Raw genomic sequence first — 57,671 nt, 5'->3', positions numbered from 1 at the left:
GCCCCATTATACGTTTTTACCCCAGACGCCATAGCAGTAGCCGCAGCTGCAGAATCTGTTATAGCAGTAGTTGAGCTAGTATGTACCAATCCAGCATAAGGCATATCATCCATTGCTAGTTTACCAGTTTGTCCAACAGTAGCCAGTCGGATCGCCTCACGGTGAGCAGCCCCCATTCCGTCTCCAACAAAGACGATCACATTTTTAGCCTTTCCTTGTTTGTGACTATTATCGGATTCTTTTGCATCTACAAAATGATTAAATCCTAATGTTGTTGCTGTTGCAATTGTTAAAGCAGCACTGATAATCGTTTTCTTGTTCCCCATTAATAACACTCCCTATTGATTATTTTCTTAATTTCAATATAAAGGAAGAGTATTTAGGAACTGTATATATACTGTAAATAAGGTATAATTTGTATGGATATTTTGTAATCTTTGTTAAAGTGGTTTTTTCGATTTTTAATTTGCACATTAACAAGGCCAAATAAAAAAAAGAATCAAATTGTACATTCTTTTCTCTATCAAACTATGATCTTTTAGATTTCTTAATGATTCTATTAAATAGTACAAAAACTGCAACTAGAATAATTAAGACTAAACCAGGAAAAACAAAATTAAGCATTTTAGACCAGCCTTTCAGGTAGTATTTTTAATTATTTCGTTATCGTTCTACTTTTAACCTTTATTTCTATTTTCAATATTTGTTCACATATGATATTAATGTATCTAATTCTTTCTTTGAAAACAATTCGTAAAATAGAGACTGCAAGAGCGGTTTGCACTCTAGCAGTCTCTAATAAGAAAACGATATTTTATTTTTACTTAATCAAATATAATTGGGAGCTCTTTTAAAGATCGAAATCCAATTAGTTTTTGCCATTTTAAGTTTGAAGAGGCTAGCTGTATGTTTTTTTTCCAATCTAAGAGAGTTTTAATCGCAATTTGTGCTTCTAGGCGTGCCAGTGGGGCACCTAAACAAAAATGTGCCCCATTTCCAAAAGAAATATGAGGATTAGGATTTCTCGTAATATCAAATTGATTAGGATTATGAAATTTATGTGGATCTCGATTAGCCGCTCCTAATAGGAGATATATTTGGTCCCCTTTTTTTATAGATGTATTATGAATATCAATATCTTCTGTAGCTACCCGAGCGATCATTTGTGTTGGGCTCTCATATCGTAAACACTCCTCAACAGCCTGGTCAATCAAAAATGAATTTTCTTTAAGTTTCATTAGTTGTTTAGGATGATTTAGTAAAGTAAGAACTGAATTGCTGATAAGATTAATGGTTGTCTCATGACCGGCAATAACCAGTAATATACAGGTTGCTAATAATTCATCGTCTGATAACTTGTCCCCTTGCTGTTCCTCCATAATTAGCTTGCTAATCAAGTCCTCTTTCGGGTTAAGTTTTCGTATTCTAATCAGTTCGTTAAAGTAATCCATTGCTTTTATAGTAATTGCATCCCCGTTTTCTAACACCTTTCCCCTACGAGTAAAATCAATACTTTGAATTAAACTTGTCGCCCATTCTCTAAATTGAAATAAATCCTCTTTTGGTACGCCTATTATTCTCGCAATAACGAGACTTGCTAGAGGAAACGCTAAATCAGAAACTACATCTAGTGATTTCTGATTTTGAAATGGTTGCAATAATTCATTTACCGTTTCTTCGATAGATGGTCGAAGTTGCTCCACTATTTTTGGTGTAAATACGTTACTAACGAGAAAACGCAAACGCCTATGGTCTGATTTGTTTTTAAAAAGCATCATGTCTTTTTGAATATTTTTTAGCTGCTCATATTTTTTTGAGCCCTCTGGCAGTGGGATGCGATTTTTAAATCGTTTATCTTTCAGGATGGTAATTGCTTCCTCATAACCTGTAACATACCAGCCAGGATTTTTAATGAGATTTCCTCGATAGATTGGTTGCATGGACCGAAGTTTCTCATAAAATTGATAAGGGTTTTGAAAAAACTCGGTCGTAAATGAAAATGCTTGGTAATCCGTCTTCATGTCAGTCTCCTTGATCCTATCAAAATTATAAACTCTTTTTTTATTATCCTAATTTAACTTTCATTGGTGATTATTTAACAACAGCTAGGCGAAATGAAAATTAAGAACTATTAAATATAATCGATTTGCCAATATTTCCAGTTACAAAAATAATGATCACTTTATTATGTTCAACTCTTTTCCTATACTTTGAAAACAATCCAATAAATAATCAATTTCTTTCGCGGAATGGTCGGAGGTAACCGTTAACCTTATGCGACTTTCTCCATTTGGTACAGTTGGGGGACGGATCGCAGGGGTGTATATCCCATTTTCCAGAAGCTTTTCAGAAAAAAGCACTGCCTCTTTCGAATCTCCTATGAGAACTGGAATGATTGGAGTAAGATCGCCCTTCACGGTGTGACCCATTTCTTTTAATCTAGCTTTTATTTTTTTTACATTGGAAAATAACTGCTGACGCTTAGTATGACTATCTTCAATGATTTCAAATGCAGCATAGGAAGCTGCACAGATCGCCGGTGGCATAGCTGTTTGAAAAATAAAGGTCCTTGCATGGTTTATCAGAAAGTCAATTAATATGTGTGAACCAGCTACAAACCCTCCTTCGGTGCCAATAGCTTTGCTTAAGGTACCAATAACAACATCGGGATGGATTCCATAGTATTCGCTTGTTCCTCTCCCATTCTTACCTAAAACACCTGTTGCGTGCGCATCATCAACTATGACGTAGGCATCATATCGTTTTGCAAGTGAGATGATCTGATCGAGCGGGGCTATTGTCCCATCCATACTAAAAACACCATCTGTTACGACAAATCGCCTTTGGTAGGATGCCGATTCTTTCAATTTTCCCTCTAGATCAATCATATCAATATGGTTATAGACAACCGTTTTTGCTTTTGAAAGACGACACCCGTCAATAATACTTGCGTGGTTTAATTGATCGCTCAATATAACATCCCCCTTTTCAGGCAAAGATGATAGCACACCAACATTTGCCAAATACCCACTTGAAAAAAGGAGGGCTTTCTCTGTCTGTTTAAATGAGGCAATCTTTTCCTCAAGTTTTTGATGCCAATCTGTATGGCCAGTCGTTAATCTCGAGCCACTGCTCCCAACTCCAAAGTCTCGCAAACACATTTCTGTGGCATGTATTACTTTAGGATCATTTGCAAGGGCTAAATAATTATTTGATGAAAAGACAATTTGCTTTTGACCATCAATCAAAATTTCAGTAAGTGGTGCCGAATTCATTGTTCGTAATTTCCTATATAAACCTGCTGTTTTTCTCGTACTAATTCGTTGGCTTAGCCATGTATCAAGCTTCAACTGTATTCACCTCATTTGTTACCTCAGTAGCATCGTAATCTTTCATTTGTGTGAATGTTAACCATATATGATTATTAAGCTTCTCAAATAGTTCATGTTGCATTTTCTTCCTCCCATTGAACAATGATTGGCAGTTTTTCTAAGTAATCTATGTATGAATCTATATCGCTTCTTCCATCTACGAAGAAGATTCGGCATCCGTGTTCATCACCGTATTCTTTTAGATTTGTGATCCGCTGATAACCTAAGTTTTTACTGGCTACATAACCTGTTGTATATTCAGGATCATCTGACCAGCATAACTCCGAAATAGTCGCTGGATGACTATTCACTTTTGTTGCAAGAACAAGTGCCTCTTTTATCCTTTGACTTCGAGGGATTGTGAAGTAGTTAGCCCATTTTTCAAAATTTGTCGTCAACCAGTCCATTCTAGAAACCCGTACACCCTTTTCATGACGATCATCTATGCGCTCCCCATTCCATATATTGACCAAAATTGCCCCTCTAAGATTTGGATATTCATCTATTAGTTGGAATGCCCTTTCAATGCTCTTTTTTGGAACACCTGATTTCATTAAAAGAGACACGGCTAGTATTTGTCCTTCTTGTACTGATTCAACCTCATTTGTCGCTGTATGCAAAGGTAGCAACTTGGTTATTGTTTCTTCAATTAATTCGAACTGAATTTGCATAAAGTCCGGGTTCCCTCTTGTATGGGTTAAGGCTTTTTCTAGCAGAAAATTAACCGCATTTTTCAAATTGTCGTAAGTTGAAATAAGTTCACCACCAGAAATATGCTTTCCACCATTTTCATGTGCCCCATCCTTGGAAGCTCTCATTCTTACACTAAAAAAGTTTTCATTCCTCAACAGAACTAGTCTCCTAATCTTTTTTTGATAATAACGCTTTTAAATGTTAACCAAATATATTTTTAGGTTAACATTTAATTATGTTAAATTCATCCTAATATATTGTCAATAATTTCAATTCGAAATTTTTAAAAAATAGCTGTGATAAGGAGAGCATTCGAAGCTTATTTGGGGCTTAGACCCAATCATTATTCAGCTCACACCCTACTTATAGAAAAAGGTAGTTTTTTTAATAAAATGTAATTTTGGTGAATAAGTTCGTTGGTTTTTATGAAGTAATTTTCAGGGGAATAAATTTATCTTTTATTTAAAATTCTGAAGTATATGTGTTTTTTTTGCACATAAAAATTAAGGGTTTAATGCTATGTGAGCGCATTCATGTCTACTATCTACTTATTTAAAAGTTAAAATTATATAAAAAAATTGATTAATCTAATCCTCCACCTTTTCAATTCTCTAAAGTTGTTTAAACTTAGAAGTTATAAATGCAATGGCTGATTTTATTACATAAGAAGTCAGTAACAAAAATTAAAATGCGTTGCTTTAAAGCAACGCATTTTTCACATATTATTATCCTTTAACAATTAGCATATTATTTTGATTTCTATCTAAAAAACATTTCATATTTATTCTTTATAAATACTTTTAAACGCTCCATCTTCTCCTTTGAATCTATTAATTCAAACGGAACATATACTTCATTTTTTTTTAGGAGAAAATTTCTCATTTCTTTAATTTCAAAATTTAATATTTTTTGAACTTCTTTTTGATCAGACTTCCCTCTAGTAGATTCTGGATTACCTGGATCTACATGAAGAATTAAGCAATAGTATTTTTTAACTGTAACTTTATATACCTAACATTTTCGCTGGAATATTAATAATTAAGAATCTTGTCCGATAAAAGAAAAACCCTCAACGCATACAACGTCAAGGGTCGATTTAATTAATATACGACATGTATTGCTCAAGCTACCTAAGGTGAACTTGAGTTCAAGAAATCTTTATTAGAACATGATCGGCTATGGTAAGTGATACGATTTAATATGATTCAGCCTCAATAAAGTGACCTCTCCACTTGCTACTTTTAATTCAATGACACCATCTTCCACGCTCTTGAGTACTCCAATTTTCATTGGATCAAGTCCCCCATCAAATACGACAAATTTTCCTTCTTCTTTTTTTAATTGTGTATCAAACAAGCGTGAAAATGACATATTTACATTTTCAGGTAATAGATTGATTTCAGAGTTATAGGGATTGGCATTATAATTGTATGGTGTTAGCCACTTTAAATGTGATAAAGGGATATACAACATTTTAAATACTGGTGAATAAAACACGATATAGTCACTTAATACGTTTATAATATTTCCATGAAATGTGATATTACCTGTAACATAAATCTCTGCAAAGATTCCTTTTGCATTTGATAATATTTTACGATATGAGATCGTTCCAATATCTTCAGCAATTGAAGGTCTTGTAGGCTTGTCTATTTTGTCTTTATAGTTGTTACTAAGACTAACCCTATGAACGTGAAGCCATGGAATATAATAGTATTTTTGTCCGTTGTATAGTACAAGGACGTCTCTACCATAATCTGTTAGTATTCCTTCAAAATAACTACCACCTGATAATTGTACATAAATTTTTTCTCCAACTAATGATTGTACATCACTCACTTGCATCTCCTCTTTCTAATAGATTCAAATTGTTTATTAAGCGAAAACTAATTGCACCCAATAATATAGTAGAAACAGCGTTACGATTGTTGTTAATGGAATGACAATTAATGATACATTTAGATAATCCTTCCATTTAATCTTAATTTTATTTTGTTTTAAGATGTGCATCCAAATTAAGGATGCTAAAGTACCTACTGGAAGTAATAACGACCCAATGTCACTGCCGATAATATTAGCTAGATAAATCGTCTTTAATGTAATTGGATCTAGTCCCATTTCTGTCAGAGTAATAGTTCCAACCATTAATGCTGGATGATTATTAAACAGATTAGATAGAATTGAAACTAAGCCCCCCATGATAAAACTTGCTTGAAATAAGCCTTGATTTACGATTGGTTCACAGTATTTCACTAAAGCTGCAGTTAAACCAGCATTATGGAGACCGTAAATAATCACATACATCGAAAATGCAAAGACTAAAATATGCCAAGGTGTCTTTTTTAAGATATCAACAGGGCTTGTCCGTAAGTGATACCATCTCCAAGCTAATAAGACGAGTGATCCTAATACTGCTACATATTGAATCGGTATTCCAAGAAATGAAGCGACGAATAATAAGCAGCGCATTAGGAAAACGAATCCCAATACCTTTAACATAAAATTTGTTCTTTTTTGTTTTGTTTCTACTGACATTTTCCCTTTTAAAGGATGAAAATTTTTCATAAAAAATGACTCTTCAATATCATCAGTAGACACTGGTAATTGTTTTGGTAGTTTATTTCTTAAAACCATATACATTAGCCATGACATAAAAAGTAATCCTGTACTTGCAGGGACAAACATCATAGCTGTGTGCATATAAAGAGTCATATGAACAATTTTTAATGCGATTAAGTTTACGATATTACTTACACCGATCGGTGCACTTGAAGCTGTGGCAATTAACGCTCCACTAAGAAGATATGGAATTTGTTGATGTGGTTTTAAACGTAAATTTTTTAATAGGAGAATTAAAATCGGAGTTGTAATTAAAATACTGCCATCATTATTAAAGAGTAATGTCATTAAAAAGCATAAAAGCTGGATATACCAGTATAATCTGCGTCCCGAACCTTTTGCTAAACGTGCAAGCCTAGCAGCAGACCAATGGAAAAATCCAAAACTTTCTAAAATAATCGCCATTACAATCGTTGCGATAATTGTAATAGAAGCTTCACCAATTTTGTGAATAATATCGATTAAATTACTTTTTGTTACAATCCCAGTTATTAAAATGATCACTGCTCCAATTGCAGCAGGCCATGCTTCATTTATTCCCTTTGGTCTCCAAAAAATGACCGCCATCGTTAATAGAAAAACAGAAGCACTCATTAGAATTTCGAAATTCATAAAACTCACCTTCTTATAAAATATTTTCCAATGAAACTTGTCCATTTGTTATATTATTATTCAAATATAACAATGATGTTTTAGATGAATTCATTATTTTATGGAAGATGGTTGTTTTACCTATATAATACAAATGTCCCCTAAAGATAAATAACTATAGTGGCAATTGTCCAATAGTTTCTTTAGAAAAATCACAATGAATATCATATTTAATAGGTATTCAACTTACATTTTAAATGATCTGCTCCTATTTATATTTTTTCTAATTAGATAGACTAGAAATGATCTTTCATTCAGATTAATTATATTTAAATAATTTTCACTATAAGAAACCGATAAAAAAGGAAGCTCTAGAATAAGAGCTCCCCTAATTAACAAAATCTGTCTTTAATCTTTCATAAAAGACATGAATTCATTTAAGGCAAATGAACAGACTTAATATGGTTTAATCTTAAATAAACTACTTCCCCATTTGCGACCGATAACTCAATTACACTATTTTCAATCGAATTGAGCAAACCAATTTTCATTGGATCATTCCCACCATCAAAAACAACTAGTTTTCCTTCTTCTTTTTTTAATTGAGATTCAAATGAGCGCACAGGAGATATGTTTGATGGATTAATAGGAAAGTTTGCATTATCAATTGAATAAGGTGTTACATTTTGATGATAAGGTGAGAGCCACTTTAGATGGGATAAAGAGATATACATCATTTTAAAAACGGGTGAATAAAAAACGATGTAATCACTTAAAACACTAGTTATATAGCCATGAAACGTCAAATTACCCGTAACATATATTTCCGAGAAGATCCCTCTCGCATTCGTTAAAACTTTTCTGTAGGAAATTAATTCAATTTCATTTGCAATTGAAGGCTCGTTAGGAGCATCTATCTTATCTTTAATAAGTTGACATAAATGTACTCGATGAACATGAATCCAAGGGATATAATAATACTTTTGACCATTATATAATACAAGTATATCTTGTCCTGCATCAGTTAAAATACCTTCAAAAGCTATATCTCCAGATAGAAGTACAAATACTTGTCGATTTAATAATGAATCTATATAACTCAAATTCTCTCCCCCCTTTTTAATTTAAAATAAAAATATTGTCTTCTTATAAAATGTAAATAATGTTCTACCTAATTCGCACATTTATTTATTTCTACAATTTTACTTTTATTCTATTATTAATAAAGATATGCATTTTAAAAATGGAATTAGTTGATCAAATTTGTGGAAAACATTTAATTTTTACTTGGAATGGAATCGCTAGATCTTACTTTAATTTTGGCTCAGATATAGTAAATTGTTGATTGTCTTATTCAACTAAAGGCAATTTAGTTGCTTAAGATTAATTGGATCTTTTGTGAAAAAAAGTGATAATCCCCAAATCAAAATTAATTTACTTTTGATATAATTTAATTTATAAGCAACTTCATTATGGAGGAATCCAATTGGAAATCTTTATTACTGTAATTGTCCTAGCATTACTTTTTTCATTTTTAAATGAAAGAAAATTTAAGATAAAAGAATTTATCATAAATGTTGTTATCTATTCTGTACTTTATTTTTTAGTCCGTTTTATTGGGAATTATTTACACAAACATGTTCACTTTTCTATACCTCTTGTCGACCGAATCCCTGAAGTGTTTAAAGTTTGGTTCGGGGGATTATTATTTTTTATTTTGTGTTGTGGTTATTCAATTAAGGGTTGGAGGGAATTTAATAAACAAAAAAAGAATGAAATAAAATAACATCCACAATCTTCAACTAACGCAATGCATTAGTTCAAACCAATCAACAGTGCGTAGTTAAAGAGGAATTTAATAAACCGTTTTTTATTCTCAAGGAGGAATTGTAAATGATTTTGGTAAGTTCTTGTTTAGCAGGTTTAGAGGTAAGATATAATGGCACGCATTGTTTAAATAATAAAATAAGTAAACTAGTAGAAGAAAATAAAGCTATTAGAATATGTCCAGAATTACTAGGAGGATTTTCAACCCCCAGAGAGCCTGCTGAAATAATAGGTGGAAACGGAGAAGATGTACTGGATGGAAAGGCTAAAGTAGTTGATAAATCAGGCAAAGATGTTACCCTACTTTACATAAGGGGTGCATATATTACACTCGAAAAAGCTAAAGAAATGAAAGCGACTGTAGTGGTACTTAAGGAGAATAGCCCATCCTGCGGCAGTTCAAAGATTTACAATGGCGATTTTATTGGTAAAAAAATTGATGGGATGGGAGTTACTTCTGCTTTACTTACAAGAAATGGATTTAAAGTAATATCAGAAGAAAAATTCTCTGAAACCTTCTTATAATTCTTCAACAAATTAATTCGTTTCTCTACTAATAAGAGAATATTTTAGAGGGTTAAGCAATGATTCAGTTACTGAGTAAGGAACACGAAGCCGAATCTGATAAGTGGCTACCATGTGGTATTTTTTTATAAAACTTATTGAACTAATGCAGTGCGTTAGTTGTATAATCTCGGTTACAATCCAAAATATAACTAAAATTAAGGTACACTCTTTTTGTAGTGAAAAATTAGTGAAAAGGAGTTTGTAAATGTTAAATTACATATGGTTAGATGACAAATCTCCTATCTTAGACCAACTGCCAAATAGTTTTAAATCCGCAGCCATATTATTTCACCCTTTTATCCAAATGCCTTTGGGATGGGAGAAGAAAAGAAGAAATAACGAATTTGAACATACATATCCAAGTGATGAAGAAATCTTAAAACTTGGTAAACAAGTTAGTTGGATGAGTATAATGCAAGAATGCGATTTAACCAATTTTAGTGAACTAGCGATTGCATTACAAACATCAATTTGTGCATTAAAGGAACAATATGCAAGAGATGATTTAGCCGAGAAATTAAACTCAAATTTAAAACAAGATTGTTTTTATCCGGATGAGGATGATATTTCACTATTTTTTATTAAAGACATAAAAAAAGTATTAGAATCTAAAGGAGCTAAATATTTTAGCTACTCTAATCCGATATTGGACGAAAGTGGTACTTTAGAGATTAAAAAACTTATGTCTTTAGATAACAGTAAATTATCTTTAAAAGAGGTAATAATATCAGATGAAAATATGGATTTTGCATTTATGAGTGTGTTTGATACTTTTATTACGGTATTTATGACCCGTGATGAAAAAACTGATGATATTGTTAAAAATATGGGCTGGGAATCTATAGTATGTGACGACAAAACATATATCGATTGGTATTGGTCAAATATCTATTAGAATTGTGTGGGAACTCTTTTTTATTAGTTGTTATGCAACTAACACAGTGCATTAGTTGAACAACTTAACCGACGATTTATCGGTCCTTTTTTATTGAACAAAATGGCGGTTTAGTTCAATAAAGATTAGGAATAAATGGGATAAATTGCTTTAGAAATTATAAGCAAAATAATTATAAATGAAAGAATAGTCGGAGCTTGTGGATATTATTTTCCTGAGATAAACTTAGGTGGAATTTCTTGGATTTTTACAGACCCTAATTATAAAGGTAAAAAAATTAGTTCGAAGCTTGTTAAACATTGTATAGATAAAATTCAAATGAATAGAAGTATAACAAAAATAGAAGTTCGGACATCACAATTCGCAAATGTTTTCTTTGAAAAAATGGGATTTAGGACACAGTTAGTAAAACAGGATTATTGGGCAAAAGGATATGATTTATATGCCATGACTATGCCTGTTTTAATAAATAACATAACCCTAGAATAGAGTCACGAAAAAAAAGATTTATTTAATAAGTATATAAATGATTCTTCAACTCAGATGTCAAATAATTTAAAAAAGAAAAAGCTTCTATTGGCAATCTATTTAACTTGAAGAACTTTATGATTATGTTGAAAATGATGTGAATTTGAAATGAAGCATACCTCCTACTATTAAAGCTAGAACCAAGATATAATGATGATAGCTGCAACAGTAAGAATGTTACCAATGTATAAGGATTTAACATTAGAAAGCCATAACCCAGAGGAGGAAATACTAATGAAATTTATGATGGTTGTCAAGGCATCAAAAGATTCTGAAGCAGGGACAATGCCAAAGGAGCAGATGGATCAAATGTTTGCTGAGATGAAGAAATATAATGAAGAATTGAAGAATACTGGAGTTCTGGTGTCTGTCGGTGGACTCCATCCAAGCTCAAATGGTATTCGTATTACTTACCCTATTCCCGGAGAACCACCGACCATTACAGAAGGGCCTTTCGCTGAAGTCAATGAGTTGATTGCAGGATACTGGTTCATAGATGTGAAATCTCGCGAGGAAGCCATCAAGTGGGCGATGCGCGCGCCAGATCCACATGGTCTTGGAGAAGGACAGATTGAGCTACGTCAAGTATTCGAGTAAACTGATAGACTAAACATTGGATTAACAAAGATTTATAAGAAGTAATTCTAATTAAGAAGCATCAGAACAAAAAATAGAATTTAAAAACAATAAAAAAAGTAACCCTTCGTACCAACTGGAACGAAGGGTTACTTCTTTTTACAAAATACCTATTTAATTTAATACCTTTTAATCTTAATACACATCACGTTGATAACGCCCTTGCTTCTGCATATCTTTAAGATGTGCTTCAGCTGCCTCGCGATCCATTGAACCTTCTTTTTCAAGAATCGTAATAAGCGCTTCGTTAACGTCTTTTGCCATATATTCTTTATCTCCACAAACGTAGAAATAAGCTCCTTTTTCAATCCACTCATACAATTCTTTGCTATTTTCAAGCATTTTATGTTGAACATAAACTTTTTGATCTGTATCACGTGAGAATGCAGTATCAATTTTTGTCAATACTCCATCTTGTTGATATTTTTCTAACTCGCTTTTATAAAGGAAATCTGACGCTTCATGCTGGTCTCCAAAAAATAACCATGAACGGCCAGTGACTTTATTGACTGCTCTTTCCTGGATAAACGAACGGAATGGTGCAATACCCGTTCCAGGTCCAACCATAATAATATCTTTGTCCCCAGACTCTGGCAAATAGAAGTGTTTATTTGCTTGAACATAGACTGGAAGAGTATCTCCTTCTTTAATACGTTCTGAACATAAAACAGAACAAACGCCTTTTCGTTCGCGTCCATGTGCAGTGTAGCGTACAGCACCGATTGTTAGATGAACTTCATCTGGATTTGCAGCAATACTGCTTGCGATTGAATATAGTCGCGGAGTCATTTTTCTTAATAATGAAACGATCTCTTGAGCAGATGCACTCCATGGACCAAAATCACGTAACATATCAAGTAGATCTCGTCCATAGCAATATTCCTTTAGTTGAGTTGCGTTTTCAACCAACACAAGGTTTTTCAAATCTTCGTTTTCTGTAAATACAGCAGCCTGTTGTAATATTTTCTTCGTTATCAGTGTAATTTCAAAATAAGATGTAAGCGCTTCTTTTAAAGATAGTGTTTCACCTTGCTTACCAACAGTTACAATTGCTTCTTCATCCCATTTCATTTCATTTATAAGAGCAGTAACTAGCTCCGGGTCATTTGAAGGAACAACGCCAAGTGCAGCACCTGGGACATAAGTAAATCCTGACCCTTTCAATGATAATTCAATATGCCTTGTTTCCTTGTTTGAGTCTGTTCCATTTAAATTAATATTTTTGAGAACCTCCGCTGGAAATGGATTAGTCCTTGAATATGGTAGTTTGTCATTTGTAGTATCATTTAAAGTAGATTTCATTACTCGTAACCTCCAAGAATTGTTATATAACTAAGATAACATAGAAGTGGGAAATAATGTATTAACATCTACTACTTTTTTACCTTTTTTTGTGCTTTTGTTTAGCCACGTGTCCCGAAACCTTACTGATTCTCCTCTTGTCCACTGCTTATACAGGGAATTTTTAGATAATATACTGAAAACTGTAGAGGATAAATAAAATATTAGTAGTATCTAATCTATAGCAGTTACTAATCATTGGGAGGAAAAAACTCATGAAGAGTTTTACGAAGCAAGAAAATAGTTGGATTTTCTACGATTGGGCCAATTCAGCTTATTCTATTATTATTAGCACTGCCGTATTCCCTCTTTTTTATAAAGCTTCTGCTTCAAAAGCTGGAATAAGTGCTTCTGATTCTACTGCTTATTTAGGTTATACGATCGCAATTTCTACATTCATCTTAGCTATGTTAGGTCCAATCCTTGGAACAATTGCCGACTATAAAGGATTTAAAAAGAAGCTATTTTCTTTCTTTTTTACTCTCGGTGTTTCTTTTACTGCACTACTTACATTTATTCCTAATGATAACTGGCTCTTACTTTTGATTTGTTATACGATTACAGCTGTTGGCTTTGCTGGTGCGAATGTATTTTATGACGCTTTTTTAGTAGATGTAACGTCAGAAGAACGGATGAATAAGGTATCCGCTCGAGGCTTTAGTCTAGGATATATTGGTAGCACAATCCCATTTATCATTAGTATAGCTTTAATCGTATTAGCTCAAAAGGAGCTAGTTTCAATTTCAACAACTCGCGCAAGTCAAATTGCCTTTCTCATAACCGCTGTCTGGTGGGGCATTTTTACAATTCCTTTGTTTCGAAACGTTCGTCAAAATTTTTTTATTGAACCAGAACAAAATCCTGTATTAAATAGCTTTAAGAGGCTAGGAAAGACCTTTAAAAATATCCGACAATATCGTGCTTTATTTATATTTTTACTTGCATATTTCTTTTATATTGATGGCGTTGGAACGATTATTACAATGTCAACAGCTTACGGAACTGACCTTGGAATCAGTTCAACCAATCTATTAATTATTTTGTTTGTCACACAGGTTGTCGCTGCTCCATTTGCAATTATTTACGGAAAACTTGCAGATAAGTTTTCAGGTAAAATCATGCTTTATGTTGGAATCATTATTTATATGATTGTTTGTATATATGCTTACTTTTTAAATTCCACTTTAGACTTTTGGATTTTAGCTATGCTTGTTGCCACATCTCAAGGTGGAATCCAAGCTTTAAGTCGTTCATACTACGCAAAACTTGTACCTAAAGAAAAATCAAATGAGTTTTTTGGCTTCTATAATATTTTCGGTAAATTTGCATCGATCATGGGACCATTAATAGTCGGCTTGACAGCTCAACTTACAGGTCATTCTAATATGGGCGTATTTAGTCTAATTATTCTATTTGTTATTGGTATATTCTTTTTAACTCGTGTTTCTGAACCTAATAATACTGAAGTAGCGAAAACTACAAATTACTAAAAAGAGATAGAAGGTTGTCCTAAGGGGCCGTGTAAATGTTCAAACTTATGAAAGATAAGCCAGATTAGCAAAGTTTTCTTCCTTAATACACTAAAACATCAGGCCAGTTTTACATGCTGTTAAAGAAAAGATTGAAAAAGAGAGTGTTTACTAATTAACACTCTCTTCTTTCAATCTAACTTCGATGTTCAACTAAGTCAATTGCACCTAATACAATATGGGCTAGTCCAAAACCAAAAACTGTATTTGCAATCATTTTATTGGTTCCTCGTTTTTGTTTTAAAGCATAACCAGTAGCTGTTACAGCAGAACCTAAAACTGTTGGAATTAAACCTTCACGAATATTCATATAAGTTTACCCCCACATCGAAGTTTATGATGTAATTTACACCATAATTTTAGTATCGACTATAATAATTCTATGTATGTAAGATTTCAAATAGCAACATGAATAAATCCAATTAGGTAATGACTTAAGATTTCATAAAATTGAAGTCCATTACTATTTTACTCTTACAAGGTTATAATTTTAAGAAGAAAAAACCTATCTTACCACAAGGATTAAGATAGGTTTAATTTACAATATGAACATAATTCTTTATAGGCTCATAATTTTTAAACAGTTCAAACTTGCATTATCGTCTTGTTTATTTTATAACACTATTCCATTTTTGCTAAATTACTTTAATTTATTTGCTTCAAAAAGATTTATTTGAATTGGCGCTGTAAGGTAATCTTTTGCTTTTTCAGCAAACGCTGTAAAATGAGCACTTGTATTATGTGCAGTAACAGCATTTACATCTTTCCAAATTTCGAGCATGATGAATTCATTTTCTCTATCCGTTTGTTTTGTCAAATCGTATGAAATATTACCTTCTTCTGCTCTTGATAATTCTAATAGTGAAGTCATTTCCTCTAAAAATTTAGCTTCTTTTGTTGAATCAATTGTCATTTTCGCATGAATAATAATCATAATATTTACCTTCTTTTCATTGTGTTTTTTTATATTATTTTTTATTTCCACTCTGCTACACGTTCAACTGGTAAACGAACAGAATTGTATCCTGCATCAACAGCTTTACCTATTGATATCAACATAACAGGAACATATCGGTCTTTATCCATACCGAATGCTTCTGCAATTTTGTCTTTTTCGAAGCCACCGATTGGACAAGTATCATAACCATAAGCACGAGCAGTTAGCATAAATTGCATTGCTACCAATCCACCATCAATTAAAACAGTATCTTTCATTTGCTCTGTAGTACTGTTTGCAAAGAAACCACTAAGTGTTTCTAGTTGCTTCTCTTTAACGTCTGCTGGCATATAACCTAATTCAACTGCACGACCATATATTTCTTCAGCATAGTCAAAATTATTTAAGTCCCCAAATAGTGCAATCATCGCAGAAGAAGTTTCAACTTGTGATTGATTAAATCGTGCTAATGGAGCTAATGTAGCTTTTGCTTCATCACTTTCAATTACTAAGAATCTCCACGGTTGCATGTTTACTGAAGAAGGAGCTAAAGTAGCTGTTTCTATTATTTCATGCATTTCCTCCACTGGGATTTTAACATTTGGATCATATTTGCGGATTGAGCGTCTTCCTTTTAAAATTTCGTTAAAATTATTAGTTAATGTTGTCGTAGTCATTGTTGTATTCTCCTCTTTACTAATTTTTTTCGTATTATTTAGTTTCTCGATCAGAATTAATTCGGTTCATATTTATTTGTATACGGTTTAAATATTCAAGCGTTAAGTCAATTTCTTTTTCGGAAAAGCCAATAAGCATGTTCTCTACAAACTCTACTTTTTCCTTCCATAAACTAGACATTTGATCTTGTCCCATTTGTGTTAATCTAACTAACGTTATTCTGTTATCAGTCTCACATTTTCTTCTAGTGATCTTTCCATTTAACTCAAGTTGTTTTAAATGTCTAGTAATTGCAGCACTATCAATCTTTAATGTTTTTTGAAGCTGAGATTGACTAATTTCACCGTACTCAAACAATTGATTCAAAATTTCTAATCGTGATTGACTAATCCCCATACATTTTTCAAATGTTATTTCAATTTGAACTTTTAATTCTTTTAATAATGATAGTACTTTTGTTTCTTTTGTATTAGGCACGCGTTACCTCCCAAAAAATATGATGAAATTTTATTAACAGTTAATAAGCATTGAGCTATCAATAATTGACGGGTCAACCATTGATATGTCAATTAATATACACCTTAGTTCTACATGAATCAAGTACAAAATCAAAATTTTATTTTGTTATAAATTTCAGATGATTCAATTTCATTTCTTTTTGATTGTTTTCCAACCCTACGATATTTAGAAGGAAACTAATAAATTCACCATCCTTAGTTACTTGTTTCCTTCTTGATAATTTTTTTAGCATTAAGTAAATCGATATTTATAATTTAATTAGTAAAGAAAAATTTTATTTTTATTAATTTAAACGGTAAATAGAAAAAGCTAAATATGTAGCAAAAGTAGTCCAAATAGCATAAGGAATTAATAGTACTGAGGCTACTATGGAATAAGGTAACGTAAATAGAATGATTAATACTGCTGTAGCTGCTACAATTAAACAATCAACGGCTGCTAAATCAAGTCTCTTTCTTTTAAATTGAAAATAACTAAATGCCTGGTTACTTATATAATTTATTAACCAGATAAGTAAAAAAGTGAAAGGAGTATTCATTAGACCTACCTTGTAATTTACAATTGCTAGTGACAGTGCAATTAATAGATAGAGCACACCCCACACGATTCCAAATAATTTACTAGGGGAGTCCATACAGGTTTTTTTAACATGGTATACCATTTAAGATCAATTGGAAATAATAATCCAGACAATGCAAATAACATTAACGTTAAAATAAATATCAATATTGAACTCAAATCACTTCCCCCCAACACTTGTTTTCTTTATTATTTAGTCTGTTTAATTTTATTTTTTAGTATAGACTTTGCCAAGGTAATGATTTTAAAACAAAAAAAGAGTACTTTTTTAAAGATACTCTTTTAAGGATTTAGCTTTTTATTATAAATTCTTATCTTTACTAGCTCTCTCAAGCATTTTGCTTTAAATTTTTCGATATATGGTAGAATAAGAAAAAATTTGCGTGAATATTGAGATTAAAACAGTGATAAATTCTTAACGTATTTCTACATTTATAGGATTAATATCTAACGAAACGTTTACTACACTATAATCATCTTTTTGACCATCCTTATACGTCCAGTACCCATTCGTTTCAGCTGTTTTTCTAAATGATAGTTCAAATCCTTTATCATCATTAAAACTATAGCTATGTACTTCTTTTGTTTGATCATTATCAACTAAATTATATGCTAAGAAATTTTTTAATAACACATGAGGAGAAAATACTCCTGTGTAAGGGGCTACTTTTGAGTCATAATATTCAAATCCTTTTGTTGATGACTTTAAGTTACTTATGCTTACCTCATTTGTTAATAAATTAACATGATCTCCAGGTGAAATAACTGAAACAATAACATTTTTATACTTATTTGGCATATTTTTACTTGCTTTTACTTTCGATAAATCAATAACTGTTAATCCTCCACGACCAACTACATCGACTTGATGTTTTTGGTTATTTACAATCATAGCCGTGTCTTCATCAACGCCATATGCTAGTTGATTTTTCTTTCCTTTTTCATTTGCTGTCACTATTAAACGTCCTAATCTAGCTTTCTTATCAAAATGCTGATCGACAATTCCATCTTGAAAGAAATTCAATCCTTTTTCTAAGTAAACTGGTCCACCTTCCTGTTGTTCCATATCATTATAAGACTTTGTAAATCCATATCTCAAAGCCCCATAACTGTCTCCTCCAGCTATCATCGTATTGCTCATAATAGCTGCACCTGCACTTGTTCCACCTATAACAGCACCATTTTCGTAAATCTTCCATATAGCATCTAAAACTTTTGAATTTGAACCATTTTCATTTAATAATGATGAAGTAATTAAAGTCTGGTCTCCACCAACAAACCAAATACAATTTAATTTACTAATCTTTTTAACCAACTGATCATCATTCATATTGTTAATCCATTGCTTTTCGTCTTCTGGAGTACCTTTAAAATCATGATTAGATATTGGCAGAATCTCAATAGAATCTTTTTTAACTCCGTATTTAATTAAATCTTTTGTAAAATCATTCGAAGAAGTCAGTTTTGTACTCGCTGCAGGGATGATTCCTACTTTTGCATTTTCAGGTCCTCCTGCAAGTTCAATCAATTTATTATAAACTGCACTATTACTGCTTCCCAACGCTCCACCGACAATGACTAAATTCCCTTTTATAGGTCCTTCGCTTGTATGATTGGAAACATTAAAATCTGATTTCTTAAAGTCAATTTCCGAATCTTGTTCACTAAATCCAAATTTTCTAGGATGAATATCCATTGTTACATTTTGAATAGAATAATCATCTTTTTGTCCGTCAGTATACTTCCAATAACCATTTGTATCCTTTGATTTACGAAAAACTATTTCGTACCCTTTGCCTTCTTTATCATATAGATATGATTTTATTACCTGCGTCGATTCGTTATCAACAAGCGAGTAAGCTAAATAATCTTTTAACTTTCCATAAGGAGTCAGTAACCCGGTATTTGGTAATGCTTGAAAAGAGTAATACTCATATCCTTTTGTTTCATATTTATCTTTAGAAAAATCAATCGCATTAGAATCAAAATGGATCTTGTCACCTTGAGCTAAGTAGTTAATTTTAATATTTTCTAAATTCCCATTTCTTTTTGCTTCATTTACATCGATCACTGATACACCACTACGCCCTATAACTTCTATTGTTTTTTCTTTGTTGCTTACAACCATTGCAGTGTCTTCGTCAATTCCATAAGCAAGATTTCCATCATTTTGATACTGGATTGCTGTAATTGCTAATCTAGCAAAGCGAGCTCTTTCATCCATATGCTGATCAACTATACCTTTTTGAAAGAAACCTAGTCCTTTTTCAACTGACAGAGGTTCATACTCTTTTCCCTTTCCTTGATTTTGATTTTGATTTTTTTCATAATATCCTTTTAATGCACCAAGGCTATCTCCGCCTGTTATCATCGTGTTGCTCATAATTGCAGCTCCAGCGCTCGTCCCACCAATAACTGCACCATTTCGATAGATATCCCAGATTTCTTGTAAGACTATTGAATCTTTACCTTCTGATCGTAATGTATCGACTATACGTTGTTGGTCTCCACCTACGAACCAAATAGCAGTCAGCCCTCTTATTTGCTTTGCAATTTCTGAACGATTCGCATTATCCTTCCAATTAGACTCATTTTCATCTGTATCAGAAAAATCATGATTTGATAAAGGTAAAATCTCTACTGATTCTGGACTTACACCATAATTTATTAAATCATGTTCAAAATCTAAAGAAGATTTTAATTTACCGCTAGCAGCAGGAATAATGCCGATTTTCGCCTTTTTAGATCCGGCCAATTCAATAAATTTTTCATACACTACTTTATTCGAAGAACCTAACCCACCGCCAACAATGACAAGGTTTCCTTGAATATCTTCTTGTGAACTTTGAGCTCTTACGTAAGATAACCCTGATACTGAAAACGTTAAAATAAAACTAACCAAAAATGTAATAATTTTTTTTCTCATACCTTAACCCCTTTACTTATTTTTTAGCTTACTTCTGAATACAAGCAAGTTTTATACCAAAAATAAGTAGATTGACTAGACAAGGTTTCAATACTATTTATTCAATTTAAAAACTATTTTTGGGTGAATAATTACAACCAATTCTAACCAAATTGTAACTATTTAGAAAACTTAAAGAGATTTATTTTTCATGTTAGCTTTTAGAAGATGCAAATAGTCAATTCCAATAGTAGTAATCTTCGTACCCGCTCTACCTCTTCCTTTTGTTATCAAGCCCTTATTCCCCATAATTTCTAAACGAAGTCTAATTTGCTGTGGAGATAAGTATCTACCTTTTTCCTCACTCGAGTTGGATATAAGGTCTCTACTTGCTGCTTTACCTAAATCATTACAGTTCTTTATTGTTTCAAGAATTGTAACAGATTCTTCAATTTCAAGAACACTTGTAGGAAGTTCAAATTGATCTGAATCTCTTTTTGGTTGTTCCCTGTTCTCTGTATAGTTATAATGAGGAAAGTCATTTCGAGAAATCGTATTTCCTTCACAAACAGTAAGCATATAATCAATAACTGATTTCAATTCCCTAATATTACCTAACCAATTTAAACCCATTAATTCATTTAAAGCTTCTTTCTCAATTGAAACCCCTTTTCCACTTTTAGAGATAAAGTGTTGGACAAGCATCGGTATGTCTGTTCTTCTTAAGCGTAAAGGTGGAATGATGAGATTTAACACATTTAATCTGTAATACAAATCGGAACGGAATGAGCCGTCTGAGATTTTATGATGGATATCTTTGTTAGTTGCAGCAATGATGCGAACATTAATAGGAATGATTTTTCTGCCACCTATTCTACGAATTTCTTGTTCTTGGAGAACACGAAGTAAATGCGATTGAACATTTAAGCTGATGTCACCTATTTCATCTAAGAAGATCGTTCCTCCATCAGCAATTTCAAAAAGGCCTTGTTTCCCACCTTTTTTTGCTCCAGTAAACGTACCATCTTCATAACCAAATAGTTCACTTTCTAGTAAACTCTCTGTAAATGCACTACAATTTATGGCTAAAAAAGGGCCGTTTTTTCTGTTTGAATGTTTATGGATTGCGTGTGCAAAAAGCTCTTTACCTGTACCCGTTTCACCTTGAATTAAAATAGGATGCTCTGCCTTTGCAAGCTTTGTTGCGATCCGTTTACATTCTAAAATTGCGTCATCCTCACCAATAATATCCGCAAAGTCATATCTTGCATAAAAACCTTGCTTTCTAAACTCTCTCTGTGCTGTTTTTTCTATTTCAAATGCTTGATTAACACTCTTAAAAGTAGCAACGATTCTGTCATCTTCATGACTATACGTCCTATAGATTACAATATCTATATTGTCAATTGAAAAAAATTTAGATTCATCTGTACCATTTAAAATAAAGTCCCTTATATTTTGCTCCTTAATAATTTCGTCTATATACTTACCTTCATAGTTACTTTTAGTTAATTTAAACAACTTAATAATCCGATCATTTAGCACCGTTATTCTTTTATATCCATCAATCGCTAATATTCCATCATCAACCGTATTTACAACACTTTGGATATGTCTATTTACTTTCTTTACACTTTGATCTGCATTGAAAAGTTCTCTATGTAATTCAATTATATTGCGTAAATACTTTTCTGAAATTAATGTTGCGATATTATCGTTAAAATGAAAATAATCTACAATGTGTAAAATTGTAGAGATATCAAAAAGTCTTACGCCGATATCCAATACATGTTTTATATATGGAGGACTTAAGTGAGTTTCACCTGGTGAAACCGAAAAATTAATATCTGGATAATATAATTGATCACTTTTAAATGGAAAATACTCCAAATGATTAATCCCCAATTGGTACAAGGACTGAATAAGTTCGACTGTCGATTGAAAATCATCATTAACTACAAGAACTTTTGTTCCTTCCTCAATTCTCAATAATTTGTCTACATTTTCATGATTAAGCGTTCTTTTCCCAACTATGATTTGTTTAGCACTTAATTGTGCAAATTTTTCAGTTTCAGCTTTTACTGCCTCTGACGAAAAAAGTATAATTTCATCCTTAAATGATTTATGTTCCCCCTCGTCAATTGCATATGAGTTAATCGTTATGTATTCTTCTAGCAATTGCGTAAGTTGATTAGACAAAGCTTGTCTTGTTTTTGAACTGCCTGTGATCAATGTTAGTGAATTTTTCATCTTTAATTTCTCTCCATATTTGATAAAATTGGTTTTATTATAGCACCAAACAAACCAAAAAGAACCAATTAACCTGAAGAATCTATCAAATTTTCTTAAAAATAAGACATTTAAAGTTGGCACACAACTTGCTTATAGAATGTTATAGCCATTTTAATAGATTTTGAGAATTTAAATTTGGGAGGGAATATTTGGAAGCGTTTTATTTATCAGATTCTATTAAACTTAATTAGCTACTTAATCATTAAAAGGAGATGGATCTATGTCACAAATTCACGCAAATAAAATGACACCTAAAACAAAAGTTATGAAAGAACGTAAAATTAATGTTTTTGCATTACTTTTAGTAATTCTATTAATCGCAACAGCTCTTACTTACGTTTTACCTACTGGGGAATACGCCCATATCGACGTTGACGGACATTCATCAGTCGATCCGAATTCATTTAAATCAATCGCTGCTACACCAGTTGGCCTCTTCGATATGGTAAAAGCCATTCATTCGGGTATGGTAGAAGCAGGTAATATCATTTTCTTCGTTTTAATAATTGGAGGATTTTTTGGTGTATTAAGTGCTACTGGCACAATTGAAGTGTTAATCTCAACAATGGCTAGAAAACTTGCTACTAGAGAAAAGTTATTAATTCCTATTATGATGCTGTTCTTTGCAGTTGGAGGTTCCTTAATGGGAATGGCTGAAGAAACTTTAGCTTATATTCCACTTCTGGTTCCGTTAGCACTTGCTTTAGGATTTGACACTATGACAGGAACTGCAATCGTATTAGTTGGAGCGTCAGCAGGTTTTACAACAGCGATTATGAATCCGTTTACAGTTGGTATAGCTCAAGGAATCGCAGAACTCCCTACATTTTCTGGTATGGGCTTTAGACTTGTCCTATTTGTAGTTGTTTATTTAATATCTGTTATTTTTATTTATCGATATGCTATGAAAGTAAAGAAAGATCCTAACATAGGATTCTATGGAAAATATTCAATTGAACAAACTAACGATCTATTAACTTCTAAAGCTAAATTATCTTCTAGACATAAATGGATTTTAACTGCGTTTCTTATAAACTATATTATTTTAGCTTTTGGCGTTATTAAATATCAATGGTACATTACTGAAATTGCTTCTTTATTTATTATCTTAACGATTGCAATTGGAATAATTGGAAAATTATCAATCGATGACGTTGTTAAATCATTTACTGGGGGATCTGCTTCTTTAATTAGTGGTGCTCTTATTATAGGTGTATCCCGTGCAATTCTAGTCGTTTTAAATCAAGGACATATCGTTGATCCAATGCTTCACGGAGTATCTGATGTCATTAAACATATCCCTGCTTCTTTAAGTGTAATCGGGATGTATAATTTCCAAGCAGCTATTCACTTTATTTTAGCTTCAGGTAGCGGTCATGCCATGTTAACAATGCCAATAATGGCACCATTAGCCGACCTACTAGGAATTACACGACAAACTGCTGTTCTATCATTCTCTTTTGCTGATGGTATTGGTAATATTATTTTCCCAACAGCAGGAACTTTAATGGCAGGTTTAGCAATTGCAGGGATCCCTTGGACGAAATGGGCGAAATGGATTTTCCCATTAGTATTCGTTCAATATATTATTGGTTTAATCGCTGTTGTTATCGCACATTTAATGAACTACGGTCCTTTTTAATGAATTAACAAAGGATTTAGGAGGAGAAAAAAGTTGTTAACCTTAATAAAAAACGGTCAAGTATACACACCACACTCTATTGGCAGAAAAGATATTCTTTTAGCAGGTGGAAAAATTGAAATGATAGCAGATCATATCTCCATTCCACCAGAGTTTCTTTCCTGCGATGTCATAGATGCCTCCAACTCTTTTGTTGTACCAGGTTTTATTGATTCACATGTACATATCATTGGAGGTGGTGGTGAAGGCGGTTATAAAACACGTACTCCAGAACTAATGCTTACTAATGTTACTACTGCTGGTGTTACTACAGTAGTCGGTGTATTAGGTACAGACGGTACAACAAGAACAATGGAGAATTTGCTTGCTAAAGCACGCGGTTTAGAAGAAGAAGGGATTACTTGTTTTATTCACACTGGTTCTTATCAAATCCCTGTAAAGACATTAACAGAATCGATTCAGAGCGATATTATTCTAATTGATAAAATTATTGGAGTTGGTGAAATCGCTATTGCAGACCACCGTTCTTCGGAACCAACTATTGAAGAACTTGCAAAGATTGCATCTGCTGCACGTAATGGAGGCATTTTATCTGGAAAGGCTGGCATCTTAGAAATTCATGTTGGTGATGGCAAAGATAAACTTTCACTTCTCCATCAACTAGTTGAACAGACGAATATTCCAATTCGTCAGTTCCACCCGACTCATATTAATCGGAATGAAGAATTGTTTAAAGCTGGTATTGATTATGCTCTTAAAGGTGGATTTGTAGATTTTACTACAAGTACGATCCCTCAGTTTTTAGAAGAAGGCGAAGTAAAGTGTAGCAAGGGACTACGGGTTATGCTTGAAGAAGGGGTTCAGATTGAGAACATAACTTTTTCATCTGATGCCCAGGCAAGTCTTCCCTTTTTTGATACAAACGGAGACTATTTGGGACTTCAAATAGGAAAAATTTCATCCCTATATCAAGAAGTAAGAGATGGAGTAATTGATGAAGGAATCCCATTAGAAGTAGCATTACAAGTAATTACTTCAAATCCAGCACAAGTGCTAAAACTACCACACAAAGGTAATATAAAACCTGGTAACGATGCTGATCTTGTCATATTAAATCAAGATACTTTAGAAATTGAAACAGTAATTGCACTTGGGAAAAAGATGGTTGAAGAAGGTATTCCGGTTGTAAAAGGCACTTTTGAATAACACATTTCAGGAGGTATTAATGATGAAATTGAAGTACAAGTTTAAGATTTCAATCGTATTATCATTAGTTTTAGTATTTTCGTTAGTATTTGGAACTTCTTTCTTACAATCTGAAAAAAATGTTGAAGCTGCAGCTGCACCAAAAGTATTTTTAATGGGTGGTGCAATTGATGATAGTAATGCCGAAATTTACAATGCACTAAAAGCTGCAACTGGCAAAACTAATCCAGTAGTTGCAATTGTATGTAGTGCAGCTGCTGACTATGCAACTGCATTAGACGCATACACCAATGATATAACAGGTCACTTATCGTATAAAAATTTATTTACTCGTTATGGTTTTACACCTGTATTTATACCTGTGGCAGTTGATAACTATACAACAGAAGCTTATAAGCAAAGTAATATTGATCTAATCAACTCAGCAGACGTTATATTTTTTAACGGTGGTGATCAGTCCCGTCATGTAAGAAGTTTACTAAAAGACGATGGAACTCCTACCCCACTTTTTGCAGCAATCCAACAAAGAGCAGCAACTGGAGCTATTATTTCTGGTACGAGTGCTGGAACTGCTGTCCAAAGTCCGAAAACTTACGGTGAAGGTGTCAGCTATGGATACTTATATTACAACCGTTTATTGTCTAAAAAAATCAGTGACATCTCACTAGCAGATTCTTTATATCCGGATAACGGTGGATATACAACAGGTTTTGGTTTTGTAAACGCTTCAATTGATACTCATTTCGATGCAAGAGGTCGTATAGGTCGAATTCTTTTAGCTGAAAGAGACTTAGGTCAAAAAGTAGGCTATGGAATTGATGAAAACACAGCACTATATTTGAACGGTACTACTGGTAAAGTTTTTGGTGAACATGGCGTTTTCATAGTAGACTCAACAAATGCAACTTACGGAACTGCAGCATCTTTTACTGTAAATAATGTAAAAGTAAGTTATTTAACAACTGGTGATTCTTATAATACAAGTACAAAATCAATTACATCATCTAAATCATTAATTACAACACCATACTATTCGACGATTCGAGATTCTTCGGATATATTTTCAGCGTATGAAACAACTACGACAATTACAAGATTGGTAGATACAAATGTTTCTTATTTGTATGGTGATAGTTATGAATCAGGTCCTAAATTTACGTTAAAGTTTATAAAAGACGCAAACACAAAAGGATACTATAGCAATAGTAAATATACTGTTAGTAATGTTGTACTGAATGTAAGTTATTAACCTAAAGTAACAAAAAGAAGATTTACTAACGTAAATCTTCTTTTTACGCTGTTGAAAAACAACCTTGTCAATTAAATTACCAAATTTTCGTAAAGGAGTAGTTTGATGTTGATTTCCACTACAGGATGCTCGCTTTCCATGGGGCGAGATTCTTTAGCCTCCTCGGCAAGCCTGCGGGGTCTCAGCCTTCCCGCTAATCCCATAGGAGTCGAGCACCCCTTTAGTTCCAATCAACTTATTCATCAAAATAAGTCTGCAATAAACCCTAATCAAATAGCCTTTACTCAGAGTAACCTAACTGTTGTGTAATAATCAGCTTGTAGGTCAACTAATATCGAACTTTAATTAAACAAATCAACTGAATTTGTCTTTCTAAAAATTAGCTCATAGTATTTTAACTTCTGAAAAAAACTTTACTAGTGATTATTAGAATTATGAAATTGCTCAAAATATTAACATTTAAAACAATTAATAAATCATCCAAAAATGATAATTTCATTATAAATAAGTTCAATTTAATGACCGTTTTCCCTATTGACCATTTTATATTTCAACACTCTGAAAAAGAAGATTTACTCAACGTAAATCTTCTTTTTTTAATCATCTAAGCATTTCCAAATGAAATGAATTAATTGCTCGGTCATCTCTTCATTTATGGAAAAGACTTATTTTTGAATTACATCTTAATAGATCTATTGGAATATACAAATCAAAAATAGGTTAATCTATCTTTGTTTAGATCTAGTTATAAGGAGAATCAATAATGAAAATAGGGATTATTGGGAATGGTCAAATCGGGAATGTTATTGCAAATAGATTGGTAACTTACAATCATGAGATTACATTTGGAGTTAGAAATTTAGAAAGTAATCAAAAGGTTAATCCTATTTTTAATTATGTAGAAACGAAAGATATTGCAATTAACAACGAACTAATTATTCTTGCTGTACCAGGTAATGCTGTAGACAGTGCAGTTAAAAACATCATAGAAATAGATGGAAAAATAGTAATTGATTTGACTAACCCTATCGGTGAGGGTTTAAAGTTAACAAGAGGTACTACTACTTCAAATGCTGAAGAAATACAAAAAATAATCCCTAAAGCAAAAGTAGTTAAAACATTAAATACAGTTGGACTAGAAAAAATGATTGATCCAACGGTTAATGAAGAAAAGATAACTATGCTTATAGCAGGAGATCATGATGATGCTAATTTAAAAGTGTCAAACCTAATTGCAGAAATTGGTTTTGATCCATTAATAGTTGGTAAACTTTATTTCTCAAGATATTTAGAGCCTTTTGCTATGATTCGGATTGAAATGGTTAGAGTGCAGGGCATGAATCCAAATACTGGAATAAAATGGATGCGTTAATTTAAATAGTAATTTATATAAAGGAATGAGTCGTTTTTATTAAAAACGACTCCCTTTATTATGTAAAAGCATAATAGGATGGAACTTGGAACCACTTTCTAAAAAACTTATAACTTTTTTTTATTTAACTTCACAAAAAATGTGATCCAATCATCTCTTAGTTCGACCCAGATACTTCCTTTATGAAGTTCAACAATTCGTTTAGATATAGCAAGTCCTAATCCAGCACTACCTTGACTCTTTCTTGCTGAATCTTCACGATAAAATTTTTCAAAAAATCGTTTAAGATTCTCTGCTTTTACATTAATTACGTGATTCGATATCGAAAGTAATACTTCATCAGATTTTTGTGTTAGACTTACTTTTATTGTTGATGGTTTAACACTATATTTCATTGCATTCATAAATAGGTTATCAAAAACTCTAACCATTTTTTCGACATCAATATTAATTTCAATATCTTCTGCAATTGACTCCTTTTTAATTTTTAATCCTTCTTTTTGAAAAATAGGTATATTCTCTCCTATTATTTGTTCAATCAACTGACTTAAATCAACCTTTTGTTTTGATAGAATAATATCTGGACTAGATAACCTCGTAAATTCAAAAAGTTCATTGATTAAATTCTTTAAATCATTCGATTTTATATAAATTGTATTCAAGTATTCGTATAACTCATTTTCATTCTTGTATTCTCTATTCTTCAACAAATTACTATATCCTAATATTGAGGTTAGTGGCGTTCTTAAATCATGCGAAACACTAGTTATCAATTCATTTTTGACATTTTCAATATGACGTTCATTTTTAAATTTCCGCTCTAACTCTTTGGACATTGTATTAATATTCATACTCAACTGAGTCAATTCATCTCGCCCTTTTAACTCAATTACAGCTCCAAGTTTACCTTGAGAAATTATTTGAACAGTATTTGAAATTTCTTTTAAATAAAGTATCTTTTTTCTAATTAGTAACAGAAAACTAATAATGAAACTTAATATGATAATCACAAATGTTGGAATAATAATGAGATTATATTGTAATGGACTTACATTATTTTGATGAGAAACAAAATAAGGTCCTATAAAAATTTGAGAAATAAAAATTGTTACAATTAACGAAACACCAAAACTAATTGTAATTGCTACTAATAACTTAATACTAATTCTTTGCCAGTTATGAATTAAATTCTTCATACTTTGTATCCAATTCCCCAAACTGTTTTAATATAAATAGGATGTTTAGGATCATCTTCAATTTTTTCTCTAATATTTGTTATATGAACCATTACGGTATTATCAGATTTTAAAAAGTCTTCTTTCCAAATTGCTTCATATATCTTACTAACACTTAGTACGATTCCTTTATTTCGGACTAGTAATTCTAATATTTCAAACTCTTTTGGTGTTAGTCTCTTTTCGTTCTTTCGTATCCAAACTTGTCTTGTCTCTGTATTTACTTGCAAGTCACCAAAAACTAATACTACTTCATCATTCTTTTGTATATTGTTATATTTTTTATACCTTCTAAGCTGAGATTTTACTCTAGCGATCAACTCAAGCGGATTAAATGGTTTAGTTAGATAATCATCTGCACCTGAGCTTAGTCCTTGTATTTTGTCTAGATCTTCAGATTTTGCCGAAAGCATAATGATCGGTAGTGTCCTTTCCTCTCGAATCATTATGCACGCTTCTATTCCATCTATTTTAGGGAGCATAACATCTAATATAATCAAATCAAAATCTTCATCTTTTAAAAGTTCAAGAGCCTCCTCTGCATCATCGGCTAAAGTAGTAGAAAACCCTTCATTTTCAAGATAAATCGAAATTAATTTTTTGATTTTTTCATCATCATCTACAACCAATATTTTACTTATCAAGTTTCACTACTCCTTTCAAAGCGGTACTCTAATCTAATTATTGCAACTTAATACATATGCTGGTGGCAAATTTCTATATTCCTTTTTAATATCTATATTTTTAAAGTAGGTATTAATAAATTTCATCTTTCTCTGAGTATATTGGAATGTAACAAATCTTCCTTGTTCTCCGAGTATCTTTTTGGTGCTTAATAAAATAGTTTTTGATACGTTTAAGGGTAAACTAGTAAATGGCAGACCAGAAATGACATAATCGACATTGTCTATTCCAAAACCTTCTAAATACTTCATAATACTTTCCGCACTATCATTAATAATCGTTACATTATGATTATCTCCAAACTTTCTAATTAAATGGTTATAAAACTCATCATTTTTTTCTACTAAAATAATTTTTGTAGATGGCAATTTTTGCTCAAGTAATTTTTCAGTAAAAACTCCTGTTCCTGGACCGTATTCAATAATCGTTTTAGCTGTCTTAAAATTAATATCATCTAACATTTTTTCAGCCAAAAACGATGAACTTGGCATTAATGCTCCAACAGTTCTTGGTCGTAATATATATTGAAATAGAAATAATAATTTTTTCATAACTTAACCTCCAAATATTTAACTTTTTATGATGAAATCATAATAAAATAAATATCTGAAGAAAAAGTCACTAAATTTCTTAAGAATTTTAAAGAGGTTTAAGTTCAAACTTAATTATAATAAGTGGACATACCTTCCCAATAACACATACCATAAAGCATAACAAGTGTTACTTAGCAAAACGATCATAATGTATGGCCTATACCTCATTCCTGAGGCAGATGAAATTAAACAGGCAGCATCAGTTGGGCATGTAGGAACTGCACCTAGGATGAAGAGCATCCAATATTGGTTTTTCTTAATCCTTTGTCCTATTTTTGGATGTTTGTTTAGGAAGTTTTTATACCATAATGACTTATTTATTTTTTTACCAATGATGAAAATGATACTTTCAGTAATGAACATAGATCCTAGTGATAATAATAAGACAATCCAGGGATTAAAAAGAAAAATCCCAGTCAGTAAAAATAAAGAACTTGGTATCATTAATACAAATCTTAATGAAAAAATAGCAAAGAATAATAAAAGTGCATAGTCCTGTCTATCTGTAATAAATTGAATTAATTCATTCTTAGAAAATGGTATTATCCCAAATTCATACATAACGACTAAAAGAATACTCCAACTACTCAATAAAGTTATTACACGATATTTCACTTTCTTTCCTCATTTCATAGTTTAATAATTAAGTATTCATATTTTCGACTATACATATTAAATTTTCTACTACATTTATATAAGTAATTCTTAAGAAATCATAAAGAACTTTTAATTTTTTTCCTTCTATTGATTATGTATATCAATATTTAAGATTGGAAAAATTAAAATTGCTACATATAGTAATAAGGAAGATTGTAGGTGTTTTATTGTTAGCACAAATATCTCTAAGAGCTTAATCGCTTTATCCTTACTGATTTTTTGGGAGCTTTTAATGAGTCAGTCACAAGGATTCTATCAAACAATGAAAAAAGTAATGATCAAAATCTTCAAGATGAAAAAAATAAGGTAAAAGGAGCTATTCAAATTTTTGGAAGTGGACCTGACACGAAGGAACCAATTATGAGGAATGCTTTTCATACTCTGCTTACAATCGCTGAAAACAGTATCTGGATTACCACTCCCTATTTCGTTCCAGACCAAGAGATTTTCACGATTTTAAAACTTAAAGCAATGTCTGGATTAGACGTAAGGATCATTTATCCGGGAAAAAGTGATAGTATTTTGAGTGATTCAGCATCTAAGTCATATTTCGCTCCTCTATTAGAAAGTGGCGTTAAAATTTATACTTATAAAAAGAATTTCCTTCACGCAAAGGTTATATTGATTGATCATGAAATTGCTTCAGTTGGTACTGCTAACTTAGATGTAAGAAGTTTGCATTTAAACTATGAATTGACATCATTTTTATATGAATCAGATGCAGTTGCTCCAGTTAAACAATCTTTTTTAAATGATTTTTCTGTTTCTACTAAGTTAGATGTTACGGAATTTATAGAACGTAGTTTATTTAAAAAGTTAATTGAGTCACTAACACGCTTATTTTCACCCTTATTATAATTTTCTCCAAATAAAAGGAGCTTTTGGCTCCTTTTTTAAGTATAAATCTAATTAAGCTTTCTTTTTTTTAAAAATGTAGAAAGAAAAAATAACACTAGAACTATTATTGAGATTAATATTATTAATTGGTTTGTTGATAAAGAAAATATCTTAGTTAATTCTATTGAGTATGCAAGTAGTGAAGATGTTATTAATTTTGAAAAACATACGATTAATATATATTTTTTAATAGAAACATTGGTAATCCCTGCTCCAACACTGACAATTTCATCTGGCAAAACAGGAACAATCAACAAAATTGTAATAAATAGTGTTTCATTTTTTTTAACCATTTCATTATATTTTGTAAGGTGCTTTGTTTTAATAAACCGATTAACTACCTTTAATCCGCCATATCTTGCTAAAAAAAACATAGTAATATTCCCTAAAACAATTCCTACGAAATCAATTATAAAACCATAAAAAGAACCAAACACTGTACTTGCAGCTAAAACAGTGACTGCTTCTGGAATTGGCAAAGCAATCGGGTGGAAAAAACAGATTAAAAAATAGATCCACTTAGCAATTTTAATATTTTTTCTAAATAGTCCTTCAAAACCATAATAATCAGTTATAACCATAATATTAGATATGTAATAAATTAAAAAAATGACAATTACTACCCCAAAGTTATAAAAAACTAGAATTCGAGTTAACTTTAGAAATTCTTCACTCTTGTTAAAAAATGCTGTTATTGCAAATATCACAATGATAAATGATATAAAAATGCCAATCATTCTAAATTCATAAAGTAACGTTTTTAAAGAACTTACTAAGATAATAATCGGAATAAAACTTACAATCAATTGCAGACATAACCTTACATATCTCCAATTTGAATACTTCATTCTAGATATAGCGTTCATTAAATTCTCCTTAGGCTAACCTATTATTTTAGCGCAAGCAAAGCTCAATTTTACTCTTTTAATAGATTGAATTGTTTAATGGTTATATTATTCAATTAATATAGACCATCTATACCTAAGTAAGTATAAGAAATGATAAAAACCCTCAACGCTAATAGCGTCAAGGGTTGATTTGATTAATATACTGACATGTATTGATCTCTTTCCCAAGGGTGAACTTGAGTACGGAAGATATCCCATTCGATTTCTTTTGCTTCTACAAAGTGTTCGAATAAGTGTGATCCTAGAGCACCAACGATTACTTCGTCAGTTTTTAATAGATCAAGTGCAGCTGCTAAAGTTGCTGGTAAATCGATGATTCCAACTTCTTCGCGCTCTTCTTTAGACATAACGTAGATGTTACGGTCTACTGGAGCTGGAGCTTCTAATTTATTTTTGATTCCGTCTAAACCTGCTGCTAATAATACTGATAATGCTAAGTATGGGTTTGCAGCTGGGTCAACTGAACGTACTTCTACACGTGTGCTTAAGCCACGAGATGCAGGAATACGAATTAGTGGACTACGGTTTCTTGCAGACCAAGCTACGTAACATGGAGCTTCATAGCCAGGTACTAAACGTTTGTATGAGTTTACAGTTGGGTTTGTAACAGCTGTAAAGTTTGGAGCATGCTTTAAGATCCCTGCGATGAAGTGACGTGCAGTTTCACTTAAACCTAATTCACCAGTCTCATCGTAGAATGCGTTTTTACCATTTGTAAATAATGATAAGTTACAGTGCATACCTGAACCGTTTACACCAAATAGTGGTTTTGGCATGAATGTAGCGTGTAAACCGTGTTTACGAGCGATTGTTTTTACAACTAATTTAAATGTTTGAATGTCATCACAAGCTTTGATTGCACCAGCATATTTGAAATCAATTTCATGTTGTCCTGGAGCTACTTCGTGGTGAGATGCTTCGATTTCAAAGCCCATTTCTTCAAGTTCAAGAACGATATCACGACGGCAGTTTTCACCTAAGTCAGTTGGTGCTAAGTCGAAGTAACCACCCTTATCATTTAACTCAAGAGTTGGTTCGCCTTTTTCATCTAATTTAAATAAGAAGAATTCTGGCTCAGGCCCTAAGTTGAAATCTGTGAAGCCTAGAGCTTCCATTTCTTTTAACATACGTTTTAAGTTATTACGAGGATCTCCTTCAAATGGAGTACCATCTGCATTGTAAATATCACAGATTAAACGAGCTACTTTTCCTTTTTCAGCAGTCCATGGGAATACTACCCAAGTGTCTAAATCAGGGAATAAATACATATCTGATTCTTCGATACGAACGAATCCTTCAATTGAAGAACCGTCAAACATCATTTTATTGTCTAAAGCTTTTTCAAGCTGACTTACTGGAATTTCAACGTTTTTGATAATCCCTAGTAAATCCGTAAATTGTAGACGTATGTACTTTACGTTTTGTTCTTTTGAAATACGGAAAATATCTTCTTTTGTAAACTTAGCCATTATAAAAGTTCCCCTTTCGTATGCAACAAACAAAATTAGTCTAACACACTTTAAAATAGAAAAGTAGAGATATGCTACTTCCACTTTTCTATTTTTTTTATTTTAAGTTTAGTGATTAGCAGTTTAAATATGTTTCTTTTTCCCATTCTGATACACGTAATCGATATGCATCCCATTCTTCTTTTTTGTTTTGAAGGAACGAATAAAATACGTGTTTCCCTAAAACCTGCTGCAGGAATTCACTGTTTTCAAGTTCTGTAACTGCTTCAAGCAAGCTTCCAGGCAATGTTTCAATGCCTTCTGCTTTTCTAGTTACGTCATCCATCAAATACAGGTTTTCACTTCGTTCGACTGGAGGTGTTAATTTTCTTTCAATACCATCCAAGCCTGCAGATAATAAAACAGCTAAAGCTAGATAAGGATTTGCAGATGGGTCTGGATTTCGTACTTCGATTCTAGTACCTGCACCTCTTGCAGCCGGTATACGAATTGTACATGTACGATTACTTTGTGACCAAGCTACGTAAACTGGTGCTTCATAACCTGGAACTAAACGTTTATATGAATTAACTGTTGGATTTGTAACTGAAGCATTTGCACGAGCATGTGTTAATACACCTGCAATAAATTGTCGTGCTGTTTCAGATAATCCAATTGAATCATGCTGATCATAAAAGGCATTACCATTATCATTTCCTAGACTCATATGACAATGCATACCTGAGCCATTTTCTCCAAAAATTGGTTTTGGCATGAATGTAGCAACTAAACCATTTTTTTCAGCAATTGTTTTAACTGTATATTTAAATAATTGAATATTATCAGCTGTTTGTAATCCTGGTGCGTATTTCCAATCGATCTCATGTTGACCGATTGCAACTTCGTGATGTAAAGCCTCAACTTCTAATCCTAAAGCCTGAAGTGCTTTCGTAATTTCACGTCGTATTTTAACTGTTTTATCTAGGGGGGCTACATCAAAATATCCACCATTGTCGTTTGGAACTAATTGATTTCCTTCCTTAGTAAATAGGAAGAATTCAGGTTCAGGTCCTACATTAAAGGAAGTAAATCCCTTGTCAGTCGCTTTTTCAATTGCGCGTTTAAGCACATTTCTTGGATCACCTTCAAAAGGTGTACCATTCGGGTAATAAACATCACAAATGAAGAGTCCAACCTTTTCGTTAGTGTCGACTTTCCAAGTATTCAAATCTGGGAAAAGCATCATATCACTTGCTTCAATTTTTGTGAATCCGTTAATACTAGAGCCATCAAACATAGTTTCGTTATTAAGTATTTTTTCAATTTGTGTGATTGGTAGTTCTAAATGTTTGAATACCCCTTCTACATCTGTAAAAAATAACTGTACAAATTCAAGACTATGTTCTTCAACACTATTTAAAATCGTTTCCTTTTTCATTTATATTTCCCCCCATATAAATATAAAAGCTAGAATAATCCAGACTTAATCAATAACTTAATGAAAGAATCGAGACATATCTCCTTGTCGTAAAGAGGTTCTACCTAACTTACCATTTTGATATAACTCTTGACGAAGCATTTTTCGGAGCTGTTCATCTGATATTGATTTTTCAACAATGACTTGTTGAACCACTGTTTCTTTGGATTTTTCTGACGATTTTAAATTGAGTACTTCTTTAATTCCTGCTAAATTTAAGCCTTGTTCTATAAAAGTTTTTATCTCTAATAATCGATCGACATCATTGAAAGAAAATAATCTACGATTACCTTCAGTACGAGCAGGACGAATTAAATCATGCTCTTCATAATATCGAATTTGTCTTGCGGATAATTCAGTTAACGAAATGACTATTCCGATTGGGAAAAGTGGCGTTGAGCGTCTTACTTGATCATTCATAGCAATGCTCCTTTCGTTCATCTATAAGTATTTTATTTCATGTTAGATAATCTGTCAATACGATGTTAGAAAATCTAACATGAAAATATTTGTTTTTTATTCTATGCAATATTAGTTAAAATTCTACTATTTTATTAAAAAAAATAATCTCCATTAGTTTGGAGATTATAACGGTTTGTATTCTTTACATATATGATTAAATCCGTTTATTTGTTGAGGGGATTTAAACTTGGTTTCAATTGAACGTCCTCAAATTTAACTGTTATGATATTCACTAAGTACTTAAAATGATAAATCTTTTTTTAAAAAGAAATGCTCATATTCTCTTCCCACTTTATCAAGTGTTCCATAAACTTGATAGCCGAACTTCTTATAAAAATCTAAAGCCTGGAAGCTCAAAGTGTCTACCTTTATGAAATCACAATTCTTTTCAAGCGCTATTTGTTCAACTTCAAATAACAATTTGGCTCCATATCCAAGTTTACGAATATCTTCATCAATCATAAAAGTATGAATTTCTAACCAATTCCAGCAAATCTCACCTAATATCCCACCACGTACAGTACCATTCTCATCCTTAAGAAATAAATTAACCTCTTGATATCTGCCCCTTAAATCTTCAGGAAAATGTTTTAAGTTAAATTCATACAAACTACTATTAATATATTTTTTATCTTTCTCATTAAAATCCTTAGTTATATTTAGATCCATTTCAACTTTTCTCCTATTCTGTTTCATACAATTTTACCTTATTTTACCATTTACTTCTTCATAATTACTGCTTTTTTGTTCAACTATCCTGTCATTTACTTTAATAAGAAAGACTCATATTAGCAGCTAGTCTTAATCTAATGCATGATTAGTTTAAGGACATAATTTACAATTTGACTAAAGTATCTTATTAAGTTATGATTTTTTTTACGTTAACAGAAAGGCTGAAGATAATGGTTCGTCGTTTGAAAAAGTTTAAAAATGTCGCTGTGGTATTAGGCTTCTAAGTAAATTCTAGAATCTACAATACTTAGAAGCGAGGAATATAATTATGAATCATCCATTATTTAATCATTGGTCTGAAACAAAGTATTTAAAAGATATAGTGACAAATCCACTCATTGAAGTAGGGGAGTATCCCTATTATTCAGGGTATTATGGTAATCAAAATTTTGAAGATGGCTGTGTAAGGTATTTATGGGGTGATGCTAAATCCCAAGAACTCTTCAATCCAATTGAACAGTTTGGTTGGCATCTAGATAAACTCATTATTGGAAATTATGTTTGTATTGCAAGTGGAGTTGTCATTTTAATGGGGGGTAATCATAACCACCATTCAGAATGGATTACAGTTTATCCATTTGGTGAACAAATAGGACCATCTTATGAACCAAAAGGTGATACAGTTATTAAAAGTGATGCCTGGATTGGCATGAACGCTATTATTATGCCTGGTGTTACAATTGGTGAAGGTGCAATCGTTGCAGCAGGTTCTGTCGTATCTAAAAACGTACCTCCATATACAATAGTTGGTGGAAATCCTTCAATAGAAATAGAGAAACGATTCACAGATTCAGAGATTAATAAACTAATGGAAATGCGTTGGTTTGATTGGGATAGAGAATTGGTTAAAAGAGCGGTACCTCTTTTGTCCAGTTCATCCATAGAAAAGTTATATGATTTTTATAACATTGAAGTAAAAGAAAGATAATTAAGTTAGACAAGCTACATTCTAAATAGGATGTAGCTTTTTGCATACAATTTTTATTTATTACACAAAATTGGCAGGTTTACTCTTTATAGCAAACCTGCCAATTTTTCTGACCAACTGACCAACTTCTTAGTCAAACTCCTTTATTACGTTCTTTTGTGCAACTTAGGTAATTAGCACATTTCTCTTTGAAACACTTGGTAACTGTTCCTGGTTTAAGATTATCTTTAAACTTTTCATAGCAATAACATACTTCATCGTCCTGTTCAACGCCACTCTTCCGACTAAAGACTATTGGTCCAATATCAGAAGGTTTTAGGTCTTCTATTTTGTTATCTTCTTTGTACTTATCTAAACACGATTTACAAATACAAGATCTTTTCACCTCTTCTGGTGGTATCTGATTAAATATCTCTCTTGGGAAATACTCATCATTACACCAACACGTCTTCCCACTTGAGCACTTATTTTCATTCCCACACATGGGACAGAGCTTAAGCTTAATTGCCATTAAATACCCTCCTCAATAATCTGATTAACAATCTTCGTTATAATATCAGCGGGCATTGTTACGAGCGAATGGCTAGTTCTTACTCAAATTCCTAGCATATGGAACGAACTTTTATTCTTTATTAATTAATGGTCTTTTATTGGTGTACTTCCCACTTAATAACGTTGCGCATTCCCTTTACGGAAAAAGCCTTACTATAAATCCGCTCAATCCCAATGTCCATTTTTCTTCTCTAATTCGAATATGTTTATATGTATTTTACACCATAATTTTACAATTTCCTTCTAAAAATAAACTGAAAGAGGCGACTTCAAAAAAGAAATCACTTAAAAAGATAGAAAAATTTTCAGCATGCAGTGCTATAAAAAGCCAATCCCTATATTTAAGAATTGGCTTTTATATGTGCTCTTTTTTATTCAAAATATTAAGCCATTTTGCTTTCGATCTTACAATAATGATATTTTTCAAAGAATATTTTCCATTTCATGTCATGGCAATTCATTTCTTTTTATTTTTTCTATATAATATAGAAGATTCCGATTCACATAGACGTTTATTCGAAACTCAAAATCTAGATAATTGGTCTTTTTTTATTTTTAACTAATAAAGTTTTAAAATTTTACATGAATGATAAAAAAACCGCTCTTTTAAGTATTTCCTAGGGAAGACTTAACTAATAAAAAGTAGTCGTTCTTTCTCTTTTAAATGTAATTATTAATCAATCAAAAGTCCCCCAACCATAAGTTGAGGGACTTTTGCATTGAATTAAATTACTCTTGCTCCCAACTTTTAAAAGTTTCCTTATAATCGCTAGAAACGATTCCTTTTTCTGTAATAATTGCCGTTATTAGTTCATTCGGCGTCACGTCAAACGCTGGATTTAGTACATTGATTCCTTCAGGGGCAATTTGAACATTTCCGATATGCGTTACTTCAGTACGATCCCGTTGTTCAATGATAATTTCATTCCCTGATTCGATAGATAAATCGATTGTTGATAAAGGTGCAGCAACATAAAATGGGATTTGGTAAAAGTTTGCTAAAATCGCTAATTGTAATGTTCCAATTTTATTTGCAGTGTCTCCGTTAGCAGTAATGCGATCAGCTCCAACTATTACTGCATCAACCTTTTTATTTTGTAATAAGTAGCCGACCATATTATCAGTTAATAATGTAACTGGGATACCACTTTGTTTCAATTCCCAAGAAGTCAGTCTAGCTCCTTGAAATACTGGTCTAGTTTCTGTTGCATAAGCTGAAATTTCCCAACCTATTTCTTTTGCTAAGTGAAGTGGAGCTAATGCTGTTCCGTATCGACTTGTCGCAATACTCCCTGCGTTGCAATGAGTTAATATTGCTGCGCCGTCATGTAATAATGTTAAAGCGTTTTCACCGATTTCCTTGCAAGTTGCCTCATCTGCTAGATGTAATTTAATCGCTTCTTCCATGATAATTAATTTAGCTTCGGAAACAGTCACTGCTTCTTTACTAGATTCAATTAGTCTTTCAACAGCCCATGCTAAATTTACTGCAGTTGGTCTCGCGCTAATCAGTTCATTTGCTAATACTCTTGCTTGTTGATGAAATTCATCAATTTTTTCAGTTTCAAGTTCTCGAACACCTAAATAAAGTCCATACGCAGCTGCTAAGCCAATCGCTGGTGCGCCTCTAACTTGTAATTTTACGATCGCTTCACGTACATCTAATAATGTCGTTGCATCAAAATAATATATTTCAGTTGGTAATTTTGTTTGGTCTAAAATTTTTAAACTTTCACCGTTCCATTGTAATGATTCAGGTATTTGCTGTAATGTAGTCATCAATTATTACTCCAATCCATTAAGTAAATTTCCAATATTTCTAATAGTAAATCTATTTTTTATACAATAAACTCCGAATTTTAAGACTTTTTTCTTTGCTTTAATTTTTTGGTTATGTTCCAGTGAATCAATGTCTTCAACGTGAGCAAGACCGATACTTCTTCGGATTAATTCACATCCAATAACCCCAATTGCATCCACCCAATATCCTTCTAATTTTTCGTTAATTAGAGCTTTTTGATTAAATGGTCTAACACTATGCTCTTCCCAAAGTTGAATAAATGTTTCATTAAAAACTTTTTCAATGTTTAAAATGTGTTCGATAATTTCGTCTTTTAGCTCAGTACGGCTGAAAAGTTGAAAAAGTAAATTTGCTTGAATTTGCCCTAAATCAAATCCAATTGGTCCTACAAATGCAAATTCCGGGTCAATTATTTTTGTTTCAGTCTCAGATACGAAAATGCTTCCCGTATGTAGGTCACCATGTAATAAAGCTTCTTTTTTCGATAAGAAATCTAATTTTAATTTCGCAACTTCAATTTGAAGATCAGCATCATTCCAAAGTTCTTGAATTTCATCTGTTAAATCTTCTTCAAAACTATTTGTTTCACTATTAAAAAATGGATCTGTATAAACAAGATTTTCTGTTATATCACATAAGTCAGGATTATTAAAAAGATACTCTAGCTCTTTCTTCTTAGCAGGTGAAGTTCCAAAGTCAGAAGTGAAAAATAATGACTTTGCTAAAAATTCACCGATATGTTCGGCTAAAAACGGATAGCTTTTTTTCTCAATGAAACCTTTTCGTAAAATTTGTAAGTGTGAAAGATCCTCCATGACAGTTACGGCTTGATCTTCGTCATGCTCTAAAATTTTCGGTGCATGCAATGGGATTAGCTCATTGTATATTTTTGTAGCATTACTCTCGATCGTAGCTCGCTTTAATGTAAGTGGCCAGCTTTCACCAACAACTTTTGCGTATGGCAGAGCCTGTTTTATAATTAGCCCTTTCTCACTTCCTACTGGTTTAACTTTAAACACTAAATTTAAATTCCCATCCCCTATTTCTATACATTCACATAATTCATTTTTAAAATAGCCAAGTTTTTGTAAATAAGTAATTGCAGTTGCTTCTGTTAATGGTCTATATTCTTTTCGTTCAATGACAGTCACTAAATTCATCCCCCTTGAATTTTGCAAAATAAAAAGCCTCTTTTCCGAGACGAAAAGAGGCAATACTAATTGGCTTTCGTCTCTTATCTACCAGAAAATTTCTTTTCTGTTGGAATTAGCACCGTGCCTTACTGAGCATTTAAGCTCAGGCGTATACAATACGCCCCATTTCACAATGGTATTACGGTCGGTTGCTGGGCATCGTCGGGCCAAATCCCTCCGCCTACTCGAAATAAGAGTTCGCATATTTGATTTTATAATCGTATTTTAGTTTATCGTTTTTTAATTTGTCAATTATTTTTTTGAAACTTTTTGTAAATTCCTTCTTTTCTGTCTTCAAAAATTGGGATTGTACCACGTATTTCATCAACTTTTTTCGGATCAATTTCGCCAAAAACGATTTCTTCATTCGTGCTGCCTTTGGTAACTACTTCTCCCCAAGGGTCAATGATCATTGATCCTCCACCAAATGTATTCGCTAAATCTTTTCCCACTCGATTACAAGCAACAACATAACATTGATTTTCAATTGCTCTTGCTTTTAATAAAATTTCCCAATGATTCATTCTTTGGATTGGCCATTCAGCAACAAAAAATAAAACTTTTGCACCCTTTTGAGAATGCGCTCCAATCCATTCAGGAAAACGCAAATCATAGCAAACAAAACCTGCAGCCGTTAATCCATCGATTTCAAAAAGACCATCAGTTTCCCCTGATTGAAGATAGTGATGCTCGTTCATTAACTGGAATAAATGAACTTTATCATAGGTTTTTACTACTTCACCTGTATTGTTTATAACAATTAACGTATTCGTTACACCATTTTCTCTTGCAATTGGGAACGAACCAGCAATCAATATTACGTTATTTGATTTTGCGATTGACTGAAGCTCAGAAATAACTGCTTCTTGTTGATCTGTGTGTACGCCAATTTCTTCCAGACAATAGCCTGTTGTCCATAATTCCGGTAATACGATTATATGGACATTTTCTTTAACAGCTTCGTTTATTTGAGTTTTCATTTTCTCTAAATTAGCCTTTGAATCACCTAATATAACATCAGATTGAATACACGCAGTTTTAATCACAATTTATTCACCCTATTCTAAATTTTATAGACATTTTTAAATCGAGCATATATGATGGTGAAAGTTATTGCAACAGTCGTTCATGAAAATCATTCGATTAAGAAACGATCTATTCAAATTAATTTTATTATATTTTTGGAGTGATTAACTTGAATCATAGTAAACTATTAAACAATTTACCAAAACAATTTTTTGCTTCACTAGTCCAAAAAGTAAATCAGTCAATCAGTAATGGTCATGATGTCATTAATCTTGGTCAAGGAAATCCAGATCAACCAACACCTGATCATATTATAAAAGCATTACAGCAATCTGTTGAAAATCCATTAACTCATCGCTATTCTCCGTTTAGAGGAATGAGCTCTCTAAAAAATGCTGTTGTAGAATTTTATAAACGAGAGTATGATGTTGATTTAGACCCAGAGGAAGAAGTAGCCATCTTATTCGGTGGAAAAGCTGGATTAGTAGAGCTACCACTTTGTTTATGTGATGCGGGAGATACAATTTTAGTGCCAGACCCAGGCTATCCGGACTATTTATCTGGTATATCTCTATCAAAAACAGTTCCATACATGCTTCCATTACTAGAAGAAAATCAATTTTTACCAGATTATAAGTTAATTCCTCAAGACGTTTTGGATGCTAGTAAAATATTATTTATCAATTATCCAAATAATCCCACGGGAGCTATAGCTACTGATGAATTTTTTAAAGAAACAGTTGAGCTTGCAAAAAATAATCAGATTACCGTTTGTCATGATTTTGCTTACGGTGCATTTGGTTTTGACGGCAAAAAACCTTTAAGTTATCTTCAAACTCCAGGAGCAAAGGAATGCGGGATTGAAATTTATACCCTTTCTAAAACTTATAATATGGCTGGTTGGAGAATCGGTTTTGCAGTTGGAAATAAAGAAGTTATTTCAGCAATTAATCTATTACAGGATCATCTTTACGTTAGCATCTTCCCTGCTGTTCAAGAAGCTGCCGCTGTTGCACTAACTGAATCGCAAGAAAGTGTCAAACAACTATTAGCTCTTTATGAAGAGCGTAGAAATGTATTTATTAGCGGTTGTCACGAAATTGGATGGGAAGTAACTGCACCAGCAGGTTCGTTTTTTGCATGGTTAAAAATTCCATCAGGTTTTACATCACAGGAATTTGCTGATCTTTTGCTTGAAGAAGCTCATATTGCAGTCGCTCCAGGAAATGGATTTGGAGAATATGGTGAAGGTTATGTAAGAGTCGGCCTACTATCAGATACGGATCGATTGAAGGAAGCAGTTGCTAGATTAAAAGAGATTGAAATATTTTCAAAATTTAATGTTTGACAATTGTGATTGTTCATGAAATAATGCGAATAGATTAAGAATTCAAAATTAAATATAACTTTATTCAGAGTAGGTGGAGGGACCGAGCCCGACGAAACCCGGCAACCGGCTAGTTAACTAGTACGGTGCTAATTCTCGCAGCATTTGCTGACAGATAAGGTGTAGGTAAACCTCTCCTTAGTGGAGAGGTTTTTTGTTTGATTAAAACTTTTTGGAGGTTTTGAAATGAGTGGAGTAATAGCAACTTACCAAGTTTATGATAAAAATCATCATTTAGAAAAAAAGGCAGAGTCAATTGCGCTAGGTTTAACGGTTGGTTCATGGACGAATTTACCTCAAAATGATCAAATTCAATTACAAAAGCATAAAGGCAAAGTAATTTCAGTTCATGAAATCGAATGCGAAGAAAATATCGTTAACTTTTTAGGCTATAAAGCGACAAAAGGGATTATTGAAATCTATTATCCTAGCTTAAATTTTTCAGCTGATCTACCAGCTATTTTAACAACTGTTTTCGGTAAGCTATCTCTTGATGGTGAAATTAAACTAATTGATTTAAATTTTACAGATGACATTTTAACTCTTTTCCCAGGTCCAAAATTTGGTATTAAAGGCATTCGAGAGAAGTTGGATGTATATGATCGACCTTTATTAATGAGCATTTTCAAATCAATTATCGGCAGAGATATTCAATACATTTCAGCAGAATTAAAAAAACAAGCTTTAGGTGGCGTTGATTTAATTAAAGATGACGAGATTCTTTTTGACACGATTACCTCTATTACGGATCGCGTCACACACGGAAAAAATATTTTGAACCAAGTTTATGAAAAAACAGGACACAAAACTTTATACGCGGTGAATTTAACTGGCCGTACATATGAGTTAAAAGAAAAAGCATTACGTGCTGCTGAAGCTGGTGCTGATGTATTTTTATTAAATGTGTTCTCGTATGGAATTGATGTACTGCAAGGATTGGCAGAAGATCCATCAATTAATATTCCAATTATGGCACATCCTGCTGTATCGGGTGCGTTTAGTTCCTCTCCAATTTATGGTATTGACGCTGGATTATTACTAGGGAAACTTTTACGAATTGCTGGTGCAGATTTCAGTCTATTCCCTTCTCCATATGGATCAGTTGCATTACAAAAAGAGACAGCATTAAAAATCGCTGAAAACTTAACAGTATCAAATGGACTAAAAGAGACATTCCCAGTACCATCTGCTGGAATTCACCCAGGACTTGTACCTCAACTAATTCAAGATTTTGGAATTGAGCAAGTCATCAACGCTGGCGGCGGTGTGCATGGACACCCGGATGGACCAATCGGTGGAGGTAATGCATTTAGAGAAGCAATTTCAGCAACATTATCTGGAGTTGAGCTAAAAGACTACGCACTTCCAAATACATCACTACAAAAAGCATTACAACTTTGGGGGTAAACAACAATGGCAATAAAGATTTTTTGTGACTTTGATGGAACAATTACAGAGGGTGACAATATCGTTAATTTAATTAAAGAATTTACTCCACCTTCAGTAAGTGAATTAACAAGTGAAGTATTAAATGGCAATATATCGATTCGAGAAGGCGTAGAGAAAATGTTTGCTACGATTCCTTCAACGAAAAAACAAGAAATGACCGATTTTGTAATTGATCGTACTGTCATTCGAGATGGTTTTAGCGATTTTATTCAATTTGTAAGCGCTCAACAATATGAGTTAAAAGTTGTAAGTGGCGGACTAGATTTTTTCGTTCATCCTATATTAGCGGATTATCTTCCCACTTCGGATATTTTATGTAATCGTACTGACTTTACAGGCCAAACTGTAAAAATTCATTGGGATCACTCTTGTGATGAAAACTGTACGAATGATTGTGGAATGTGCAAACCATCTGTTAAAAGAAAATTTAGTGAATCAAATGATTTTATCATTGTCATTGGCGATTCAATTACTGACTTACAAATTGCAAAAGAAGCAAATTTAATTTTTGCCCGAGATTTCTTAAAAGATAAATGTGTAGAATTATCTTTACCTTTCATTCCTTTTGAAAATTTCGATGATATTCGAGCTTCATTAGAGAAGGAGGTACTAGTATGAAGGACTTTTTCAAACATTATGATGAAATCCGTGAAGTAAAAAAAGTACTTGCTGATCGAGATTGGTTTTTAGGAACTAGTGGAAATTTATCAATTAAAGTAAATGAGGAGCCTTTGAACTTTTTAGTTACAACTAGTGGTAAAGATAAAACAAAACATACTTATGACGATTTTTTACTCGTTAATGAATTTGACCAATCTGTTTGGGATGAATCAAAAAAACCATCAGCTGAAGCCATTTTGCATCGTCTAATTTATCAACACACAAATGCAAAATGCGTTCTACATGTACACACTTTAGCAAATAACTTTATAACAAAGGATTTTCCATATCAAGATGAGTTATCTTTTTCTGGTATCGAAATTATAAAAGCATTAGGACTATGGGAAGAAGATGCAGAAATTACAATTCCAATTATAAAAAATCATGCGCATATCCCTACTCTTGCAAATGAATTTCTACCACATATTAAGAATGATCATGGTGCTGTATTAATTCATAATCATGGTATAACAGTATGGGCCGAATCGGCATTTGAGGCTAAGAAACATTTAGAAGCTTATGAGTTTCTTTTTCAATACGCATTACAAGGTATACAAAAAAATACATTTATAAAGAACTAATTTGGAGGAATGAAGAATGGCAACAATTTGGGTAGAAAAAAAAGATTATCATATTACAAGTGATGTTGAAGTAAAAGCATATTTAGAAGAACAAGGTGTTATTTATGAAAATTGGAATATCGAACAATTACAAAGTTCGTTACAAGAAAAATTTATTCTATCAGATGATGAAAAAGCAGCGATTCTTGAAACATTTAAAACTGAAATCGACAGTATTTCATCAAGACGTGGCTATTTAGCAAGTGATATTATTACGCTTTCAGAAGCAACTCCAAATCTTGATGAATTACTTAAAAACTTCAACCGTGAGCATCATCATACAGATGACGAAGTTCGCTTCATTGTTAGCGGTCACGGAACGTTTATTATCGAAGGAAATGAAGGCTTTTTCCATGTTAATTTGAATCCTGGAGATTTAATTTCTGTACCACCAAATGTACGCCACTACTTCACACTAGCAGAGGATCGTAAAGTAGTTGCTGTTCGATTGTTTGTTACTACTGAAGGCTGGGTGCCAATTTACGAATAATTTGATAAAAACTAAATTGACTCATATCCACTTTAGGATGTGAGTCAATTAATTTTCTTCTTCATTAAAATGATCTTCTCGGTAGTCGATATATAACGACCCGTCGGTTTGTACTTCAACAAAAAACACATCTGAAACTGATTTTATGCCTACCCTCTCAAGTTGAGCCATTAACCATTTTTTATCCAAGTTTAAATTTGATAATGCGTCTTCATTTACTTCCCCGTCAGTTACCACTGCTGTTGAAGTTGGAAATAACAAAGTTTTTTTCCACGTTTTATTTTTTTTCGTTTTAACATCTTTTGTTTTCATAATGGACAGACTGCCATCGATTTCAAATATAGCGTACTCAACATCTTTCAACGAATAAATACTCTCATTACGAAGCATTCCTTGAAATTGCTCCGTATCTATTCTGGCTTTTTTTAATGCATTTTCCATTATTTTTCCTTGTCTAATTAAAATAATTGGTTCACCAAGAATCAGCCGACGTGCAGTTTTAGATTTTAAACTTAAATACCCCATGACGATCGTCAAAACTGCCCAGCCAACTAATCCAATGATTCCATCCTCAATATCTAAAGTTTTAGATGTCGTAATTGATGCTGCTATATTCCCTATTGTTATGGCTGTTATAAATGTAAAAACATCTAATTGACTAATTTCCTTCTTCCCCATTAATCTCGTTAAAATAAATAAAACAAAAAATGAGCATATAACTCTTAATACTACTTCATTAAAGCTCATTTAGTTCATCCTTTCTCTTTCAAAAAAACCGTTTTAAGTATTTATTAATCAACTTAGCGTTTGAAAAATAGAACGAAACTATTCTTTATTATTTCTAAAAAATTAGTAAACCTGACCGGTTGTTATGTCCTCATAAATTACCGATTATTGAAGAAAATAATATTATTCATTTATAATCGACTAATTTATTGAGGTGAGATCTTGAGTAAAAAACTATCACTTGTTGGCTTAATATTAATGGTATTTACAACTGTATATGGCTTTGGAAATATACCTACAGCTTTTTATTTAATGGGATATAGCGCAATTCCATGGTATTTACTCTCAGCTATTACGTTTTTTATTCCATTTGCTTTTATGATGGCTGAGTTCGGAGCTGCATATAAGCATTCTGAAGGTGGAATTTATACATGGATGGCTGATTCAGTTGGGCCTAGATTCGCTTTTATTGGAACTTTTATGTGGTTCTCTTCCTATGTAATTTATATGGTTAGTGTCTCTTCAAAGGTTTGGATTCCGCTATCAACGTTTATTTTTGGTAGAGATAAAACCCAATCCCTTTCATTATTTGGACTTTCATCTACTCAATCAATTGGCTTATTAGCATTACTTTGGATGTTAGTTGTGACATATTTTGCTTCTAAAGGGATTGAAAGTATTAGTAAGGTTACAACGATTGGTGGGGTTACAGTTTTCTCATTAAATATAGTATTGCTAATCACAAGTATCCTTATTTTTCTATTCAATGGAGGAAAATTTGCTCAACCAATTAAAAGCTTTTCATCAGCATTTGCTCACTCACCTAATCCAAATTATCTATCTACCCTTGCGATCTTATCATTTGTTGTATTTGCAATCTTTGCATATGGCGGTTTAGAAGCAATTGGCGGATTAGTTGATCAAACAGAAAACGCCGAACGTAATTTTCCAAAGGGCATTACGATTTCAGCAATTATTATCTCAGTAGGATATTCGTTAGGTATTTTTTTAGTAGGTATTTTTATTAACTGGTCAAATGATTTAAGTGCTAGCACTACAAATTTAGGGAATATAACATATGTGCTAATGTACAATTTAGGATTAGAACTTGGAAAAGCTTTTACATTATCAACACATACTGCCGATCTAATTGGCATTTGGTTTGCAAGAATTACTGGATTATCAATGTTTCTTGCATATACCGGAGCATTTTTCACATTAATTTATGCTCCATTAAAAACAATCATTAAGGGTACACCAAAATACTTATGGCCAACAAAATTTACAGACACAAATGAGAAAGGTATGCCTGTCAATGCAATGTGGGTACAATTTGCAATAGTTTCATTTATCATTGTCCTAACATCCTTTGGAGGTCAAGGAGCGTCTGCATTTTTTAATAAAATAACTTTAATGACAAATGTTTCAATGACATTACCTTATATATTCTTAGGAATTGCGTATCCAATGTTTAAAAGGAATGATCAAATCGATAAACCATTCCAAATTTTAAAATCAAATTCATCTGCTTTATTTGCAAGCATTCTCGTTATATTAGTAGTTGGATTTGCAAACTTTTTTACAATCATACAACCGGCTATTGAGGGTGATTACAACTCAACAATCTGGATGATTGCAGGTCCCATCTTCTTTTCAATATTAGCTTTACTAATTCTTAACCGTTCAAGAAAACATACCCAAAAAGAGAAGAAAATTGCCTAGCAATCTTCCCACTTATTGTTAACAACAATTCCGAAAGTAAGTTGGAAATATAGCACATACTAAATTTGGAGGTGATATTTCATGGGTCACAATCAAAATCCACATGTAAAAAAGAAAAACAAAAATAAAGGGCAACCTACACCTGCTGCAGTTAATTCAGAAGGTTATTTTGCTCCAAGTAAATCAAATACTGAAGCTCTTAATGAAGTTAAAAACTCATAAAGAAAACTCGCGATTGGTGAGTCGTTAGGAGAAATCAAAAGGCGCAATTGTACTGATACTTAAATCCATCTGCGCCGATTTTTCTTCTCCGTTTGCCAATTTGTACTTTCTAAATATGTAAAAAAATGACCGTCATTTTGGCGGTCAATTTTGATTATTTACTCATCGAATTCGCGGTTTTTACTAAATCTCGAATCGTGTATTGTTTACCAGTTTCTTCTGAAAAAAGAAGTGAAATTGAATGATAAAGCCCGTCTTTCTTCCAACGAATTGTTTTTGTATTATCATCATCAGCAACAATCAAAACTTTTGTTCCATCTTTTAATTTAGTTGTTTTTAATGGTTGTTGTTCATCTGGGAAGGAAGGTTTTTTATTATGATAAGTGATGACAAACATTGTGACCTCTACTTCTTCATTTGAGTAATTAAAAGAGGTAGCATTAATAGCTCCATTTTTTTGATTTTTTTGTACATCCATTGTGACATCCTTTGCTCTAAACGGTATCTTTTCTGGTACAACTAGTTCTTTTTGTACATCTTTAGGTAATTGATCTACATCTTGTTTTATAGTTTTAGGATATTCTTTTTTTAATGATTCAACTGCACCATTACCATGAGAACAAGCAGTAAACAAAAGAATTGAGAATAAAAGAATAATTTTTTTCAATCCACATGCCCCCTATTTTTCCAAATCTACCGTTTCACTTAATATCTCTAAATGTCATCATATTAGTCCTAAGACAAATAAAAAACTGCCTGTATATACAAGACAGTCTTAAAACCTTTTCTTAAGGTTCAACAATTACGATTTTTCCTTTTTGTACATATAGCAATATTTCCGCGTTTTCCGCTTCATTTCTGTAAGTGTAGCATGTAAGATCATCAAACCCACCGTGTGAAACATCATGAACTGTATCAACTAATTTATATTTATTACCTCTAAATTCTATTTTTCTTTCAATTGATGGTTGTTCGGCTAAAATTTGTTCCTTTGATCGAAAATTCATCTAATCACTCCTTTTGTCACGATTAGTATAGCCATTTTCTTAGTTTTCAATTTTATGCCCTGATCCGAATCCAATTACATAACCGTCCAAATCTCGTACCGAAAACTCCTTCCAAACTCCCCATTCAAATTCGCTTAATTCAGGCTCGGTAACGATTATGGCTCTATTTGTTTTTAATTCATCAAATAGCAAATTTAATTCATCAAAATTATTAACATAAGCATACGTATTCCATGTTCCTTTGTTAGGATTAACATCTTCCTTATTATTCGCTTGAATTAACTTAAATCCTAATCCAAAATCATCCCTTATTGCCCAATATTCGTTAACTTCACAACCTAAACATTCTTCGTAATATTTTTTCGATTTGTCAAAATCAGAAACTAATAATACGGTCAATGAACTTTCGATTTTAGCTTTTTTTACCTCTTTCATTTGGTACCTCCTAAACTCATTCACCATTTTTAGTAAAGATTTGCTTCACTTAAATGAATTCAATCAATTTAATTGTATACCTTCTTTTAATTGGGGCCATTTTCAACATGATAAAAATTTAGTGTTCATATTCTATTACTAGTGACAATTGGAATTCAACAGATTCATTACAAAAATTCTTAAAAATATAGATAAGGAGGTTGTTGCATGCCAAGTTGGAAAAATAAATTCATCCCAATTAATCAATATACAAGATCAGGTCAAAAATTAAATGGAGTTAAAAAAATCGTTATTCATTGGACTGCTAATCCTGGTGCAACTGCTAACGGACATTATAAATATTTTGGTGAGGTTTTACCCCAACAAAATGCGGAGGCAATAAGTCAAGGGCGAAAACCCTCATATGCTTCAGCACATATTTTTGTAGATCCTAAAGAGGCAATTTGTATTATCCCTTTAAACGAGGTGACATTCCATGCAAATGAAAAATATACTTATGTGAATGGTGTACCATTTCGTGGAGTTGAAGCATTAAAGCCAAATGCCAATTTATTATCAATTGCCGTTGAAATGTGTGTTGAAAAAGATAATCGTATTTCAAATACGACCATCAATCGAACAGTAATGGTTGTGAATGATTTATGTTCAATGTTTAATTTAACTCAAAAAGATATCGTCCGTCATTTTGATATTACTAGAAAACCATGTCCATACCCATTTGTAAAATATACTGATATTTTTAATCATTTCAAAATAAATGTAGGGCATTTATTGAATCACTCATTAAAATACCCTGGTCATGTTATGAAAATAGGAGATTCAAATATTTATGTCATTACCATTCAACAGCTTTTAGGCATTACGCCAGACGGTCATTTCGGTACTCAGACTGCAAATGCCGTAAAACTATTTCAACAACAGATCGGTCTAAAACCGGACGGGATAGTTGGAGAAAAGACTTGGAATATGTTAAATAAATAATTTTATTTGGGATGCTAATTTAATAACAATCCCGTTCATTCTACTTCGAGAGCAAATTTTAAAAATTGTACAAACAAAATCGATTGTTCTTTTATCATGATTTCTTCCGCTGAGAGTATCGCATAGTCTAGTGCAAGTCCATCAATAAATGAAACAATCATTCTTGCTAAAATTTCACTATCATACTTTTTACTAAATTCTTTGTTTTTTTGACCTTCTTTAATGACATCAGAAAAGATTTTAATACCATAAAAATATCGTTCTTTCCCATACTTTTTTCTTCTTTCATCATTTCTACCAGTAATGAAAAACTCTAAAGTAATTGGTGCCAAAGGATCCATTCGATCATTTGGCACTCTGCTTTCACCGAACATTCTTAACAAAAGTAATTCCCAATATGAATCAACATTTTGATTCAATAATTTACTTGTTTCCTCAGACACTCTAAGTAGCGACTCATATAAAAGTGATTCAAACACTTCTTCTTTATTAGCAAAATATTGATATAATCCACCTCTACTTACATTTGATGCGTCCATCACATGCTTCATAGTCGTTCTTTCATATCCATTTTCGATAAACACTTGTTTTGCTGCTTCTAAAATTTTAGTTCGACGTTGCTGTTGGTGCTCCTTGCTGACTTTTGGAGACATAGTTCTTCCCCCGCTCTACTCTATTTTTCGTTAAGAATCCTATTAGTGAGACAAATACTAAAAGTGATGCAGAGATAATAAATGTTGGAATGACACCTATTACCGTTGATAACCATCCTCCTAATAAAGGTCCAATAATTGTTGCTGTTGTGGTAACACTTCCTATTACGCCAAATACTCTGCCGGTTAACTCAACTGGGGTATCGACTTGAACAGATGCTTGGAATGGAACAAATACTAAGCCAGCTGCAAATCCTGCAAACAACCCTAATAATGGTGCCCAAACAATTGAAAAATCGAGATTAAAATGTGTGAATAAAGCCATCATACCAAAACCAAATCCGATTCCACAAACCCCAATTAACATTAAATTATAAGCACGATAATTTGTTTTTTTCGCTAATATTAAACTAGAAAAAAACATTCCTACTCCAGACCCAGTTACTAAATAGCCAAATAAACCTGGTGACGCATGTTTAAGTTCCCTTATTAAAACTATAATTTGCGAATCTGATAACTGCAAGATTAAGAGACTAAAACCTAAAAATAACATACCTACTAAAATTTGAGTATTTGTTTTAATAAATGATAGGCCTTCCATAAATTCAGTTTTATAGGAAGATTTCGATTTATCTTTCACTTTTTCTCCTTTAATCTGCTGGGCAACTTTTGGAAGCAAGAAAATTAAGATCGCAGAGATAATAAATGATACTGAATTAATATAAAATACTGGCGTTGTTCCAGCTGCTGAAACTAGAATTCCACTCAAAATCGGTCCGAAAATTTTTGTAGCTGAGTCAATCATTGCTGTAATTGACATCGCGCTTTTTATTTCTTCATTCGGAACTAGTTCCTTTAACTTTCCATTTTTCGCAGGATTAAAAACAGCAGAAAACAATCCAATTGTAAACAAACAAATATAGACCATCCACAACGTATTTGCTAATGCAAGTAAAACAAATAAACCAGCACGGACAATGTCCGATAAAACCATCAATTGCTTTCTACTAAAACGATCTGCAAACGTACCAGCAACTGGTCCTAATAAAGCCATCGGAACAGCGAGACATAAAATAATAAATGACACTTCAATTGGTGAAGCATTCCATTTTAACCCTACAAGCGTAATGATGGCGACAATACTTAACCAATCACCAATATTTGAAATCGCTTGAGCAACCATTAATGTTAAGAAACCTTTATTATTCCTTAGACCCTTCATCTAACTTAGCCCCCTTGAAACCGACACTCATGTCGTTTTTTATTTAATTATAACGACACTAATGTCGTTTTTCAATTACTTTTTCTGAATATTAGCTATATTCCTCGTTTAACTTTATTCATAAACGGAATTAAAAGTATTAAAATTTTTTGATTGGATTACAGTCACTTAATTAATTGGAATGAATTTAAAGAGAAGATTAAAGAAATTATACTAGTTAAATAGTTGGAGCAAATTAAATAAAAAGAAAGCGCAGTTAAATTAAAATGTTTATTTTTCAACTAAAAAAAGATTGTCAAATTAGACAACCTTTAGGAACAGTTATTCAATTAGAGCATTCGTTAGTTGAATAAGAGAATCTGAAATTTCATTTGTTTAGTTCCGTGATCAACAATGATTTATTTTTATCTACATACAAAATAAGGTAATCAAATATGTTTCTATCTTCTGAAGAAATATAAAGTTTTTCCGCAATTTCACAAATTCTATCTGCCATATCATCATATGCTGAGCCATGTGTTTCACTAAAGCCTTGAATGCTATAAAGTTCTTGATCCTTTGTATTAGCTCTTAATTGAGAAGTAGATATATTATTCTCATCCAATATATGCTTGATATTATTCAATATATTGTGATCTTGTTCTGCTTTTATCTTTTCTAAGGTTTCTATTGTATCGTTTAGATAAACACCACTTGAGTTTTCAAGAAAACCCAATATACCTTCCATTGCAAGTTCAGTATCAAAATTGATTAAGAGAATAACATCTCTAATTTGTTCAGGGATTTTATAAAAATATTCCTCTTGGAATATTAAATAATTTTCGCCTTCATATAAGTTTGATGCAATTTCTTCTACAATTTCTTCGCCAGATTTATCTTTTAATTTCTTCAATGAAACTAACTTATTAAGAAATTCTCGATAATTCCTATCTCTCATATCAAAACCTACCTTTGAAATAAACTAATGACCCTATTGACCTATCGCATGCGTTAGTTGCATAAGAAATAAATTTTAAAAACGGTGAAATTAAACTGCGAAATCATCAATAATTTCTACTACTTCAATTTTCCCATTAATTAAAAGCTCAGGAAGATCATTTGTAACATTACCTAACCAATACTTTCTAGCTTGTTCAATTTTCCGAGCAAATGGAACTCCATCCTCCTTTGGTAAAAGATTTCCATCCCCTTCAAATGAACTCCCCTTAACTCTTAATTTAACGATTTGCAAAACATTCCTATTGAACGAATCGAATATTTCCTTCCATTTCAAAGCATCCTCGTAACTTTTAGCAGCATATAAACAAGACAATCTAGACGGATATTCTGGATATTCTTGTAGTCTAACCATTTCTAAAATTACTTCTCTAATTGCTCTGGTTGTTTGACCTATATACTTCTTAACGACTTCAGTATTTTCTACATCCAGTTTCAAACCTGCTTCTGTATAATGTTTGTAAAAAATCCGAATAAAATCTTCACCTTTAGAATTCAATTGCTCCATCTCAAAAAAGAAGCTATATAAGGTGTTTTTTTGATCACTGTCGAAGTCAATTATCTGACCAAGGTTCATTTTTTTCCTAGTAACAATGTGATAAACATACATTTCGTTATCTTTCATGGTTCGTCTCCTACTCGAATACATCATTATTTAACATTATTTTTGAACTAAGCATACGTTAGTTACATAAGTTCTCAAATTCACTTTACCTCTCGATAATCTCTTCGATCATATCTTTTAACCTATTTTTCGTTTCTATAAAAGTAGCTTTTTCTTTGATATTATCCTTTTGTTCCTCATAGTAAAATGGTTCTCCTTCAAACCTCGGTATGACGTGCATATGATAATGCGTCAAGTCGTTGAATTTTCCACCGTTTTGGCAAATAGTAATACCATCAGGTTGAAATAATTTTTTTAGTGCCTTTGAAATGGTCATAGATGCTATCATAATATCATTTGCTGTTTCAACATCTAACTCTTCGGTATCTAAATAATGCTTTTTCGGAAGAATTAAAGTATGTCCCTCATTAAAAGGTTCGATATCCAAAATGCAACAAACATACTCATTTTCATATACAATATTCACTGATTCAAGTTGGTTATATAGTCTGCAACCTAAACATTCTGAGTTTAAAATCATAAGTATCTCCTTTGGTAATTATTCAATAAATATTTTACCAAAAATATCCACTATCTTAATACTCCTTGTTCAACTAAACTGCTATTTACTTTAATAAGAAAAAGCTACTGAAGTAGCTTTTAGGTTGTTCAACTATTGCATTAGTTACATAAGAATATTTTTAATAAGTTGACTCTGTTAAACTAAAATGTTGAATTTTGCGTACTAAAAAAGACTGTATTCACCAAACAGTCTTTTTAATGCTTTTTTAACTTAATCCATATTCAGATCATCTAAACGAATTTCAACGACTTTATCCGCCAGCCAAAATTCAAGTATCTTCTTATTCTTTTTATCAACATATCCGATGGTATCGCACCCTTGCTCGACATATTTAAAATAATTTGGTCCATATAACGAAATGATCTTTTCTTTTGAATCGCCTAATACGATTCCCTTACTGGTTTTAAGGTCAGACTGTTTTTCACTGTCATTGATATTACCGATGGCTAGTCTGACGATTTCTCCTTTGTTTTCCCCATTGATGATGGAAGCAGTTGTTAATCCATTTTTCCAAAAGTAGTAATCGTAGGCATCATTATCATCTTTTTCCAACGGTTTACCAAAGCGTTTTGTGTAAGCTGAAGTATTAATATTATCGTGTAGCTCTACTTTATCGAAGATTTCATTTGAAAGGTCTGTGGATTTTACAAATTTTGTATAGAATGGACCGTCTTCAAAAAATCTGTACGAATTAACAATCAAGCCAAATGCAATTAAAAAAATAAAAACGAAAATCATTTTTTTCTTCATAGAATCTCCTAACATTTACCCTTAACGCATATATTTTACCATAAAATTCCAAGTAATAATGCAACTAAACTGCCATTTTGTTGAATAAAAAAAGCGATCTTCTATTGAAGAATCGCATGAGTTAGTTGAATAACTTTTTAATTTAATCAACAAAAGGGACTGTATACGCTCGTCATTGCCAACAGTATAAACAATATAAAAATAAATAGTAAACCGTTCGAAGTGGCATCTCAGTCAAAATCCATTGCAAGAGCTGGTATAAACGTATCCATTTGCTGGATCATCTTCATTCCAGTTATTCTAACCATCGTTCGATACTTTTTCTTTTCGAATTAATAACTCATGGCTATTAAAGTGTGCATTTATCCGCTTTATTTGGTATGCTTAACGGATAGTTTTGGACCGGATCCACTAAACTGAATGAAGAAGAGGGTAAAACATGGGAAAATTGAATGCAGTCGAAAAATTGCAAAAAGAATTAATGAAGACGCGCGAAGCGATCGATATCGTCAAGATCATCTTAGCGAAGAAAAACGACCCTCATCTCGAAGAACAGTTGAAAAGATTAATCACCGAACACAACGAAATTGTGACA

57 protein-coding genes, 1 pseudogene and 2 riboswitches (1 of these 60 running past the window's edge) are annotated in these 57,671 nt (G+C 32.3%); of the genes and pseudogenes, 20 read left to right on the top strand and 38 right to left on the bottom strand.

Annotated features, from left to right (window positions below; genetic code table 11):
• From BED47_RS02825 to BED47_RS02795, 7 genes are all read right to left on the bottom strand, one after another.
• Positions 1-326 carry the 5' end (the start) of an alkaline phosphatase gene (locus tag BED47_RS02825; RefSeq protein ID WP_069032315.1) on the bottom strand. Its footprint begins 931 nt before the window's first position, so the window shows 326 of its 1,257 coding nt (coding positions 1-326); it begins with the start codon at positions 324-326; its stop codon lies off the left edge, out of view.
• A 498-nt stretch (positions 327-824) separates the two neighbouring features.
• Positions 825-2,021, bottom strand: coding sequence for a cytochrome P450 (locus tag BED47_RS02820; RefSeq protein ID WP_069032314.1), 1,197 nt, complete (start codon positions 2,019-2,021; stop codon positions 825-827).
• 156 nt (positions 2,022-2,177) lie between these two features.
• Positions 2,178-3,350 (bottom strand): 8-amino-7-oxononanoate synthase, encoded by a 1,173-nt coding sequence (gene bioF, locus BED47_RS02815; RefSeq protein ID WP_069032313.1) that lies wholly within the window; start codon positions 3,348-3,350, stop codon positions 2,178-2,180.
• A 92-nt stretch (positions 3,351-3,442) separates the two neighbouring features.
• Positions 3,443-4,219, bottom strand: a complete 777-nt coding sequence (gene bioW / locus BED47_RS02810; RefSeq protein WP_069032312.1) for a 6-carboxyhexanoate--CoA ligase — start codon at positions 4,217-4,219, stop codon at positions 3,443-3,445.
• A 1,021-nt stretch (positions 4,220-5,240) separates the two neighbouring features.
• The gene (locus BED47_RS02805; protein WP_069032311.1) at positions 5,241-5,903 is read right to left on the bottom strand and encodes a hypothetical protein; all 663 of its coding nucleotides are present in this window, start codon (positions 5,901-5,903) and stop codon (positions 5,241-5,243) included.
• Between the two features lie 36 nt (positions 5,904-5,939).
• Entirely contained in the window at positions 5,940-7,295 is a 1,356-nt protein-coding gene (locus BED47_RS02800) for an arsenic transporter (RefSeq protein ID WP_069032310.1), read from the bottom strand.
• 416 nt (positions 7,296-7,711) lie between these two features.
• On the bottom strand, positions 7,712-8,377 hold the full coding sequence (locus BED47_RS02795; protein ID WP_069032309.1) for a DUF2642 domain-containing protein: 666 nt from the start codon (positions 8,375-8,377) through the stop codon (positions 7,712-7,714).
• A gap of 383 nt (positions 8,378-8,760) precedes the next feature.
• Between BED47_RS02795 and BED47_RS02790 the strand changes: the two genes are divergently transcribed.
• The 5 genes from BED47_RS02790 (at position 8,761) to BED47_RS02775 (ending at position 11,688) form a co-directional block, all read left to right on the top strand.
• Positions 8,761-9,060 carry a hypothetical protein gene (locus BED47_RS02790; RefSeq protein ID WP_069032308.1) on the top strand — a complete coding sequence of 100 codons (300 nt, stop codon included), beginning with the start codon at positions 8,761-8,763 and terminating at the stop codon, positions 9,058-9,060.
• Between the two features lie 107 nt (positions 9,061-9,167).
• Complete coding sequence (locus BED47_RS02785) at positions 9,168-9,626, top strand: DUF523 domain-containing protein (protein WP_069032307.1); 459 nt, start codon at positions 9,168-9,170, stop codon at positions 9,624-9,626.
• Positions 9,627-9,873: 247 nt separating this feature from the next.
• The gene (locus tag BED47_RS02780) at positions 9,874-10,563 is read left to right on the top strand and encodes a DUF2711 family protein (RefSeq protein ID WP_069032306.1); all 690 of its coding nucleotides are present in this window, start codon (positions 9,874-9,876) and stop codon (positions 10,561-10,563) included.
• 144 nt (positions 10,564-10,707) lie between these two features.
• Positions 10,708-11,052, top strand: coding sequence for a GNAT family N-acetyltransferase (locus BED47_RS24490; RefSeq protein ID WP_084006738.1), 345 nt, complete (start codon positions 10,708-10,710; stop codon positions 11,050-11,052).
• Between the two features lie 273 nt (positions 11,053-11,325).
• Complete coding sequence (locus BED47_RS02775; protein ID WP_069032305.1) at positions 11,326-11,688, top strand: YciI family protein; 363 nt, start codon at positions 11,326-11,328, stop codon at positions 11,686-11,688.
• 174 nt (positions 11,689-11,862) lie between these two features.
• Here the strand turns inward: BED47_RS02775 and BED47_RS02770 are convergent, their stop codons facing one another.
• A complete protein-coding gene (locus BED47_RS02770) occupies positions 11,863-13,029 on the bottom strand; it encodes a sulfite reductase subunit alpha (protein WP_069032304.1) in 1,167 nt (388 codons plus the stop codon).
• Positions 13,030-13,283: 254 nt separating this feature from the next.
• Between BED47_RS02770 and BED47_RS02765 the strand changes: the two genes are divergently transcribed.
• Positions 13,284-14,558: an MFS transporter gene (locus tag BED47_RS02765; RefSeq protein WP_069032303.1), complete on the top strand. Its 1,275-nt coding sequence runs from the start codon at positions 13,284-13,286 to the stop codon at positions 14,556-14,558.
• 175 nt (positions 14,559-14,733) lie between these two features.
• On the opposite strand, the gene BED47_RS02760 is transcribed toward BED47_RS02765, so the two are convergent.
• The 7 genes and pseudogenes from BED47_RS02760 to BED47_RS02730 all read right to left on the bottom strand — a co-directional run bounded on the left by BED47_RS02760 (position 14,734) and on the right by BED47_RS02730 (position 22,465).
• A complete protein-coding gene (locus BED47_RS02760) occupies positions 14,734-14,907 on the bottom strand; it encodes a hypothetical protein (RefSeq protein WP_025671792.1) in 174 nt (57 codons plus the stop codon).
• A 330-nt stretch (positions 14,908-15,237) separates the two neighbouring features.
• Positions 15,238-15,531 (bottom strand): putative quinol monooxygenase, encoded by a 294-nt coding sequence (locus BED47_RS02755; RefSeq protein WP_069032302.1) that lies wholly within the window; start codon positions 15,529-15,531, stop codon positions 15,238-15,240.
• A gap of 41 nt (positions 15,532-15,572) precedes the next feature.
• Positions 15,573-16,211 (bottom strand): nitroreductase family protein, encoded by a 639-nt coding sequence (locus tag BED47_RS02750; protein WP_069032301.1) that lies wholly within the window; start codon positions 16,209-16,211, stop codon positions 15,573-15,575.
• Between the two features lie 34 nt (positions 16,212-16,245).
• Positions 16,246-16,689 carry a MarR family winged helix-turn-helix transcriptional regulator gene (locus tag BED47_RS02745; RefSeq protein WP_069032300.1) on the bottom strand — a complete coding sequence of 148 codons (444 nt, stop codon included), beginning with the start codon at positions 16,687-16,689 and terminating at the stop codon, positions 16,246-16,248.
• A gap of 325 nt (positions 16,690-17,014) precedes the next feature.
• A pseudogene (locus BED47_RS02740) lies at positions 17,015-17,436 on the bottom strand (TspO/MBR family protein).
• A gap of 289 nt (positions 17,437-17,725) precedes the next feature.
• Positions 17,726-20,236 (bottom strand): cyanophycinase, encoded by a 2,511-nt coding sequence (locus BED47_RS02735; RefSeq protein WP_069032299.1) that lies wholly within the window; start codon positions 20,234-20,236, stop codon positions 17,726-17,728.
• A gap of 171 nt (positions 20,237-20,407) precedes the next feature.
• Entirely contained in the window at positions 20,408-22,465 is a 2,058-nt protein-coding gene (locus tag BED47_RS02730) for a sigma-54 interaction domain-containing protein (RefSeq protein ID WP_069032298.1), read from the bottom strand.
• 262 nt (positions 22,466-22,727) lie between these two features.
• On the opposite strand from BED47_RS02730, the gene BED47_RS02725 reads away from it, so the two are divergent.
• The 4 genes from BED47_RS02725 (at position 22,728) to BED47_RS02705 (ending at position 27,976) form a co-directional block, all read left to right on the top strand.
• Positions 22,728-24,149: a YfcC family protein gene (locus BED47_RS02725; RefSeq protein ID WP_069032297.1), complete on the top strand. Its 1,422-nt coding sequence runs from the start codon at positions 22,728-22,730 to the stop codon at positions 24,147-24,149.
• 33 nt (positions 24,150-24,182) lie between these two features.
• On the top strand, positions 24,183-25,355 hold the full coding sequence (gene iadA / locus BED47_RS02720) for a beta-aspartyl-peptidase (RefSeq protein ID WP_069032296.1): 1,173 nt from the start codon (positions 24,183-24,185) through the stop codon (positions 25,353-25,355).
• Positions 25,356-25,377: 22 nt separating this feature from the next.
• The gene (locus tag BED47_RS02715; protein ID WP_069032295.1) at positions 25,378-26,604 is read left to right on the top strand and encodes a cyanophycinase; all 1,227 of its coding nucleotides are present in this window, start codon (positions 25,378-25,380) and stop codon (positions 26,602-26,604) included.
• A gap of 763 nt (positions 26,605-27,367) precedes the next feature.
• Complete coding sequence (locus BED47_RS02705; RefSeq protein WP_069032293.1) at positions 27,368-27,976, top strand: NADPH-dependent F420 reductase; 609 nt, start codon at positions 27,368-27,370, stop codon at positions 27,974-27,976.
• Positions 27,977-28,083: 107 nt separating this feature from the next.
• Here the strand turns inward: BED47_RS02705 and BED47_RS02700 are convergent, their stop codons facing one another.
• From BED47_RS02700 to BED47_RS23070, 4 genes are all read right to left on the bottom strand, one after another.
• Positions 28,084-29,172 carry a HAMP domain-containing sensor histidine kinase gene (locus BED47_RS02700; RefSeq protein ID WP_069032292.1) on the bottom strand — a complete coding sequence of 363 codons (1,089 nt, stop codon included), beginning with the start codon at positions 29,170-29,172 and terminating at the stop codon, positions 28,084-28,086.
• A complete protein-coding gene (locus tag BED47_RS02695; RefSeq protein WP_069032291.1) occupies positions 29,169-29,855 on the bottom strand; it encodes a response regulator transcription factor in 687 nt (228 codons plus the stop codon). The genes BED47_RS02700 and BED47_RS02695 overlap by 4 nt, the downstream gene beginning before the upstream one ends.
• A gap of 33 nt (positions 29,856-29,888) precedes the next feature.
• Entirely contained in the window at positions 29,889-30,446 is a 558-nt protein-coding gene (locus BED47_RS02690; protein WP_069032290.1) for a class I SAM-dependent methyltransferase, read from the bottom strand.
• Between the two features lie 114 nt (positions 30,447-30,560).
• The gene (locus BED47_RS23070; RefSeq protein WP_084006737.1) at positions 30,561-31,103 is read right to left on the bottom strand and encodes a TVP38/TMEM64 family protein; all 543 of its coding nucleotides are present in this window, start codon (positions 31,101-31,103) and stop codon (positions 30,561-30,563) included.
• Between the two features lie 402 nt (positions 31,104-31,505).
• On the opposite strand from BED47_RS23070, the gene BED47_RS02680 reads away from it, so the two are divergent.
• A complete protein-coding gene (locus BED47_RS02680) occupies positions 31,506-32,003 on the top strand; it encodes a phospholipase D-like domain-containing protein (RefSeq protein WP_139116330.1) in 498 nt (165 codons plus the stop codon).
• A gap of 47 nt (positions 32,004-32,050) precedes the next feature.
• Here the strand turns inward: BED47_RS02680 and BED47_RS02675 are convergent, their stop codons facing one another.
• From BED47_RS02675 to BED47_RS02655, 5 genes are all read right to left on the bottom strand, one after another.
• Positions 32,051-32,908, bottom strand: a complete 858-nt coding sequence (locus BED47_RS02675; RefSeq protein ID WP_084006736.1) for a TVP38/TMEM64 family protein — start codon at positions 32,906-32,908, stop codon at positions 32,051-32,053.
• Positions 32,909-33,084: 176 nt separating this feature from the next.
• Positions 33,085-34,419 carry a type I glutamate--ammonia ligase gene (glnA, locus tag BED47_RS02670; protein WP_056470085.1) on the bottom strand — a complete coding sequence of 445 codons (1,335 nt, stop codon included), beginning with the start codon at positions 34,417-34,419 and terminating at the stop codon, positions 33,085-33,087.
• A 115-nt stretch (positions 34,420-34,534) separates the two neighbouring features.
• Positions 34,535-35,836: a glutamine synthetase family protein gene (locus BED47_RS02665; protein ID WP_069032287.1), complete on the bottom strand. Its 1,302-nt coding sequence runs from the start codon at positions 35,834-35,836 to the stop codon at positions 34,535-34,537.
• 57 nt (positions 35,837-35,893) lie between these two features.
• Complete coding sequence (locus BED47_RS02660; RefSeq protein ID WP_056470089.1) at positions 35,894-36,295, bottom strand: MerR family transcriptional regulator; 402 nt, start codon at positions 36,293-36,295, stop codon at positions 35,894-35,896.
• Between the two features lie 282 nt (positions 36,296-36,577).
• Positions 36,578-37,006, bottom strand: coding sequence for a GNAT family N-acetyltransferase (locus tag BED47_RS02655; RefSeq protein ID WP_069032286.1), 429 nt, complete (start codon positions 37,004-37,006; stop codon positions 36,578-36,580).
• Between the two features lie 331 nt (positions 37,007-37,337).
• On the opposite strand from BED47_RS02655, the gene BED47_RS02650 reads away from it, so the two are divergent.
• Positions 37,338-37,997 (top strand): CatB-related O-acetyltransferase, encoded by a 660-nt coding sequence (locus BED47_RS02650; protein ID WP_069032285.1) that lies wholly within the window; start codon positions 37,338-37,340, stop codon positions 37,995-37,997.
• 133 nt (positions 37,998-38,130) lie between these two features.
• On the opposite strand, the gene BED47_RS02645 is transcribed toward BED47_RS02650, so the two are convergent.
• From BED47_RS02645 to BED47_RS02630, 4 genes are all read right to left on the bottom strand, one after another.
• Positions 38,131-38,508, bottom strand: coding sequence for a cysteine-rich CWC family protein (locus BED47_RS02645; protein WP_069032284.1), 378 nt, complete (start codon positions 38,506-38,508; stop codon positions 38,131-38,133).
• Between the two features lie 770 nt (positions 38,509-39,278).
• The gene (gene mtnA, locus BED47_RS02640) at positions 39,279-40,328 is read right to left on the bottom strand and encodes an S-methyl-5-thioribose-1-phosphate isomerase (protein WP_069032283.1); all 1,050 of its coding nucleotides are present in this window, start codon (positions 40,326-40,328) and stop codon (positions 39,279-39,281) included.
• Between the two features lie 6 nt (positions 40,329-40,334).
• A complete protein-coding gene (gene mtnK, locus BED47_RS02635; RefSeq protein ID WP_254664534.1) occupies positions 40,335-41,501 on the bottom strand; it encodes an S-methyl-5-thioribose kinase in 1,167 nt (388 codons plus the stop codon).
• An 80-nt stretch (positions 41,502-41,581) separates the two neighbouring features.
• Positions 41,582-41,740, bottom strand: a riboswitch (SAM riboswitch).
• Positions 41,741-41,791: 51 nt separating this feature from the next.
• A complete protein-coding gene (locus BED47_RS02630; RefSeq protein ID WP_069032622.1) occupies positions 41,792-42,586 on the bottom strand; it encodes a carbon-nitrogen family hydrolase in 795 nt (264 codons plus the stop codon).
• A 143-nt stretch (positions 42,587-42,729) separates the two neighbouring features.
• Between BED47_RS02630 and BED47_RS02625 the strand changes: the two genes are divergently transcribed.
• From BED47_RS02625 to BED47_RS02605, 5 genes are all read left to right on the top strand, one after another.
• Positions 42,730-43,917 carry a pyridoxal phosphate-dependent aminotransferase gene (locus BED47_RS02625; RefSeq protein ID WP_069032282.1) on the top strand — a complete coding sequence of 396 codons (1,188 nt, stop codon included), beginning with the start codon at positions 42,730-42,732 and terminating at the stop codon, positions 43,915-43,917.
• A 57-nt stretch (positions 43,918-43,974) separates the two neighbouring features.
• A riboswitch (SAM riboswitch) is annotated at positions 43,975-44,078 on the top strand.
• A gap of 64 nt (positions 44,079-44,142) precedes the next feature.
• On the top strand, positions 44,143-45,363 hold the full coding sequence (locus BED47_RS02620) for a 2,3-diketo-5-methylthiopentyl-1-phosphate enolase (RefSeq protein ID WP_069032281.1): 1,221 nt from the start codon (positions 44,143-44,145) through the stop codon (positions 45,361-45,363).
• A 6-nt stretch (positions 45,364-45,369) separates the two neighbouring features.
• The gene (locus BED47_RS02615; RefSeq protein WP_069032280.1) at positions 45,370-46,023 is read left to right on the top strand and encodes a 2-hydroxy-3-keto-5-methylthiopentenyl-1-phosphate phosphatase; all 654 of its coding nucleotides are present in this window, start codon (positions 45,370-45,372) and stop codon (positions 46,021-46,023) included.
• The gene (locus BED47_RS02610) at positions 46,020-46,646 is read left to right on the top strand and encodes a methylthioribulose 1-phosphate dehydratase (protein ID WP_069032279.1); all 627 of its coding nucleotides are present in this window, start codon (positions 46,020-46,022) and stop codon (positions 46,644-46,646) included. Before BED47_RS02615 ends, BED47_RS02610 begins: the two co-directional genes overlap by 4 nt.
• Before the next feature lie 16 nt (positions 46,647-46,662).
• Positions 46,663-47,175: a cupin domain-containing protein gene (locus tag BED47_RS02605; protein WP_069032278.1), complete on the top strand. Its 513-nt coding sequence runs from the start codon at positions 46,663-46,665 to the stop codon at positions 47,173-47,175.
• 48 nt (positions 47,176-47,223) lie between these two features.
• Here the strand turns inward: BED47_RS02605 and BED47_RS02600 are convergent, their stop codons facing one another.
• Positions 47,224-47,922, bottom strand: coding sequence for a DUF421 domain-containing protein (locus BED47_RS02600; protein ID WP_069032277.1), 699 nt, complete (start codon positions 47,920-47,922; stop codon positions 47,224-47,226).
• A gap of 201 nt (positions 47,923-48,123) precedes the next feature.
• On the opposite strand from BED47_RS02600, the gene yjeM reads away from it, so the two are divergent.
• Complete coding sequence (gene yjeM / locus BED47_RS02595; RefSeq protein WP_084006735.1) at positions 48,124-49,623, top strand: glutamate/gamma-aminobutyrate family transporter YjeM; 1,500 nt, start codon at positions 48,124-48,126, stop codon at positions 49,621-49,623.
• A gap of 81 nt (positions 49,624-49,704) precedes the next feature.
• Positions 49,705-49,845, top strand: coding sequence for a hypothetical protein (locus tag BED47_RS23575; protein ID WP_175403438.1), 141 nt, complete (start codon positions 49,705-49,707; stop codon positions 49,843-49,845).
• Between the two features lie 154 nt (positions 49,846-49,999).
• On the opposite strand, the gene BED47_RS02590 is transcribed toward BED47_RS23575, so the two are convergent.
• The 3 genes from BED47_RS02590 to BED47_RS02580 all read right to left on the bottom strand — a co-directional run bounded on the left by BED47_RS02590 (position 50,000) and on the right by BED47_RS02580 (position 51,287).
• Complete coding sequence (locus BED47_RS02590; protein ID WP_069032276.1) at positions 50,000-50,512, bottom strand: hypothetical protein; 513 nt, start codon at positions 50,510-50,512, stop codon at positions 50,000-50,002.
• Positions 50,513-50,633: 121 nt separating this feature from the next.
• Complete coding sequence (locus BED47_RS02585) at positions 50,634-50,852, bottom strand: hypothetical protein (protein ID WP_069032275.1); 219 nt, start codon at positions 50,850-50,852, stop codon at positions 50,634-50,636.
• Between the two features lie 39 nt (positions 50,853-50,891).
• A complete protein-coding gene (locus tag BED47_RS02580; protein WP_069032274.1) occupies positions 50,892-51,287 on the bottom strand; it encodes a VOC family protein in 396 nt (131 codons plus the stop codon).
• A 207-nt stretch (positions 51,288-51,494) separates the two neighbouring features.
• Here BED47_RS02580 and BED47_RS02575 point away from each other — a divergent pair, with 207 nt between their 5' ends.
• Positions 51,495-52,268 carry a peptidoglycan recognition protein family protein gene (locus tag BED47_RS02575; RefSeq protein WP_069032273.1) on the top strand — a complete coding sequence of 258 codons (774 nt, stop codon included), beginning with the start codon at positions 51,495-51,497 and terminating at the stop codon, positions 52,266-52,268.
• A gap of 35 nt (positions 52,269-52,303) precedes the next feature.
• Here BED47_RS02575 and BED47_RS02570 read toward each other — a convergent pair whose 3' ends face one another.
• The 6 genes from BED47_RS02570 to BED47_RS02545 form a co-directional block, all read right to left on the bottom strand.
• Positions 52,304-52,921 carry a TetR/AcrR family transcriptional regulator gene (locus tag BED47_RS02570; protein WP_069032272.1) on the bottom strand — a complete coding sequence of 206 codons (618 nt, stop codon included), beginning with the start codon at positions 52,919-52,921 and terminating at the stop codon, positions 52,304-52,306.
• On the bottom strand, positions 52,875-54,143 hold the full coding sequence (locus BED47_RS02565) for an MFS transporter (protein ID WP_084006734.1): 1,269 nt from the start codon (positions 54,141-54,143) through the stop codon (positions 52,875-52,877). The genes BED47_RS02570 and BED47_RS02565 overlap by 47 nt, the downstream gene beginning before the upstream one ends.
• Positions 54,144-54,510: 367 nt before the next feature.
• On the bottom strand, positions 54,511-55,080 hold the full coding sequence (locus tag BED47_RS02560) for a DMP19 family protein (protein WP_069032271.1): 570 nt from the start codon (positions 55,078-55,080) through the stop codon (positions 54,511-54,513).
• A 90-nt stretch (positions 55,081-55,170) separates the two neighbouring features.
• Positions 55,171-55,764 (bottom strand): DUF2441 domain-containing protein, encoded by a 594-nt coding sequence (locus tag BED47_RS02555; RefSeq protein ID WP_069032270.1) that lies wholly within the window; start codon positions 55,762-55,764, stop codon positions 55,171-55,173.
• Between the two features lie 85 nt (positions 55,765-55,849).
• On the bottom strand, positions 55,850-56,284 hold the full coding sequence (locus BED47_RS02550) for an HIT family protein (protein ID WP_069032269.1): 435 nt from the start codon (positions 56,282-56,284) through the stop codon (positions 55,850-55,852).
• A gap of 252 nt (positions 56,285-56,536) precedes the next feature.
• Positions 56,537-57,076: a hypothetical protein gene (locus BED47_RS02545; RefSeq protein WP_069032268.1), complete on the bottom strand. Its 540-nt coding sequence runs from the start codon at positions 57,074-57,076 to the stop codon at positions 56,537-56,539.
• Positions 57,077-57,671 lie beyond the last annotated feature (595 nt).

This window comes from Gottfriedia luciferensis (assembly GCF_001712755.1).
GTDB lineage: Bacteria > Bacillota > Bacilli > Bacillales > Bacillaceae_G > Gottfriedia > Gottfriedia luciferensis_B.
Note: the sequence above shows the minus strand (reverse complement) of the source record. Positions and strands in the feature narration are given on the sequence as shown.

Coding starts and splice junctions, on each gene's coding strand:
- BED47_RS02820 (WP_069032314.1), bottom strand. CDS start 2,021: ATGAAGACGGATTACCAAGCATTTTCATTTACGACCGAGTTTTTTCAA.
- BED47_RS02800 (WP_069032310.1), bottom strand. CDS start 7,295: ATGAATTTCGAAATTCTAATGAGTGCTTCTGTTTTTCTATTAACGATG.
- BED47_RS02785 (WP_069032307.1), top strand. CDS start 9,168: ATGATTTTGGTAAGTTCTTGTTTAGCAGGTTTAGAGGTAAGATATAAT.
- BED47_RS02780 (WP_069032306.1), top strand. CDS start 9,874: ATGTTAAATTACATATGGTTAGATGACAAATCTCCTATCTTAGACCAA.
- BED47_RS02775 (WP_069032305.1), top strand. CDS start 11,326: ATGAAATTTATGATGGTTGTCAAGGCATCAAAAGATTCTGAAGCAGGG.
- BED47_RS02770 (WP_069032304.1), bottom strand. CDS start 13,029: ATGAAATCTACTTTAAATGATACTACAAATGACAAACTACCATATTCA.
- BED47_RS02765 (WP_069032303.1), top strand. CDS start 13,284: ATGAAGAGTTTTACGAAGCAAGAAAATAGTTGGATTTTCTACGATTGG.
- BED47_RS02760 (WP_025671792.1), bottom strand. CDS start 14,907: ATGAATATTCGTGAAGGTTTAATTCCAACAGTTTTAGGTTCTGCTGTA.
- BED47_RS02755 (WP_069032302.1), bottom strand. CDS start 15,531: ATGATTATTATTCATGCGAAAATGACAATTGATTCAACAAAAGAAGCT.
- BED47_RS02750 (WP_069032301.1), bottom strand. CDS start 16,211: ATGACTACGACAACATTAACTAATAATTTTAACGAAATTTTAAAAGGA.
- BED47_RS02735 (WP_069032299.1), bottom strand. CDS start 20,236: ATGAGAAAAAAAATTATTACATTTTTGGTTAGTTTTATTTTAACGTTT.
- BED47_RS02730 (WP_069032298.1), bottom strand. CDS start 22,465: ATGAAAAATTCACTAACATTGATCACAGGCAGTTCAAAAACAAGACAA.
- BED47_RS02725 (WP_069032297.1), top strand. CDS start 22,728: ATGTCACAAATTCACGCAAATAAAATGACACCTAAAACAAAAGTTATG.
- BED47_RS02715 (WP_069032295.1), top strand. CDS start 25,378: ATGAAATTGAAGTACAAGTTTAAGATTTCAATCGTATTATCATTAGTT.
- BED47_RS02705 (WP_069032293.1), top strand. CDS start 27,368: ATGAAAATAGGGATTATTGGGAATGGTCAAATCGGGAATGTTATTGCA.
- BED47_RS02700 (WP_069032292.1), bottom strand. CDS start 29,172: ATGAAGAATTTAATTCATAACTGGCAAAGAATTAGTATTAAGTTATTA.
- BED47_RS02690 (WP_069032290.1), bottom strand. CDS start 30,446: ATGAAAAAATTATTATTTCTATTTCAATATATATTACGACCAAGAACT.
- BED47_RS02680 (WP_139116330.1), top strand. CDS start 31,506: ATGAGGAATGCTTTTCATACTCTGCTTACAATCGCTGAAAACAGTATC.
- BED47_RS02675 (WP_084006736.1), bottom strand. CDS start 32,908: ATGAACGCTATATCTAGAATGAAGTATTCAAATTGGAGATATGTAAGG.
- glnA (WP_056470085.1), bottom strand. CDS start 34,419: ATGGCTAAGTTTACAAAAGAAGATATTTTCCGTATTTCAAAAGAACAA.
- BED47_RS02665 (WP_069032287.1), bottom strand. CDS start 35,836: ATGAAAAAGGAAACGATTTTAAATAGTGTTGAAGAACATAGTCTTGAA.
- BED47_RS02660 (WP_056470089.1), bottom strand. CDS start 36,295: ATGAATGATCAAGTAAGACGCTCAACGCCACTTTTCCCAATCGGAATA.
- BED47_RS02655 (WP_069032286.1), bottom strand. CDS start 37,006: ATGGATCTAAATATAACTAAGGATTTTAATGAGAAAGATAAAAAATAT.
- BED47_RS02650 (WP_069032285.1), top strand. CDS start 37,338: ATGAATCATCCATTATTTAATCATTGGTCTGAAACAAAGTATTTAAAA.
- BED47_RS02645 (WP_069032284.1), bottom strand. CDS start 38,508: ATGGCAATTAAGCTTAAGCTCTGTCCCATGTGTGGGAATGAAAATAAG.
- mtnA (WP_069032283.1), bottom strand. CDS start 40,328: ATGACTACATTACAGCAAATACCTGAATCATTACAATGGAACGGTGAA.
- BED47_RS02620 (WP_069032281.1), top strand. CDS start 44,143: ATGAGTGGAGTAATAGCAACTTACCAAGTTTATGATAAAAATCATCAT.
- BED47_RS02615 (WP_069032280.1), top strand. CDS start 45,370: ATGGCAATAAAGATTTTTTGTGACTTTGATGGAACAATTACAGAGGGT.
- BED47_RS02610 (WP_069032279.1), top strand. CDS start 46,020: ATGAAGGACTTTTTCAAACATTATGATGAAATCCGTGAAGTAAAAAAA.
- BED47_RS02605 (WP_069032278.1), top strand. CDS start 46,663: ATGGCAACAATTTGGGTAGAAAAAAAAGATTATCATATTACAAGTGAT.
- BED47_RS02600 (WP_069032277.1), bottom strand. CDS start 47,922: ATGAGCTTTAATGAAGTAGTATTAAGAGTTATATGCTCATTTTTTGTT.
- BED47_RS23575 (WP_175403438.1), top strand. CDS start 49,705: ATGGGTCACAATCAAAATCCACATGTAAAAAAGAAAAACAAAAATAAA.
- BED47_RS02585 (WP_069032275.1), bottom strand. CDS start 50,852: ATGAATTTTCGATCAAAGGAACAAATTTTAGCCGAACAACCATCAATT.
- BED47_RS02580 (WP_069032274.1), bottom strand. CDS start 51,287: ATGAAAGAGGTAAAAAAAGCTAAAATCGAAAGTTCATTGACCGTATTA.
- BED47_RS02575 (WP_069032273.1), top strand. CDS start 51,495: ATGCCAAGTTGGAAAAATAAATTCATCCCAATTAATCAATATACAAGA.
- BED47_RS02570 (WP_069032272.1), bottom strand. CDS start 52,921: ATGTCTCCAAAAGTCAGCAAGGAGCACCAACAGCAACGTCGAACTAAA.
- BED47_RS02565 (WP_084006734.1), bottom strand. CDS start 54,143: ATGAAGGGTCTAAGGAATAATAAAGGTTTCTTAACATTAATGGTTGCT.
- BED47_RS02560 (WP_069032271.1), bottom strand. CDS start 55,080: ATGAGAGATAGGAATTATCGAGAATTTCTTAATAAGTTAGTTTCATTG.
- BED47_RS02555 (WP_069032270.1), bottom strand. CDS start 55,764: ATGAAAGATAACGAAATGTATGTTTATCACATTGTTACTAGGAAAAAA.
- BED47_RS02550 (WP_069032269.1), bottom strand. CDS start 56,284: ATGATTTTAAACTCAGAATGTTTAGGTTGCAGACTATATAACCAACTT.
- BED47_RS02545 (WP_069032268.1), bottom strand. CDS start 57,076: ATGAAGAAAAAAATGATTTTCGTTTTTATTTTTTTAATTGCATTTGGC.